A 42,690-nucleotide genomic window follows, 5' to 3' on the forward strand; every position below is an offset into this window, starting at 1 on the left:
CGGCGTTTTCGCAGTGCGACGGGGCTCAAACCCACCGAGTACTGCCAGCATCTGCGGGTCGGCAAGGCCCGGCAGATGCTGGAGTTCACCAACAGCACGATCGACCACATCGCCTGGACCGTGGGTTATCAGGACCCCAGCGCTTTTCGCGCAATCTTCAAGAAGATTACCGGCCTGGCCCCCAGCGACTACCGTGCCCGGTTTGGCGTTTGAATCGTGCAGAACGCCGTGGGTTTAACCCCTCGTCGTGCAGAATAAAACAGGCTAACTGCCATCGCCTTTCGCGCAACGTATTGATTTAAATACCAACCATCCCAAAGCGGCGTTGGCCTGATCCCTGCAGCTTTCCCGCTACACACAAGGCGGGATAGCCAAGGGGAACGCATGACCCCGACAAATCGCAAGAAACTGGTGATCGCACACTCCACGCGTGCAGGTGCACCCCAGCACGAAGTTGAAACCAACCGCGCTTTGGCCCGCTGGCTGGCGCAGATATTGGGGCTCAAGTTTGGTGGCAGTTACGACCCTCAGGTCCATGCCGGTCGCGAGCTGTATTTGCTGCCCACTCAAACCCTGGTCGGGCCGGCCTCGGCATTGCAGCTTAACGTCAGAGGGCCGGAAGATTTGTGGGGCGGCTATGTCGACCACGATTTCATGTGTACCAAAGCCATCAGTCACGGCCTGTTGAGCCCGGATGCCAAGGCACCTGAAGGTTGGTCGCCGCTCTTCTGCGAGCGCGTCCGTGACGTGGTGTTGGATGGCTTGAGCGTGTTCGCCCTCGAAGACGCCAGGCCCGCCGCCACGCGCTTGCTCTATAGCGGCCCGATCCGGATGAAACCGGTGCACGCCTGTGCCGGACGCGGCCAGGAAGTTATCCACAGCCTCGATGAGTTCGACGCGATAGTGGCGCGTGCTGACGCGGCGGATCTGTTCAACGCCGGCGTGGTGCTGGAACAAGACCTGCACGATGTGGTCACCCACAGTGTGGGCCAGAGTTTTATCGGTGAGTACGTATTGAGCTATTGCGGCGAGCAATACCTGACCCAGGACGGGCAGGGCGAGCAGGTTTACGGCGGCTCAAACCTGCTGGTCGTACCCGGCTACTACGAAGACCTGCTGCAACTGGCCCTGCCGGACGATGTGCGGCAAGCCATCGAGCAAGCCCGGGTTTTCGATAATGCTGCCGACGAAGCCTACCCGGGGTTCTACGCCTCGCGGCGCAATTACGACATCGCCCAGGGCCTGGACAGTGACGGCCAGCGCCGTAGCGGCGTGCTCGAACAATCCTGGCGCATGGGCGGGGCCAGCAGCGCGGAAGTCGCGGCGCTGCAGAGCTTTATCAACAACCCGAGCCTCACGGCCATTCGGGTGTCTTCGGTGGAAACCTACGTGGATCAAGCGCTGCCGGCGGATGCCATCGAGGTGTACCGAGGTCCGGCCGAAAACAGCGACTTTCTGCTCAAGTATGTGACGGTTCAATCTTATGACGGCTAGAAGCGAGAGCATCAGTATTGATGTAGATGACGAACAGATGAGTGGGACATTCCTCAGCCCCAAGTCCAAAGTGCCCGGCGTGTTGTTCGTGCACGGTTGGGGCGGCAGCCAGGAGCGCGATCTGGAACGCGCCAAAGGCATCGCGGGGCTGGGTTGTGTATGCCTGACCTTCGACCTGCGCGGCCATGCCGGTACCGGCATCCCGTTATCGCGCGTCACCCGCGAAGACAACCTGCGCGACCTGCTGGCCGCTTACGACCGGCTGCTGTCCCACCCGGCCATCGACACCTCGGCGGTGGCGGTGGTGGGCACCAGCTATGGTGGCTATCTGGCAGCGATTCTGACTTCATTGCGCCCGGTGCGTTGGCTGGCGCTGCGGGTACCCGCGCTGTACCGCGATCAGGAATGGCTCAAGCCCAAGCGTGAGCTGGATAAGGCCGACCTGATGGATTATCGCGGCACGCTGGTGCATGCCGAAACCAACCGTGCGCTGCACGCCTGCGCGCAATTTACCGGCGATGTGCTGATTGTCGAATCGGAAACCGACGACCACGTGCCCCACGCCACCATCATGAGTTATCGCGCGGCGTGCCAGCAAACCCATTCCCTGACCCACCGCATCATCGACGGCGCCGATCATTCCCTGAGCGACCCGGTGTCGCAACAAGCCTACACCTCGATCCTGGTGGACTGGATTACCGAGATGGTGGTGGGTGAGCGGTTGAGCATTATCCAATCCCGATAGGACGTTAAGCGGGTGTCTTCTTCACCCGCAACGCCTTGGCCTTGGCCTCCACCCCCAGGTACATCACCAACGCAATCAGCAACGGGCAAATAAAATAAATCGCCCGATACGCGATCAACCCGGCCAGCAAACTCCCCCGCGATGCCTCGTGCTGCAGCAACCCGATAAACACCGCCTCCAGCACCCCAAGCCCGGCGGGTATATGGGTGACCACACCGGCAATCGCGCTGATCAGCAAAACGCCCAACACCAGCGGGTAATCCAGTTTGGCGGGCAGCAGTGTGAAAATAACCGCGCCCATCAGCGACCAGTTCAAGGCGCCCAGGGCCAGTTGCAGGCAGGCCATGCGCAGCGACGGCAAATTGATCTCGATGCCGCGCACCGACCACGCACGTTTTTTCGAAAACCGGCACGCCGCCAGGTAGCCCAGGCTTGCGATCACCAACAACACGCCCACACCTTGCAGCGCGCCGCTGCTGAGCTTCCAGCCCGGTGGCAGGTTGACCAACCCGCTGCTGAACACCACCCCGGCCAGGACCATATAGCCGAACCAATTGGTGGCCAGGCTCAGGCCGAGGATCTTGGCAATATTGCTGGTGCTTACCCCCAGTCGCGAATACAGCCGATAACGCATGGCGATGCCGCCCACCCAGGCGCTCAGATTGAGGTTGAACGCATAGCTGATAATGCCCACCGGCAGGATCTGCTTCCAGCGCAGGGGCTGGCGAATGTAGGTGCGGCCGATCAGGTCGAAGCAGGCATACACAATAAAACTGCACAGCGTCAGCGCGCCAGCGATCAGCAATGTGCTGACTTTGAATTCGCTCAATGTCTGCAGCACTTCGCTCCAGTCGATGCGCCGGGCAAGCAGGGTGAAGAGCACGATCAGCAGCAGGAAGAACGCAATGGTCAGAGGCTTCTTCCACCGCTGGAACCGTGAGCCGTATTTTTCAGACGTCATGGGCCGGACTCTCGATGGGTTTCAAACGCGGCTTGTGCGCCGGCAGCCAGCTCGCCAGCGCGGGGAAGTGGCGCATGACATGGAACACCAGAAAGCCCACGGTCAGGCGCCACAACCACAGGCGCGGCTTGCGCTTGGCCGGCATGGTCTGGCAATGGTCTCGCGCCAGTGCTTCCAGGCTTTGGTACAACTGCTGGTTGAAGGCGCGGTCGCGAATCAGCACGTTGGCTTCCAGGTTCAGCGCCAGGCTCAGGGGGTCCAGGTTGCTTGAGCCCACGGTGCTCCATTCGTCGTCCACCAGCGCCACCTTGCCGTGCAACGGGCGTTGGCAGTACTCGTGAATGACCACGCCGTCCTTGAGCAGGTAATCGTAAAGCATCCGCGCCGCCAGCTTGGCCAGCAGCACGTCGGGCTGGCCCTGCATGATCAACTGCACCTTCACGCCACGGCGCGCCGCATTACGAATCTCACGCAGCAAGCGATAGCCAGGGAAGAAATACGCGTTGGCAATCACCACCCGCTGCCGGGCCTGGCTCAAGGCGTGGATATACGCTTCTTCGATGTCGTCGCGATGCTGGACATTGTCGCGATAAATCAGGCGCACCAGCCCGTCCCCGTGCTCGTCGGTCCAGGGTGAAGGCCGCTGCTGGCGGCGGCGCCAACCTCTGCGGGTGCGCACCTGGCGGCCGCTTTGGGCAAGGGCGAAATGGTGCAGGTCGGCGACTGCCGGGCCGATGATCTGTACCGCGTAATCCTGCTTGGCTTCGGGGCCGAAATCCCCCAAATGGTCAGCAGAAAAGTTGATCCCGCCGATAAACGCCACGCTGGCGTCTACCACTACGATCTTGCGGTGCAGGCGGCGAAACCAGTTGGTGCGTATGCCGAGGGTTTTGGACGCCGGGTCAAACATCTGCACCATCACACCGGCTTCGGCCAGTTCGCGCAGAAACGCCGGGCTCAGCTCGCCGCAGCCGAAACCGTCGAGGCTGACCACCACCTTGACCCCGCGTTGCGCCGCTTCGATGAGGATGCCTTGCAGCTCATGACCGACCTTGTCTTCAAAGAGGATGAAGGTCTCCAGCAGGATTTCGCGCTGGGCTTTGCGCATGGCGTCGAACACCGCAGGAAAATACGCCTCGCCATTTTCCAGCAATTGCAGGCGATTGCCGCTCTGCCAGCCGTAGTCCAGGTCCCGGGCCTTGCTGTCATCCGGCGGCTGGTCGGTGGCGATATGTTCTACCGCAATGTTCATAACTCAATCTCCACCGACAGGGGCACGTGGTCTGACAGGTGCGACCACGGCCGCGTGGTGAGCACGCGCGGGTTGTGGATGGTCAGGTTGCGCACATAGATGCGGTCCAGCGCCAGCAACGGCAGGCGAGCCGGGAATGTCCGCGCAGGCTTGCCCTGGGTGTGGATGAACACTTCCTGCAGGCCGCTTTGGCTCAGGTCGGCCTTTTGCCGCCAGTCATTGAAATCGCCGGCGACCACCAGGGGCGCATCGGCGGGGATCTCGCCAATACGCTGCTCAAGCAAGCGCAATTGCTGTTGGCGATGCACCTCGCGCAAGCCCAGGTGGATGCAGATAGCATGCACCTCGCGCTCGCCGCCCGGCAGGCGTAGTACACAATGCAGCAGGCCGCGGTTTTCATGGCCACTTTGGGAGATGTCGAGGTTGTCGTAACGGATGATCTGGAATTTCGACAGCAACGCATTGCCATGGTCGCCATGGGGATAGACCGCATTGCGACCATAGGCAAACTGCGGCCAGATGCTGTCGGCGAGGAATTCATACTGCGGCATCTTCGGCCAGTCGCTATAGCGCTGGGGATGGCGCTCGTGGGTGCCGTGGATTTCTTGCAGGAACACCATGTCGGCACCCACGCTGCGCACCGCTTCGCGCAGTTCGGGCAAGATGAAGCGCCGATTCAGCGCGGTGAAGCCCTTGTGGATATTCACCGTCAGCACGGTAAAGCGTGTGATGGGGGCGGTCGGCGTGACAGGAATCAGCTCGGGGTGAGTCATGGCAGCACTCCCGGTTCCGGCAACTGGCCGGGTGCTGTGAGCAGGTGCTTATCCAGGCCGAAGCGCTGCAACAGCTGGCGCGCATCGAAAGGCGCACGCACTTTGATGTCGTTGTCGAAAAAGCAGAACACGTCACGCTGTTTGCGCACGCGGGGTTTGCGTTGCGGGGCCACAAGGTGCGCATCCGTAGGTTGTTTGCCCTGAGCCCAGCGTTCGATACGGTCGCCCCAGCGTTTGAGCGCCTCATCGGTATAGCCGCTGGCGTACAGCTGCTTGTCGCCATGTAGTCGCAAGTACATGAAGTTGGCGGTGACGTCTTCGATATACGGCCACTTGCCTGCGGTGTCTGCCACCACCAGCGCAACGCCGTACTTGTCCAGCAGCTGCACAAACTCTGGTACCGCAAAGCTCGTGTGGCGAATCTCCACCGCATGGCGCAGAGGTTTTTTGCCATGGGCTTTCATGCTCGCTTTGCCGTTCAGGCGTGGCTCATGCTGGCGGGCGAGGGCGGCGGCCTGTTGGGTGTCGGTGGGTAAATCGGCGAGGAAGGCCTCGAACAGCGCGGCGTCGAATTTGAAGCTGGGCGGGAACTGCCAGAGGATGGGGCCCAGCTTTTCTTTGAGCTCCAGCACCCCGGAGGCGAAGAAGTTTGCCATGGGTTTGTGCACCTCGCGCAAACGCAGGATGTGCGTAACATAGCGGGGTGCCTTGACGCTGAACATGAACCCTTCAGGCGTATCGGCATACCACTGCGCATAGCGCTTGGGGGTTTGCAGCGCATAGAAAGAGCCGTTGATTTCAATGCTGCTCACGGCGCGTGACGCAAACTGCAACTCGCGTTTCTGGGTCAGCCCGTCGGGGTAGAAATCCCCGCGCCAGGGCGTGTAGCGCCAGCCGGAAATGCCGATATGAATCGCCGCCATGCTTGCTCCTGTGAAGGTGGGGTGCGTTATGGGATGACTGCGGTATTTGGCTGAAAGTTTCCACATTCCTACGGACGGCGCAGAGAGCCACACCGGCCCACTGTAGGAGCGAGCTTGCTCGCGAAAAACGTCAACGATAACGAGGGCTTACTGAATGAGCGCGGCGCTTGTGAGATTTGCGCCTACAAGTTCGCGCCTACAAAAGCCTTAAGTGCGGGCCCGCAGACGCAGGGAACGATCAAGGCTCAAACCCGTCAGTTCCTTACAGACCCTTCTGAAGGAGCCCGCTGTTTTGCTGAATTTAAAGACTGCATTACTGCTCGGGGCGCTGCTATTCTGCGGCAGCAGCGCGTTGCAAGCCGCGGCCACCGCGCCGGAGCCCGACGCGGTGGCCAAGCCTGAATTGCTGGTGGAGGGCGGTCTGCTGGGCGCCATCAGCTCCAGCATTGACGATGTGCAGCGCAAGCTTGATCTGAACCAGAACTTTATCGACGAGTGGCGCCTGCGAGCCGACCGGGCCGCGAATGAGGTCGGGCGGCTGGTCGATCAGACTGCCGCGCGCTCGCCGTGGAGCGTGGCCGGGGATTTTCTGCTGTTATCCGCCGTTTGGGTCGGTGCTTTTGCGTTGCTGACGTTACTGGGGCGCTTTATCGTGCGGCGCTTGAGCCTGCGCGCATTCTTCCGTCGTCGGGCACGCTTGCTGGCCGTGCTGGGGTATGTGGTGCCTTACACCATCCCGGCAGTTATCTGCCTGCCATTGACGCTGTATGTCAGCCACTTTCTAGCCACTTCCGTAGGGCGGGCGCTGGCGCTGTGTTTTGCCTACGCTACCAGTAGCGGCATCTTTTCCACTTCCATGCTGCTGTGTGTGATCGTCATGTTCAATGTCGGCCACAAGCGCCCGGCGGTGCAGATCATTCGCGACTATTGCCCCAAACCTCTGTTCCTGATCGGCTTCCTTGCCGCCCTCAGCGACGCGCTCACCAGCCCGCAGATCGCCCGGCAACTGGGCGGCAACGTCACCAGCAGCGTGGCGGTGTTTACCGGGCTGTTCGCGACAGTGATCTTCGGTGTGCTGGTGGTTCGCCTGCGTCGCCCGGTGGCGCATTTGATTCGCAACCGGCCGTTGGCGCAGCGCCTTAAGCATCCGGCGTTGCAACAGTCGCTGCGGGTATTTTCCGGGTTGTGGTACTGGCCGATCCTGTTGATGGTGCTGGTTTCGGCGATCAACCTGATCGGTGCCGGCGACGACAATCAAAAGGTCCTGCGCTGCGCGTTGTTAACCACCATCCTCCTTATCGGCACGGTGTTTCTCAGCACGGTGCTGCAACACCTGTTCAAGTCTCGCAGCCAAGTGGCGATACAGCGCAGCAGTGCGTACAAAGAGCGCTTTCTGAGCCTGCTGCACGCGATATTGCGCATCGTGATGGCTATCGCTTTTATCGAGATACTGGGGCGTATCTGGGGCGTGTCGCTGTTGGAGTTTGCCCAACGCAACTCAGTGGGGCGCGCGATCAGCGACTCGCTCAGCAGCATCGGCCTGATCCTGCTGATGACATGGCTGTTCTGGGTGGTGCTCGATACGGCGATTCAGGAAGCGCTCAAGCCACCGGTGAACAAACGCTCCAGCCGCCAGCCCAGTACGCGGGTCAAAACCATCCTGCCGTTGCTGCGTAATGCGGTGAAAATCGTTCTGGTGGTCATCTGTGCGATCACCACCATGGCCAATCTGGGTATCAACGTCGCGCCGTTACTTGCGGGTGCAGGGGTGGTTGGCCTGGCGATTGGTTTTGGCTCCCAGCAGCTGGTGCAGGACGTGATCACCGGCCTGTTTATCATCATCGAAGACACGCTCTCCATCGGCGACTGGGTGGTGCTCGACTCCGGCCACGCCGGGACTGTGGAGGGCCTGACTATCCGCACCCTGCGCCTGCGTGATGGCAAGGGCTTTGTGCATTCGGTGCCGTTCGGGCAGATCAAGGCGGTCACCAACCAGTCGCGCCAGTTCGCCTACGCGTTCTTCTCGGTGCAGTTCACCTACGACACCGATGTGGACAAGGCCGTGGAGCTGATCCGCGAAGCGGGCCAGTCGATTCGCGACGATGTGTTCCTCAAGTACAACCTGCAGGGGCCGCTGGAAGTATTCGGCGTGGACAAGATGGACCTCAATGGCGTGGTGCTCACGGCGCAATTTCGCACGGTATCGGGTGGGCAATATGCGGTGAGCCGGGCGTTCAACCAGCGCCTGAAGAAGCTTGTGGATAACTGCGATGAGGTGCATTTTGCGCAGACTTATCCACAACAGGTGCTGTTGCCCAAGCGTGTGGCGCAGGTGGATGAGGCGCAGGCCGAGCAACTCAGGCCGCAATGACGAGGCCTTGAAATCGGCGGCGCTGACGGATCGGCGGCCACGTCTGGGCACCTGTCATCGAGGGGAAAGTGCTGCAAAACCATCCACCGGCTCCAACAAGTTGCAAACACGTACTTTATCCGTGACGGTTGCGCTACAAACCCGCAAAATGCAACGATTCTGGCAACTACCTGCGGCAAGGCGCACACGCCTGTCGATAATAACCATCGTTCCAAACAGACCGGGCCTGCTCAATCTATGCGAATGCGCCTTATGTTACTGGGCGGCGGGAATGCCCTCGGGCAGGCGCTGATTCGCCTCGGTGCAGAGGAAGACATCGGTTTCCTCGCCCCCAAACCGCCCCAAGACGGCTGGGATGCCGCGAGCCTTACCCAATTGCTCGACGACACCCGTCCCGATGCGTTGATCAACCTCGCCTACTATTTCGACTGGTTCCAGGCCGAAACCGTGAGCGAAACCCGCCTGGCTGCGCAGGAGTTCGCCATCGAACGCCTGGCTGAATTGTGCCAGCACCACAGCATCACGCTGCTGCAACCTTCCAGCTATCGCGTGTTCGATGGTTCACGCGCCACCGCTTACAGCGAAAAAGACGAGCCGGTGCCCCTGGGCCTGCGCGGCCAGGCGTTGTGGCGTATCGAGCAGAGCGTGCGCGCCACTTGCCCGCAACATGTGCTGCTGCGATTTGGCTGGTTGCTCGATGACAGTGTCGACGGCACGCTCGGGCGTTTCCTGGCTCGGGCTGAAAAGCCGGATGAGCTGTTGATGGCCGACGACCGTCGCGGCAACCCGACGCCGGTGGACGACGCCGCACGGGTGATTATCTCGGTGCTCAAGCAGCTCGATTGCGCGGCGCCGTTGTGGGGCACCTACCACTATGCCGGGCACGAGGCGACCACGCCGTTGGCGCTGGGCCAGGCGATTATCACCGAAGCGCGCAATTTCCACCCGCTGGCGATCGAGTCGCCGACTGCCCAGGCCCATGCGGCCCGGCCGGATGCGGCAGAGGAACCGCAGCACGCGGTGCTGGCGTGCAAGAAGATCCTGCATACCTTTGGCATCAAGCCCAGGGCATGGCGGGCGGGGCTTCCGGCGTTGCTGGACCGGTTCTACCGCCACAGCTGACGCCACACAAAACCAAAATGTGGGAGGGGCGGTGCGACGATTCGACTTGCTCCCGATAGCAGAGTGTCAGTCAACAGATTCATTGACTGGTGCCCGCTATCGGGAGCAAGCCCCCTCCCACAGTTGTTTATGCAGTGTTGCTTAGAACTTGTAACCGATACCCACCATGTAAACCATCGGATCCACGTCCACATTGACCTTGGCCCGAGTGCCCTGGCCCAGCGCATTGTTATCCACAGTCGCCTTGGTGCTGATGTCGATGTAGCGCGCCTGGGCGTTGATCATCCAGTTGTCGTTGATCATGTAGTCGGCGCCGATCTGCGCGGCCCAGCCCCAGGAGTTTTCGGCCTTGAAGTTGCTGAAGCCGGCTTGCTGGGCGCGACCGCCGACGTGTTCGTCGTAGATCCAGGTGTAGTTGATACCCGCGCCAACGTACGGCTGGAATGCCGACTTGTTGTCCAGCGGGTAGTACACGACGCTCAGGGTTGGCGGCAGGTGTTTGAGCGAGCCGAGTTTGCCGTTGGCGGCGCCCAGTGCGGTGTTCTTGAGTTTCACGTCATGCTCGAACGGCGTGGCCGCCAGCAGTTCGATACCCACGTGGTCGGTGATCATGTAGGCGAAGTTCAAGCCCAGTTGGGTGTCGCTGCTCATGGTCGCCTTGCCGCCCAGGTTGGTGCCGGCCAGCGGGCCCTGGTCAACCTTGACTTTGCCGCTGTCGGCCTCCGGGTTGACGGTGATTGCACCGGCACGCACCAGAATATCGCCTGCCTGGTGAGCGTGTGCGACCGGGGCGACGAGGGCGAGCGCGAAGAGGGACGCGCCGAGCAGAGACTTGTTCATGGGAGCTCCAAAGGACGTTTAAAAGTTGTACGTCCAATGGTAAAGATCGTTCCGTTCGGTCTTTTGACTCAGCTCAATGAAAGGGCGATCAGCGTTACTCTGGCAGCTCGTACATGTAAATCTTCTCGGCATCCATTTGGTAACCGGCGTCGGCCAGTTCACTCGACGATGGCTTGACCTGCATTGCGCCTTCGATCCAGTACGGCTGATACAGCTCATCGAGTTTCACCCCGACTTCACTTTTCACATGCACGATCTGGTTCGAGGGCGGTGGCGGCACGTGGATGCATGCGCCGAAATACGGCACCAGCAGAAACTCGGTGGTGCGGCCTTCTTCGCTGACTTCCAGCGGCACGATATACCCCGGCAAGCGGATGCGCTGGCCGTCGAGGCTCTGTACCACCGGTGCGTTGGGCAGGTCCTGCCTGGCTGCGGGCGCGGCCTCGACGGACAAGGCATCGGCCATGTTCGACAGGTCGTGCAACGGCTTCATATTGGGCACTTCCGGTGGGGCATCCGGCGGGATCATTTCCTGCCAGGACAGGTCCTTGGGCTGTTCATCCGCCCACACCGGCACGGCCGTCAGCAGCAACAGGGCAAACAGGGCACGACGCATCGAAGCCTTCCTCATAAACGGATGGACAGGCCATCGGCCAAAGATTGTCGATAGGCGCGCCACGCGGGCACGCTGCCCATCAACAGCGCTGCCGCGAGGATACTCGCCAGCAGGGTCCATTCATATTCGCTCGGCCAGGCCATCGGCAAGTCCAGACCGTAATTGGCCTGCAAGTAACCCCGAGAGGCGGCGATGCATACATACAGCAGCCCTACGCCTGCCACCACACCCGACAGAGCCAGGGCGAAGGCTTCGAAGATCAGCAGGGTTGCGATATGCCAGGGACGTGCGCCCACCGAACGCAGGATCGCCATCTCGCGGCGGCGCTCGTTGAGGCTGGTGAGGATCGCCGTGAGCATACCGATCAACCCGGTCAGCACCACAAACAGCGAGATCACGAACAAGGCTTTCTCGGCGGTGCCCATCATGCTCCACAGTTCTTGCAACGCCACGCCTGGCAGGATCGCCAGCATCGGCTCGCCACGGAACTCATTGATCTGCCGTTGCAGAGCGAAGGTGGAAATCTTGTTGTTAAGGCCGAGCATGAACGCGGTGATGGCTTGCGGCGTCAGGTCCATATTGCGCGCCTGATCGGCGCTGATGCGGCCTTTGCCCTGGGCCGGCACACCGTTGTGCCAGTCGACATGGATCGCTTCCATACCGCCCAGGCTGATGTGCAACGTGCGATCGACTGGCGTACCGGTACGCTTGAGGATGCCGACCACGGTGAAGGGTTTGTCGTCGTGCTTGACCAGGCTGACCACCGCTACACCGTGGGCCAGCACCAGCTTGTCGCCAAGTTTGTAATGCAAGGCGTCGGCGACTTCGGCGCCGAGCACTACTTCGAACGGGTCGGTAGCGAAGGCGCGGCCGCTGGCCAGTTCGAGGTTTTGCTTGCGCCCGTACTGGTAATGCTCGAAGTAGGATTCGTTGGTGCCCATCACGCGGTAACCGCGATGGGAGTCGCCGAGGGAAATCGGAATGGCCCATTTCACCTGGGGGCTGGCGGCGAAATGCTCAAAGCTGTCCCAACGGATGTTGTTGGTGGCGTTGCCGATACGAAACACCGAATACAGCAGCAGGTTGACCGAACCCGAACGTGCGCCGACGATCAGGTCGGTGCCGCTGAGAGTGCTGGCAAAACTGTTGCGCGCCTCGACACGCACGCGCTCCACCGCCAGCAACAAGCACACGGAAAGCGCGATGGCGAAGGCCGTGAGGATCGCGGTAAAGCGGCGGTTAGCCAGGCTGGCCATGGCTAGACGAAACAGATACATCTCAAACCTCTGCGGGCGTGGCGGCGCGATTGAGTTCGGCCAGCGACAGGTTGCGGTCGAACAGTGACGCCAGGCTCTGGTCGTGGCTGACGAACAACAGGCTGGCGCCTGCGTCACGGCATTCGGCGAACAGCAGTTGAATAAAGGCTTCGCGGGCGTCGTAGTCCAGGGCCGAGGTGGGTTCGTCGGCGATCACCAGTTCCGGTTGGCCGATCAACGCACGAGCGGCAGCCACCCGTTGTTGCTGGCCGATAGACAGCGAGTCGGCGCGGCGCTCCAGTAAGTCCTTGTCCTTCAAGCCCAGGTGCGCGAGCAGGGTTGCGGCCGCCTGGTCGACACTGCCGTGGCGCTGCTTGGCCCGCTGCGCGCGCAGCCTGGAAAAGTGGCAAGGCAACTCGACGTTTTCGCGCACCGACAGAAACGGCAGCAGGTTGAACTGCTGGAAGATGTAGCCGGTGTGGTCCACCCGGAAACGATCACGGGCGCCGGCCGAAAGTTCGGTCAACTCCTGACCAAGCAGGCGAATGCTGCCTCGGCTGGGTTTCTGCACGCCCCCCAACAGCCCCAGCAGCGTGGTCTTGCCACTGCCGCTCGGGCCCTTGAGAAACAGGGTTTCCCCGGGTTCCAGGCGGAACGCGGGAATGTCCAGCAACTGCGGGTGACCGGGCCAGTTGAAACCCAGGTCGGACAGTTCGATTAACGCTTGAGTCATGGGAAGTCAGTGTCGCCTGGTAGTTGAAAATGGCGCCGATCCACTGTGGGAGCTGGCTTGCCTGCGATGGCATCGCCACGGTGTGCCTGCTGCACCGCGCCGCCAGTATCGCAGGCAAGCCAGCTCCCACATGGACTGTGCTTTCAAGTCAGAACTTCAGGGTGGCTGCGGTAGCCGTCGCGTCAACACCTTGCTGACCGCTTGGGCCGATCAGTTGTACCTGAATTTTCTGGGTTGCAGGGAAGGTCTTGAACACTTGGCTCAGATCGAGGTTGCTCAGCGCCGTCGGCGTGGCGCAGGTGAACTGATAGTGGGCGTGGATTTCGCTGTGGTCGTGATGATGCTCGTGGGCGGCAGCGCCTTTGCCGTCGGTGGCGTGGTCATCGTCGTCATGGTCGGCTTCCGGTTTGTCACCGAACAGCGGGCTGTTGAGCTCCTGGCTGCTGACCACACAACCTGCAGCCTTGGGCAGATTGAACAGGGCCAATGGGTTCTCCAGTTGTTTGCGTACGCCGGCGACCTTGGCTTTGTCGGCTGCGCTGGTGGCCACATGCTCGAAGCCCACCAGGTTCATGGCCGGGCTGTCCAGTTCCAGCTCTAGAGACTTGCCATCCAGCGCGGCGTTGAGGCGGCCAACGCCATGTTCATGGGCGCCGAGGCTACCGTGTTCGTGATCATGCTCTTCATGAGCGTGGGCAACAGCCAGTGGGAGCAGGGCAAACGGCAAAGCGAGCAGCAAACGGCGCATGGGAGGGCTCCAGGATGAAAGTTTTGTTATGTGATCTTATAACAATAGAGCCGAGAGTTTGACCGCCTGCTTGGTGTTGCGCAAGCTGCATGGGAGCATGACCGTCAGAAAAATGCAGGAGTACAACGATGTTGCGAATTCGTGGAACCATCGGCGACCTGCCGGTGGACTTGACCCTGGAACTGGACGACGGCGATTGGGCACGCTTGGGCGCACAGCTTCAGGCCGCCCCAACGCCCAGCGCGTCAACTGCGGCGCCGGTCAAACACAACGACGACCTATGGCAGAGCGCCCAGGAGGTGCTGCGCAGCGCCGGGCAGCTCAACGGTCTGGAGCTGCTCGATCAACTGGAAGGGTTGGCAGGCGATGCGGGCGCGGGCAAGCGCCTGTTGGTGCGCCTGCGCCATAGCGCCAAGGTCAAGGTGAGCAGCGGAGGGGATACGCCGCTGTACACCTGGGTTGACCCTTTGTAGGGTTAGTACAACGCGGCAAACAATTTGCGGCGGTACACCGTGACCAGCGGGTGCTCGTTGCCCAGCAACTCGAACACCTGCAGCAAGGTCTTGTGCGGCAAGCCTTCGCTGTAGCTGCGGTTGCGGGTAAACAACTTGAGCAAACCCTCCAGCGCCGCATCGTACTGCTGACGCGCCAGTTGCTGAATCGCCAACTGATAGGCCGCTTCGTCGTCGTGCGGGTTCTGTGCCAGACGGCTTTTCAGCACGGCGGCGTCCGGCAAGTCTGCGGCCTGGCGCAGGAAGGTGATCTGCGCCTTGGCCCCGGCGAGGGCGGCCTTGTGCTCGTCGCTTTTGACTGCGTCAAGCACGGCCTGGGCTTCTCCCAACTCACCGCGCTCAGCCAGGCAGCGGGCGTACAGAATCAGCGCGGGGGCGTTGGTATTGTCTTCGCTCAACAGCGCCACCAGCAGCGCTTCAGCCTCGCTGATGCGCCCTTCGCTGAACAGCGCCTGGGCCTGTTCCAGCGGGTTTGCCGCAGCCGGTGGTGGCATCTGCACATGAGGCTCCAGCATCGCCCGCACCGCCGACTCCGGCTGCGCACCGGCAAACCCGTCCACCGGCTGACCATCCTTGAACAACACCACCGTCGGCAGGCTTTGAATGCCGAAACGCGCGACGATGTCTTGCTCGACCTCGCAGTCGACCTTGGCCAGCAGCAACTCGCCCTGATAACTCTCGGCAATCTGCGCCAGCATCGGCATCAACGCCTTGCACGGCGCGCACCACTCGGCCCAGAAATCGACCAATACGGGCTTTTCGAAGGAGTTCTGAATCACTGCCTGGTCGAAGTTGGCGGTGGTAACGTCGAAGATGTACGGCGTGGGCTCACTCATGGGGTGTCTCGAATAAAGCGGGAATGGGGGCAACTATAAAGGCTGGCGAGGTTGGCTGAAAGCATCGTGCTAGCTCCCACCTTGAAATGCATTCCCCTGTGGGAGCGGGCTTGCCCGCGATGGCCTCAAGCACGCCGCGAATGGTACAGGCTCACCTTGCGAAACTCCCAAGGCTCGGCCAGGTCCGGCAGGGTCAACGCATCCAGAACGTCCAACCGTCGATAACAAGGATGCTGGAAGTCCCGCACCCGTGAATCGGCCACCAGGGCTTCGCGGCCTCGGGTGAGGAATTGATCCAGCAGCGGCAGGTTGGCCCGGTCGTAAAGCACGTCGGCCACCAGGATCAGGTCGAAGCGGTCGGCTTCGGCGAAAAAGTCCGCCGAATAGCCCAACTCTACTTCGTTGAGTTCGGCGTTGGCGCGGCAAGACGCCAAAGCCAGCGGGTCCAGGTCACACGCCACCACTTCCAGCGCACCCGCCTTTACGGCGGCGATCCCGGCCACGCCGGAACCGGCACCGAAATCCAGCACGCGTTTGCCGGCGACCCACTCGGGATGCGCCGCCAGGTAACGCGCCAACGCCAGGCCGCTGGCCCAGCAAAAGCTCCAGTAGGGCGGCTCATGCAGGATGCGCCGGGTTTCTTCCTGGCTGAAGGCGCGGTCCATGTTGTCGGCGTCGAGCAGCCACAGCGACAATTCGGTGCCCGGCAGTGGGCAGGGCACTAATTGCGCGTCGCCGATCAATTCGCTCAAGGCACGCTGCAGGTGCAGCGGTGGCGTCATGGTGCCTTGACGAGTTGCAGGGGGCCGGTGCTCTGGGTGATCGCCTGGGTCACGCGTACGGCGGGCAGGTGCAGGATCAATTGGCCGGACTGGCTGGCGCGGCCACGCAATTCAACGCGCGCACCGGCCGGGAAGGCTTCAGGGTTGAAGCGCAGGCGGAAGGCCAGAGGCTTGCCGTTGCCGCTCAGCACGCTGCTGGCGAGCAGCTGCTGCGGGCGCGAACGGTCGTCGATCACCAGCAGTGCCATCTCGACTTCGGCACCGGCGGGCACGTTGGTCAGGCTGCCGCTGATTTCCCGTTGATAGGCGGGCAGGGGGCCGAGGTCTTCAATGCCCGGGACTTTTTTCTCTTGTGCGGGTGTCGGTTGAGGCGCGGCCGGTTTGGGGGCTTCGCTGCTGCAGGCGACCAGAAAACTGAACAGCGTGAGTAAAACGAGTGGTCGTAACTGCATGTACGGCTCCAGAAAGGACAACATCCGTGGCTTAAAAAAATAGAAACATATAAGCCTGCCTATATACCGTAAAGGCTATGGCTTGTCTTGCCACAGGGATGCGCTACCATGGCCCTCCCATTTTTTGTTGCCTGCCAACCATGCACTGTCCCTTCTGCGGTGCCAACGACACCAAGGTCATCGACTCGCGTCTGGTCGCCGAGGGCGACCAAGTGCGTCGCCGGCGCGAATGCCTGGCCTGTGGTGAACGTTTCACCACCTTCGAAACCGCCGAACTGGTGTTGCCCCGTCTGATCAAGTCCGACGGCAGCCGCCAGCCTTTCGACGAAGAAAAACTGCGCGCCGGTATGCAGCGCGCCCTGGAAAAACGCCCGGTGAGTGTCGAGCGCCTGGAAGCGGCATTGGTGCATATCAAGCACAAGCTGCGGGCGACCGGCGAGCGCGAGGTCAAGAGCCTGGTGGTCGGTGAGCTGGTGATGGGCGAGTTGCAAAAGCTCGACGAAGTCGCCTATATCCGTTTCGCTTCGGTGTATCGACGCTTCCAGGACCTCAACGAGTTCCGCGAAGAGATCGACCGCCTGGCCCGTGAGCCCTCCAAACAATGACCTCTGAACAGGCAGTCCTCGACGCCCATTACATGGCGCGCGCCCTCCAATTGGCGCGCAAGGGCCTGTACACCACTCACCCCAACCCACGGGTGGGCTGTGTGATCGTACGTGACGGGCAGATCGTCGGCGAAGGCTGGCATGAGCGCACCGGCGAGCCCCATGCCGAGCCCAATGCCCTGCGCGCCGCCGGTGACAAGGCCCGTGGCGCAACGGTGTACGTGACGCTGGAGCCGTGCAGCCATCATGGCCGTACGCCGCCCTGTGCCGATGCGCTGGTGTCCGCCGGTGTGGCGCGGGTGGTGGCCGGTATGCAGGACCCGAACCCGGAAGTGGCCGGACGGGGCATGCAGCGCCTGGCCCAGGCGGGTATCGAGGTTCGTAGTGGTGTGCTGGAAACCGAGGCGCGGGCGCTTAACCCCGGCTTCCTCAAGCGCATGGAACACGGTTTGCCGTTCGTGCGGGTCAAGCTGGCGATGAGCCTGGACGGCCGCACGGCGATGGCCAGCGGCGAAAGCCAATGGATCACCGGCCCCGCCGCCCGTGCTGCGGTGCAACGCTTGCGCGCCGAAGCCAGTGTGGTGTTGACCGGTGCCGACACGGTACTGGCCGACGGTGCCCGCTTGACCGTTCGCGCCGCCGAACTGGGCCTGGACGACGCAACCACCGCCCTGGCCATGTCGCGCCCGCCGTTGCGTGTGCTGATCGATGGCCGCCTGCGGGTGCCGCTCAACGCACCGTTCTTCAAGGCCGGCCCGGCGTTGGTCATCACCTGTGTGACCCCGGAGAATCAGTTCCCCCGTGGCCCCGAGTGCCTGGTGGTGCCGGGCGTGGAGGGCCAGGTCGACCTGCGCTCGGCACTGGTCGCCCTGGCTGCCCGTGGCGTCAACGACGTGTTGGTGGAAGCCGGTCCGAGCCTGGCCGGCGCGTTTGCCCAGCAGGGCCTGGTGGATGAGTACGTCATATTCATCGCCGGCAAGTTCCTCGGCTCCGCTGCCCGCCCGTTGCTGGACTGGCCGCTTGAGAAGCTGGCCGACGCCCCCCAACTCAAGATCACTGACATGCGTGCTGTAGGCGACGACTGGCGAGTCACTGCCATCCCCGTCCCGGCAGTGAGCGTATAATTCCCGGCCTGCGCTTAAGCGTCAGCCCCTCGTTTTCAGGAGAACGAAATGTTCACCGGCATTATCGAATCCATCGGCAGCATCCGTGCAATGACCCCCAAAGGCGGCGACGTGCGCCTGCTGGTTGAAACCGGCAAGCTGGATCTCGGCGACGTCAAGCTGGGCGACAGTATCGCCGTCAGCGGCGTGTGCCTGACCGTTATTGAGCTGCCGGGCAACGGCTTTGCTGCCGATGTCAGCCGGGAAACCCTGGACTGCACCGCGATGAACGATCTTGCGGCCGGCAGCCCGGTCAACCTGGAAAAAGCCCTGACGCCCACCACGCGCCTGGGCGGTCACCTGGTCAGCGGCCATGTCGACGGCGTCGGCGAAGTGGTGGCCCGCAGCGAAAACGCCCGCGCCGTGGAATTCCGCATCCGTGCGCCCAAAGAGCTGGCCAAATACATCGCCCACAAAGGTTCGATCACCGTCGATGGCACCAGCCTGACCGTGAACGCCGTCAATGGCGCCGAATTTGAACTCACCATCATTCCTCACACCCTCAGCGAAACCATCATGGCCTCCTACCAGCCGGGCCGCCGGGTGAACCTGGAAGTGGACTTGCTTGCCCGTTACCTGGAGCGCCTGTTGCTGGGCGAAAAGGCCGCAGAGCCTGCATCAGGCAACATCACCGAAAGTTTTCTGGCCGCTAACGGCTACCTGAAATCCTGACCAAGGGGGTGCCGCGTGGCGCTCAATAGCATCGAAGAACTGGTTGAAGATATCCGCCAAGGCAAGATGGTCATCCTTATGGATGACGAAGATCGCGAGAACGAAGGCGACATCATCATGGCCGCCGAGGCGTGCAAGCCTGAGCACATCAACTTCATGGCCAAGCACGCCCGTGGTTTGATCTGCATGCCCATGAGTCGCGAACGCTGCGAGTTGCTCAAGTTGCCGTTGATGGCGCCGCGCAATGGTTCGGGTTTCGGTACCAAGTTCACCGTATCCATTGAGGCCACCACGGGCGTCACCACCGGCATCTCCGCCGCTGACCGTGCCCGCACCGTGCAAGCCGCTGCCGCGAAAGACGCCAAGGCCGAAGACATCGTCAGCCCTGGCCACATCTTCCCGCTGATGGCCCAACCCGGTGGCACCCTGGCTCGCGCCGGCCACACCGAAGCCGCTTGCGACCTGGCACGCATGGCCGGTTTCGAGCCAAGCGGGGTGATCTGCGAAGTGATGAACGACGACGGCACCATGGCCCGTCGCACTGAACTGGAAGCCTTCGCCGCCGAGCACAACCTCAAGATCGGCACCATTGCCGACCTGATTCACTACCGCATGATCCACGAACGTACCGTTCAGCGGATTGCCGAGCAGCCGCTGGACAGCGAACTGGGCCAATTCAATTTGGTGACCTACCGTGATTCAGTGGAAGGCGATGTGCACATGGCCCTGACCCTGGGCAACATTTGCGCAGAAGAACCGACCCTGGTACGCGTGCACAACATGGACCCATTGCGTGACCTGTTGATGGTCAAGCAGCCCGGTCGCTGGAGCCTGCGCGCCGCCATGGCCGCGGTTTCCGAGGCCGGCAGCGGTGTGGTGCTGTTGCTCGGTCACCCGCTGGATGGCGACGTATTGCTGGCGCACATTCGTGAAACCGCCGACGCCGTGCCGGTGAAAAAACCGACCACCTACAGCATTGTCGGTGCCGGTTCACAGATCCTGCGTGACCTGGGCGTACGCAAAATGCGCCTGATGAGCGCACCGATGAAATTTAATGCGATATCCGGATTCGACCTGGAAGTTGTAGAATACGTGCCCTCCGAATAAAGGCCGGCGATTTTTGCCCCTTGTTCGCGGTTAAATCATCACTGAGGGACGCACTTTTCGCGTCCCGGCTCTTTAAGAGATTTGTCGAATGACCCTGAAGACCATCGAAGGTACCTTCATCGCCCCCAAAGGCCGCTATGCCCTGGTGGTTGGCCGCTTCAACAGCTTCGTGGTTGAAAGCCTGGTAAGCGGTGCGGTTGACGCCCTGGTTCGCCACGGTGTGAGCGAGAGCGATATCACCCTTATCCGTGCGCCTGGCGCCTTCGAAATTCCACTGGTTGCGCAAAAAGTTGCTCAGCAGGGTGAATACGCGGCGATCATCGCCCTGGGCGCGGTCATTCGTGGCGGCACCCCGCACTTCGAATACGTGGCCGGCGAATGCACCAAGGGCCTGGCCCAGGTGTCCATGGAATTCGGCGTGCCAGTCGCTTTCGGCGTACTGACCGTGGATTCTATCGAGCAAGCCATCGAGCGTTCCGGCACCAAAGCCGGTAACAAAGGCGCTGAAGCTGCCTTGTCCGCCCTGGAAATGGTCAGCCTGCTGTCGCAGTTGGAGGCCAAGTGATTTCCGACGAAAGCGATCAGTTCAACCCTCAGGACCCGCGTCCTGCCGATGCCGGCAAACCGTCCAAGAGCGAGAAGCGCCGCAAGGCGCGTCAACTCGCGACCCAGGCGCTGTACCAGCGTCACCTGGCGGGCGCTTCGCTGAACGAAATCGAGGCACAGTTTCGCGTCGATAACGATTTCACCTTCGCCGACCAAAGCTACTTCCACGACATTCTGCACGGCGTGCATGCCAACCTGACCGAGATCGACACAGCCCTGGCGCCATGCCTGGACCTGACCATCGAAGAACTCGACCCGGTTGAACTGTGCGTGATGCGTCTGTCCACCTGGGAGCTGCTCAAGCGCGTTGACGTGCCGTACCGCGTCGTGATCAACGAAGGCATCGAACTGGCGAAAGTCTACGGTTCGACCGACGGTCACAAGTTCGTCAACGGCGTGCTCGACAAGCTGGCCCCGCGCCTGCGTGAAGCCGAAGTGAAGGAACACAAGCGCTAATCTGCGCTTGAGTCCCGCATGGGCGAGTTCGAGCTGATCCGCAAGTACTTCGCCGCCGCGCCCTGTGCGCAAGGCGGCGAAGGTATTGCCCTGGGGATCGGCGACGACTGCGCCTTGCTGGCGCTGCCCGCCGGGGAGCAACTGGCGGTCTCTACCGATACGCTGGTGGCCGGCGTGCATTTTGCCGACCCCTGTGACCCGTTCCTGCTCGGCCAGCGCTCGCTGGCCGTGGCGGTGAGCGACCTGGCCGCCATGGGCGCCACCCCCCTCGCGTTTACCCTTGCCCTGACCACGCCGACCGTCGATGCCGATTGGCTGCAACGCTATGCCCAAGGCTTGAACGCCATGGCGCAAAGCTGCGGTGTGGGCTTGGTGGGCGGCGATACTACCCGTGGGCCGCTGAGCCTGACCCTGACGGTATTTGGCCGCGTGCCGGCGGGGCAGGCGTTGACGCGCAGTGGTGCACAGCCGGGTGACCTGCTGTGTGTGGGCGGCGAGCTGGGCAATGCTGCTGGCGCTTTACCGCTGGTATTGGGCCAACGCACGGCGGACGCGGCAATCGCCGAGCCGCTGCTCGCCCATTACTGGGCGCCGCAACCGCAATTGGCCCTCGGGCTGGCGCTGCGGGGCAAGGCGACTGCGGCCATGGATATTTCCGACGGGCTGCTGGCCGATTGTGGGCATATCGCCAAGGCCTCTGCGGTGCGCCTGGTGGTTGAGCGCCAGCGGTTGCCGTTGTCCAAGGCCTTGCTGGCGTTTGTCGGTGAGGACCAGGCTCAAGTGGCGGCGTTGAGCGGGGGCGACGACTATGTGCTGGCGTTCACCTTGCCGCCGTCCGAGTTGGCGCCGTTGCAGGCCGATGGCTGGCCGGTGCATGTGGTCGGCCGGGTCGAAGCGGGGCAGGGCGTGACACTGCTCGACGTCGACGGCCAGGACATCACCCCGGCTGTGCGCGGCTACCAGCATTTTCGCCAGACGCCCTGAGTCGGCGGTCTGCGCTACCCTTTAGACGATTATCCCGAGTAAGAGGCCGTGACTATGGCTGTATGCCGCTGGCTGCTGATCGTGCTGTGTACCTTCATTTCCTTGGTTCAGGCGGACACTCCCGCGCCCGGCAAAATCGTGCTGGCCAGTGAAGAGTGGAACGACTACACCAACAAGGATGGCAGCGGCCTGGCCTGGGACCTGTTGCGCGAAGTCTTCGAGCCAGCAGGCGTTACCGTGCAAACTCGCAGCGTGCCCTACACCCGCTCGGTCGGCCTGGCTCAGCGTGGTGAGGTGGATGGTTGTGTCGGCACCTATCGCGATGAGGCCAGCGCAGTGCTGTACCCGCGCTGGAACTTTGACGCCGATCATATCTACGCTCTCGGGCTGGCAACTTCACCCACGCCGACATTGGCGACCCTGGGCAACTACCGCCTGGCCTGGGTGCGCGGCTATAAATACGAGGGGTACCTGCCCAACGTGCAGCGCTACAACCAGATCGAGCGGCGCAGCGGCATTCTGCCGATGCTGCAACACGGCCGTGCCGATTTCTATATCGATGCCCTTACCGAAGCCAAATACGTGCTCAGTCAGTCCCCAGACCCGCAGCAATTCAAGCTCACTCATATCGCTGAATTGCCGCTCTACGTAGCCTTTGCCGACACCGAGCGTGGCAGGACATTGATGGCCGTGTATGACCAGCGTCTGGCCAGCCTGATCAAGACCGGTGAGTTGAAGGCAATTTTCGACCGCTGGAAACAGCCCTACCCCTTGTAGGAGCGAGCTTGCTCGCGAAAACCCCCTGGACGCCGCGTTGATTCAGAATACCCGCGTTACCGTTGACGACTTTCGCGAGCAAGCTCGCTCCTACATAGAATCAATCCAAAGGCCAATCGAACCTATTGATCTTTATCAGCGATAATTCAGCTTAAGCGTCTGTAGGAACCTGCTGTTACAATGCCCGCCTCTGTGAAATCTGAAATCAGGAGCACACGGTGCCCGTCGTTTTCGTCGCCGCTTCCAAGCTGCCTACCCCTTTTGCCACGTTCACCATGAACGGCTTTCTCGAAGAAGCCACCGGGCGCGAGCACGTTGTGCTCAGCCTCGGCGACATCACCGATGGCGCGCCGGTGCTGGGGCGTGTGCATTCCGAGTGCCTGACCGGCGATGCGCTGTTCAGCCAGCGCTGTGACTGCGGCTCGCAACTGGAAGCCGCTTTGCAAGCCATCGCCCGTGAAGGCCGCGGCGTGCTGCTGTACTTGCGTCAGGAAGGCCGTGGCATTGGCCTGTTGAACAAGATCCGCGCCTACGAGCTGCAAGACGGCGGCGCCGACACCGTGGAAGCCAATGAGCGCCTGGGCTTTGCCGCCGACCAGCGCGACTACGCCATCTGCCTCCCGATGCTTGAACACCTGGGGGTCAAATCCCTGCGCCTGATGACCAACAACCCGCGCAAGGTCAAAGCCTTGACCGAAATGGGCATCACCGTGGCCGAGCGTGTGCCGCTGCACACCGGGCACAACCCGCACAACAAACTCTACCTGGCGACCAAAGCCAGCAAGCTCGATCATATGATGGGCAACGAGCATCAGGGCGAGGTCGACCGCGCGTGACCCGCGGCCAGGTGAAGCGGCGACTGTCCTTCAATTGGTGGCAGTACCTGGCCCTGGCGTTGCTGCCTCTGTTCGTCATCAATCTGCTGTTCGGCCGCGCTGAATCCTTGCTGCCGGTGCTGGCCATGCCGTTCTTTATTGCCGGCGTGGCCTCGATGTTTCTGAGCCTGCGTTATTTCCACGGCTATAAACATGCACTGATCGCCACCTCCAAAGCCCTCGATACCGCCGAAGAACCCGCTGCCTGGATCACCCTCGCGGCCCGTCGCCGCACGGCCTTGCTGGTGGCTGCACTACCGGCCTGGATCGGCGCGCTGGCAGTGTTCGTCGGCCTGGAAGCGGTGCCGCTGTTTCTCTTGGCCCTGTCGACGCTGGTGCTGTTTTACCTCTATCGCATCCCGCGTCAGTTGGGATGAAACGCTACTGGCTGGCACTCTTGCTGGTATTCAGTGCCCAGGCGTTGGCGGTTGAACGCGTCGTTAGCCTGGCGCCGTCGCTGTCTGAAATCGTGCTTGAGCTGGGTGCCGAGGACTTGCTGGTCGGCGTGCTTGATGGTGGTGACCGCCCGGCGGCGTTGGCGAAGGTACCCTCGGTCGGGCACTACGGCCAGTTGGACATGGAGCGCCTGCTCAGCCTCAAGCCCGACCTGATCCTGCTCTGGCCTGGCAGCGTCGGCCCGGCCCAGCGCGAGCAGCTCCAGCGGTTGAATATCCCGGTGTACGTCGCCGAACCCCACAGCCTTGAACAACTGACCGCCCAGGTGCAGGCCATTGCCGAGCAATTGGGCCGCGCTGAAGCGGGGCGCCAGCTCGCTGTGCAATTACGCCAGCGCTTGGCCGAGTTGCGCCAGCGCTACCAACGGGCCGAGTCGCTACGGGTTTTTTACCAAGTGTGGAACCAGCCGCTGTACACCGTGGGCGGTGGGCAGATCATCAGCGATGCCCTCAGCGTGTGCGGGGCGCGTAATGTGTTTGATGACCTTAAGTTGCCGGCGCCGCAGGTGAATATCGAGTCGGTGCTGGCGCGTGATCCCGAGGTGATCCTGGTGGGCGATCAGGCTCAGAAGGACGCTTGGAAGGCGTGGCCAATGATGGCATCGCGGGTGCGGTTGGTGCCGGACAAGGGCCTGGAGCGGCCGAGTGGGCAGATGCTTGAGGCGGTAGCGCGGTTGTGCCAGGTGATTGCGCCGAACCTGTGACACCGCTATCGCAGGCAAGCCAGCTCCCACAATTGAAATGCATTCTCCTGTGGGAGCTGGCTTGCCTGCGATGACGCCCGTTCAGGTCACTTAGATCTCAGGTGTCCACGTCACCCCAACCATCCACACCCGACCTTCTTCACGATAATTTTGGCTTTCCCCGAGGTAGCTGTACTTCGCCCGTGCGTAAGACTTGTCCAGCACGTTATCCACCTTCAACGACAACGACACCTCCCGGTTCAACGCCCAACTACTGCGCAGCCCCAACAAGGCATAACCGCCCAGACGGTTGCGGTTGGCTTCATCGTCGTAGCTGCTGCTGATCGCTTGCCAGCTGGCGCCGAGACCGAGTTGATCAAATTGCCGGTCCAGATCCAGGTTCACCGTTCGCCGTGCGCGACGTGCCAGGGTGTGGCCGCTGTCACGGTCACGCGGGTCGATAAGCGACAGGCCCAGGTTGCCCTGCCAGCCAAACAGTTCCTGCTTGAGCGCCGCTTCAAAACCATTGATCCGCGCCGACGCCACGTTTTGCGGCTTGCCGGCGTCAAGGATGATCGCGTCGCTCAGGTCGGTGCGATACAGCGAGGCTTCCAGACGTGCGCTGTCGGTCAGCTGGCTGCGCCATTGCAGCTCGTAGCTCTTTGATGTCTCGGGCTGCAGGTTTGGGTTGCTGTACTGCGTGTCGGGGTAATAGAGGTCGTTGAAGGTCGGCGCGCGGAAGCCTTCGCTGTAGCTCAAGAGCAGGTCATTGTCAGGGTTGACCGGCACAGTCAGGGTGCCGCTCCAACTGTTCTGGCCGCCGAACTGCTGGTTCTGGTCGCGGCGCAGGCCCAGCTCGGTGGAAAACCACTGGCTCTTGAAACGGTGCTGCACAAAGGCCGCCCGGTTCCAGCGGCTGTTCTCGGTAAAGGTGGTAGAACCGTGGAAACGGTCTTCGTACCAATCGCCGCCGACGATCAGGCTGTTTTGCTCATCCAGGGTCAGGTCGTTCTGCCAATTGACCGAGTCGCGGTAGGTGTTGAATGCACTGTAATCATCGCTGAGGGTATCGCGCTTGGTGTCGCGGTTTTCACTGTGGCCCAGCTCCAGGCGCGACTGCCAGCTGTCATTGAGCTTGGCATCGACATAGCCGCTAGCGCTGCTGACGGTGTAGTCGGTGTAGGGTTTCTGGCCGAAGCTTTGCCCGGTGGCGCCGTCATAGCGGCCATAACTGTTGTCGTACTCCGACTTGCCACGGTTATCCAACAGGTTGAAACCCACCTCCAGCTCATCGCTGAACGAATGGCTGAGGTTCAGGTTGATGGACTGGTTGCGGTAGGCATCATGGTCGCCGTCACTGGGAAACGACGCGTGGCTCGCGTTGATACCGGCAGTTTCATCCAGGCTCGCGCCCAGGTTGAAACGCGTGTGTTCATCGCCGCCTGACAGGCCCAGGCTGCGTTCCCAGGTCTGGTTGCTGCCAAAGCCCAGTTTCAAGCGCGGCTGCAAGCCTTGCTCGGCATTGCGCCTGGTAAACACCTGAATCACCCCGCCAATTGCATCGCTGCCGTAAATCACCGAACGTGAACCGCGCAGCACTTCCACACGTTCAATCTGATCGACATTGAGGTATTGCAAGCCGCTGTCGCCGGAGGTGGTGTTGGCGATGCGTTGGCCGTCCACCAGCACCAGGCTCTGCGCCGACTTGGTGCCACGAATGAAAATCCCCGGCAAACTGCCACGCCCACCGGTTGGCGCGACTTGCACACCGGGTACGCGGCTGAGCAGGTCGGTAACGCTGCTCGGTTGCAGGCGGTCGATATCGGCGCGGGTGAAGACGGTGTTGGCGGCGCTGCTGTCGTTACGCGCCTGCACTTGGCGGTTGGCGCTGATGACCACGTCGGAGAGCTTCAACGCCTGGTCGCGGGTGTCGGCGAGCAGGTCGGCGGCGGGGAGCAGCAGCAGGGCAAGGCACAGGCGTTTCATGGGCCGTCCATAGCGATTTTGAAGGTGATATCAGCTAAATGTGGGAGGGGGCTTGCCCCCGATTGCAGTGTGTCAGTCAGAATATCTGGTACTGATACACCGCTATCGGGGGCAAGCCCCCTCCCACATTTTAGTCGCGTTTTCTACAGGGCCAGACGTGCCAAACGCTCGCGCACCGACGCCTCGATGCCGGCCTCGTCCAACCCGCATTCGGCCAGCATCTGCGCCGGCTTGGCGTGCTCGACGTACACATCCGGCAAACCCAGGTGCAGCACCGACTTGAGGATGTTCTCCCGGGCCAGGAACTCGCTGACTGCCGCACCGGCGCCGCCCATGATGGCGTTCTCTTCGACGGTCACCAACAGTTCATGCCTCGCGGCGATTTCGCGTACCAGCGCTTCATCCAGCGGCTTGACGAAACGCATGTCGACCACTGTGGCATCCAGCTTCTCAGCCACTTTCAGCGCTTCGGCCAGTTGTACGCCAAACACCAGGAATGCAGTCTTGCTGCCTTGGCGACGCACAATGCCTTTACCGATTTCAATCGGCTCCAGGTCTTTCTCGATCACGGCATTCGGGCCTGTGCCGCGCGGGTAGCGCACGGCGGCCGGGCCGTTGTACAGGTGGCCGGTGCTGAGCATCTTGCGCAGTTCGTTCTCGTCGCTGGGCGTCATCACCAGTATGCCGGGGATGCAGCGCAGGTAGGACAGGTCGAAACTGCCGGCGTGGGTCGGGCCGTCTTCGCCCACCAGGCCGGCGCGGTCGATGGCGAACAGCACATCGAGGTTCTGCACCGCCACATCGTGAACCAGTTGGTCATAACCGCGCTGCAGGAAGGTGGAGTAGATCGCTACCACCGGCTTGGCGCCTTCGCAGGCCATACCGGCGGCGAAGGTGACAGCGTGCTGCTCGGCAATTGCCACGTCGAAGTAACGCAGCGGGAAACGCTCGCTGAACGCCACCAGATCGGAGCCTTCCTTCATCGCCGGAGTAATGCCTACCAGGCGTGGGTCGGCGGCGGCCATGTCGCACAGCCATTCGCCAAATACACCGGAATACTTCGGCCCGCTGGCTTTTTTAGGCGCGGCGGCGGGAGCGTCCAGGGGTTCGAGCTTGGTGATCGCGTGGTAACCAATCGGGTCGACTTCCGCCGGAGCGAAGCCTTTGCCCTTCTTGGTGACAATATGCAGGAACTGCGGGCCCTTGAGGTCGCGCATGTTGCGCAACGTGGCGATCAGTGTCGGCAGGTCGTGGCCGTCGATAGGGCCGATATAGTTCCAGCCCAGCTCTTCGAACAGGGTGCCGGGTACCAGCATGCCTTTGGCATATTCTTCGGTACGACGGGCGATCTCCCACGCGCCAGGCAGGCGCGACAGCACTTTCTTGCTGCCTTCGCGCATACTGGCGTAGGTGCGGCTGGAGAGGATCTTCGCCAGGTAATTGGACAGGCCACCGACATTGCGCGAGATCGACATGTCGTTGTCGTTGAGGATCACCAACATGTTGGCATCCACTTCCGGCGCATGGTTGAGCGCTTCGAAGGCCATGCCGGCAGTCAACGCACCATCCCCGATCACGGCAATCGCTTTGCGATCGCTGTTTTGCAGACGGGCGGCAATCGCCATGCCCAGCGCGGCACTGATGGAGGTGCTGGAATGGCCGACGCCAAAGGTGTCGTACTCGCTTTCGGAGCGGCGCGGGAAGGCGGCCAGGCCGTCCTTCTGGCGCAGGCTGCCCATGCGCTCGCGACGGCCGGTGAGAATTTTATGCGGATACGCCTGATGGCCCACGTCCCACACCAGCCGGTCGTCCGGGGTGTCGAACACGTAATGCAGGGCGATCGTCAGCTCGATCACGCCCAGCCCGGCGCCGAAATGCCCACCGGTCTGGCCGACCGTATAGAGCAATTCCAGGCGCAACTCATCGGCCAGGGTTTCCAGCTCGGCTTCACCCAGTCGACGCAGGCCGTCCGGCGTGGCAGCGCGGTCGAGCAGGGGCGTGGACGGGCGTTTGCGGGGAATCTCTTGAAACGTCGTGGGCATCAGGCGAATCGTTATAGGTATAGAAGAGGCGGCAGTTTACCTCAAGCCGTGCAAACTGCCCACGCAGAGCGCCGAACTTGGCCGATATGCGGCGCAAATGGCCGCGGCTGTCAGTGGCGGCGCTCGACGATATACCGCGCCAGGTCGCGCAGTGGCTCGGCTGCCGCGTCGAAAGGTCGCAGAGCCTCCAGCGCCTGGTCGCGTAGCTCAATGGCGTACGCCTTGGCGGCTTCCAGCCCCAGCAGGGCCGGATAGGTCGGCTTGTCTCGTGCGATATCGGCGCCCTGGCGTTTACCGAGGGTGGCGGTATCGCTTTCCACGTCGAGAATATCGTCCTGTACCTGGAAGGCCAGGCCGATCGCGCGGGAATAGGTCTGCAGCGCCGCCAATTGCTCGGCGTCGGCACGGCCACTGGCCAGGGCGCCCAGCTGCACGGCGGCCTCAATCAGCGCACCGGTCTTGTGGCGATGCATGTGTTCGAGGGCTTTTTGATCGAGCTTGAGGCTGACCGAGCCCATGTCGATGGCCTGCCCGCCGACCATTCCAGCGGGGCCCGCGGCGTGGGCCAGGGCGGTGACCATGCGCAAGCGGATCTCGGCGTTGACACTGCTTAGCGTCGGGTCCAGCAAAGCGCTGAACGCCAGGCTCTGCAAGCCATCCCCGGCCAGAATTGCGTAGGCCTCATCGAAGGCTTTGTGGGTGGTGGGCTGGCCGCGACGCAGATCGTCGTCGTCCATCGCCGGCAGGTCGTCGTGTACCAGGGAATAGGCGTGAATTAACTCCACCGCACACGCCGCGCCATTGGCCTCGGCCGCCGGTGCGCCCAGGGCTTCACAGGCCGCATAGGCCAGCAACGGGCGCACCCGCTTGCCGCCATTCATCACGCTGTAACGCATGGCTTCATAGAGGCGCGTCATTTCCGGGCTTGGCGCCACAAACAAGGGCTCCAGCGCCGCATTCACCCGGGCTTGGCTACTGGCCTGATACGCGCTGATCATTCCGGCTGTTCCGCATCGAAAGGTTCTTCGGCCAACTCCCCATCACGCTCCAGCAACACCTGGACCTTCTGCTCCGCCTGCGCCAACGCGCTCTGACAGTCGCGGGTCAGGCCGATGCCTTGCTCAAACGCCGTCAACGAGTCTTCCAGCGACAACTCGCCGTTCTCCAGACGCTCGACCAGGGTTTGCAGGTCGGCGAGGGATTGTTCGAAATCGAGTGCAACTTTTTTGCGGGCCATGGCGGCAATTCCGGTAGACGGTAAACCGGCGCGACACTAGCAGACATGGGGGATTGGGGCAAATGAGTGGGGCTGTTACTGCTGGGTGGGGTGAGCCGAATAGAGGGGGTTATTCGGCTCATTTGGTGAGCCGATTGCGCGAGCTATTTCGCATGTTAGTGAAAAGAGGCGTCGATTCTTTCGACTTTTAGTTTGATAAAGTGGTCGTTGCATTCGGGGTGGTCGTAGTGTATGCCCTCGACATTAAGAGATGTGAAAGTCATTAAGATTTCATTGCGCAGGTGTCCGTAGAGTACATAGGAATAACCGCGATTTGTATGTCTTATCAGTGTTTTAGTTTCGTCAGTCCGTTCAATTTCGTAGTTTTCGGAAAGATTTAATGTGAGTTCTACGTCATACGTCTTACCCACTTCAAGTTCATAGGGGCAATAGCTGGCGAAGCAGTTTATAGTCGTTCCTTCGATGATCAGAGTCACGTCTTCTTCTATATGCTCGTTGAGTGCTACCACTTTTGCTTTTTTATAATTATTGGTTGTAAGGTGTGATGGTTTTGTCAGTGGCGTCGCCATTTATTACCCTCCAGAAGTCTTTCCCACTTTTGGTATGTAAGGTGGTTATGTTGCCAGCTGAATTCGTACCCGCGAATGCGAATTTGGCTTGGCCCGTTCTATTCGTTCCCATGAGTAAAACATATCCTGTTGTCGATTTGCTTTTGTAGAGGTAATTGATAGGAATTCCTTCGTTCACGACATGTCGTGCCGTCAGTAAATATTCATTGGGGGTCTCTACTCCGAATTCTGGCCCATGCTTTTCGTAATGCTCGTTTAGTTTTTGCTTGTTGGCAAACTCCGTTGGACGGGTTGTTACGGTTGGCTGGTTTGGTTCGCCTGTATTTATCTTAGCTGTATCTGCCGGCTCTTCAACGCCTGCCTGCGATTTGCATCCGTCCTCCCCAGGACATCTACTCAACCCTAGCGGATCCACCCAACCCGTAGGATTGGGCACGTACAGGTACCCATTGATCCCACCCGCCAACTTCACCGGATCCGGTGTCAGGTAACGTCCAATATCCGGATTGTAGTAGCGATGGCGGTTGTAGTGCAGGCCGCTTTCTTGATCGAAATACTGCCCTTGAAAACGCAGCGGATTGTCGATTTTGCCTGCGTCGAGCCGGGCGATCTGGCCGTAGGCGCGGTAGTGGGCGGACCAGACGATTTCGCCCTCGGGGCTGGTCAGTTCCTGCGGGGTGCCGAGGTGGTCGAGTTGGTAGTGGTAGGGCGTTGTGGCTTGTGGTCCGTAGCCTTCCAGCAGTGCTAATGGCCGGAAGCTTTCGGGCTCGTAGAGGTAACTGCGATGGCGTTCCGCATGGTGCTCGGCAATCAGCTTGTCGCCTTGCCAGAAAAATTCGGTGGTCTTGCCATCCACGGTTTTGCTGACACGTCGCCCAAACGGGTCATACCGATAGCTTGCGGTCTGCCCGTTGGGTTTGGTGAAGCCAATCAACCGATGCTGGCAGTCGTAGCGATATTCCGTGACGAGTTGATGACCCTTGCCGCGCCGTTCGCGGATCAGGTTGCCGAAGGCGTCGTAGTCGTAATGGCGGTCGCCCTGGATCATCAGGCGGTTGCCGGCAACGATGTCCGGGCCGGGGCGGTCTTGCATCAGCAGGTTGCCCGCCGGGTCGTGGGCGAAGCGTTCCTGCACGTCCTGGGAATGATCGGCGCGGGTCAGGCGGTTTAGCGGGTCGTAGCGGTAAAGGTGTTGGCCTTTGCGGGTGTCGTGCAGGCGCGTGAGGTTGCCGGATTTGTCGTAGTCGTACTGGCGCTGGTAAAGGTAGTTTTCCTGCTGTGTGACTGCATGGGCGTGCAGGCGGTTTTGGTCGTCGTAGTGATAGTGGCTGAGCAGTTGGCCTTGTTGGCGTTGGTGTTCGCGGCCGCTCTTGAATAGATGTGAGGTGAGCACGTCACCGTTGAGTTCGACGGTGGCGAGGTGGCCGCCCTTGTCGTGGTTGAAGGTGAGGCGGTTGTTGTCCGGCAGGCGCAGGTTTTTCAGCTGGCCGCAGGCGTCGTAGCCGTAGCGCAGGGTCCCCCAGCCCTGGTGTTCGGCGGTGAGGCGGTTTTGGCGGTCGTACTCGTAGGCCAATGCCCAGTGGCCGTCATCGACGCTCAGGAGATTGCCTTGGCGGTCGTAGGCATAAGCAATAACGCTGTCATCGGGCAGGGTTTTTCGTACGAGGCGTCCGGCGTAGTCGCGCTCGTAGCGGGTGATTAGCTGACTGTTATCGTCGCCGTATTCGGTCTTCTCCAGCAGGTTGCCGTTGAGGTCGTAGGCGTAGGCGGTGCGTTGGCCGTCGAAGCCGGTTTCCTGTTGGATCAGGCCGTTGGGGTGATAGTCGAGTTGGTAGGTTTCGCCAACTTCGTTTTCGATCTCGGTCAGCAGTAGCCGGGCGTTGTCGTAGCGGTACTTGACCTGGGTACCGTTGGCGTTGAGACGGCGACTGATCAGGTGCAGGCCGTCGGCGTATTCGTAGCGGGTGACGTGGCCGAGTTCATCGCGTTCGGCGATGATCTTGCCGTAGGGGTTGTAGCTGAATTCCCGGGTGGCGCCGCCGGGCAAAACGATGCGAATCAACCTACCGACGCTGTCCCATTCATAACCGGTCTGCGCGCCGTGTTCATCCTCGCGGGCAACTTGCCGCCCCATATCGTCATAGCGATAACGCTGGATCCCGCCATTGGGCAATTGCTCCTCCAGCAACTGCCCACGCTCATTCCACACCAGCCGATGGCAACTATGATCCGGGTACCAAACCCCGGTCAGTTTCCCGTGTTTGTTGTAGCTGTAGTCAGTCGAATGACCATCCGGATCAGTTTTGCGGATGACATCGCCTTGCTCATTCCGCTCGTATTTCCAGACCGCCTCCCCACGCCTGACAACCCGAACAAAACCGTTGTCATGTTCGTAGGAAGTCGGCTCATCATCCCCCGGAAACAACGCCACCAAGCGTCCGGCGTCGTCGTATTGATAGGCCGTCACCGCGCCCATCGGGTCTTGCTCGACGGTCAGCCGGCCCTTGGCATCGTAGGATTTGAAATGCTGCGCGCCGTCCGGAGCGATGCGCTGCACCAAGCGCGCGCGGTCGTCATGGACATACACTTCCTGGCTGCCATCGACGTTATGCACGGTGACGTGGCCGTCATTGCCCCAGGTATAGCGCGTGTCCATCTGCGAAAAACTCGCCCAATGCCGCACGCAACGCGCCGCCTTGCCAGAACGCTCCCACTCCCAAAAGAAACTCGCCCCACCGGCTAACTGCCGCTCGACAATGACGTGCTGATCGTCGTACCGATAACGCTCGCTTTCACCGACGGCATTGGTCGCACACACCAGTCGTCCAGCTTCGTCATAGGCGTAGGAAACGATGTTCTGCTCGGTTTCCCAAACGTAGGGCTCACGCCCTTTGGCGCGATGAACCTGGTAGTCCACCGCGACGATGCGATCCCGCTCATAGCGCAGCAGCAATGAACGGCCAGCGCCGTTATCCAGCCGCTCAATCCGTCCGGAACGATCACGGAAAATGCGCAGGCGGTTGTCATACGCATCGCTGATGGAAACCAAGACACCGTCGCGAAAGTGATAAAACCGCGACGCCTGGGCCAGCACCAGTTCATCAGGAGCCGAGCCTAAATAGATCGCCGCTTCGGCCAGGCTATTGGTAATCGCCGGTCGAGCAACTGTGGGCAAGGGCAGGGTAGTCGAGCGGTTCTCATGGTCGGTCCACACCACCGAATCGCCCGACACCGCAAGCCGGTGGGCCAGCCCATGAGTCCAGCCAAACCCCAACCCACAATCAAGTTCCACCGCACTGGTGCGATAAAGCCGCGTCCACTCAAACGGCAAAACCCCGTCCAGCGCGCCGTCGGTAAGGGTGAGCAATTCCTCGCCGGTGACCATCGACACCGGGCAGCCGTGAGTGACCGTTTTATCCGCTGGCGCCGCCGCATCCCCTTTCGGGTTCGAAGCCACGGCACGCACATCGTCCACACGCTCTTTCTGCGTCAGCACCGCGTTCTGCCGCGCCCGCCAGCGCATCTGCATTGTGCCTTGTTTCACCCAGCCGACCACACCGCGAACCGCCACCGCTTTATAACGGTCGACCGCCTGCATGAACTTGGTGAGAATCGCCAGCACCCCCTTCACGAAGCCCACGGCAGCCTTAAGAATTTGTGCGCCATGCTTGACCAGGCGAACGCTCAAATACGCCACGCCCGCCGCCGGCAACGCGATGGTCAACACCGCGCCAATCACCAGGTCAATCAGCAACGACACCATAAAACCTGCGGCCGCTTGCGCAACTTCATTGGGCGGTAACGCGTCCAGCCAGATCATGGCGATGCGCAGTAACAGGTACAGCGCCGCTTCATCAGTGGCGAGCAACATCGCCTGTTCCATGACCTTGGGCGCATCGGTGGCGATCTGCGCCAACTTGGCCGCCTCGCTACCCAGTTGCTCGACGTAATTCAGCGGATCTTCAAGAATCGCCTGCACCAGCTTGATGCTGTCCCACACATCCGTGATCGCCGCCCAACTGCCCGCCAGCACGCCGCTGCCAATCGCGCTGACAGTAGAGCGTTCCCAGTGGGGTTTGAAGTCTTTCCACTGTGACCGAAGCCACTGTTCCAAGTCCGCCGTCAGCCCTGCATAGGAGGCAAACAAGGCCTCCACTTGCTCCGCCGAAACGCCGCCCTGAACCCGCACCTCATAGCGCCCGCCAGCAGCGCAGTAGTGCGAGCCCTTGCCGTGCTTATCAAGCATCACCCGCGTGGAGCTGCCGTCATCCAGGCCGATCACCTCAACCGGGATATCGCCAATTGGTACGTCATACGCTGATTCGAATTTGCTCTCGATCTCCAGCACGCCACCCACCGGGCAACGGGCCACGGTGGAGAAATCTGCATCGGTAATGCTCACCGAACGCTGCGAATCCCCAACCCGCAACACCCTGTCCATGCCCAGCAACGACGGCATATCCGCTGCATGGCTGACCGAATCCAGTGCACGGGAATACCAGGCGCCCATCTGCTGGCGGTACTCCACCAGGCTCTGATGGAAGCCATCCAGCTCATGTTCGATAGCGGCAATGTGGGCAGCGTGGGTCATCCATGACGTCTCGACAGAAGGCAAGGCGTCGGAGTCTGCCGCAGCGAAAAGCGGCTGGATGAACGGTTTGGAAAATCAGATTGCCCTTACACGGGGCTCGCAAAAGTCAGCGGCAACTCATGCGTAAGGGCTACTTCAAATGGCGACACTACTGATTGACGAGCAGTGCCCTTGGGCGTCTTTCAGTTGGGTTTCAAACTCAATCAAGCCCGCCTGCATCCGTTGCAACACGGCGATTTGCGCGGCCAGCGCGTGCTTCTTGTTGGTGATGGCTTGGTCCGCCCTGTCCCAGGGAAAGGCGTCACCGTCGTACCCCAGCAAAATCTCCTGCAACTCCTTGAGTTTGAACCCGAGCTGCTGGGCGCATTTGATAAAGGTCAGTCGCTCTACGCTCTGCGTCGTATAAACGCGATAGCCGCCAAGGCGTCGCGGCTCGGGCATCAACCCAATCGCCTCATAGTGACGAATCGCCTTGATGGTCGTGCCGGACAACTGCGCGGCTTTGCCGATGTACATGAAAATTCCCTTTCTCAAATAATGCGCCGGCCTGTTTCAGCCACTTGGCCCGCTGCGTCAGCGTAGCGCCCAGCACCGGCCCGAACAGAAGGGTCTTGCTCGGCGTGATGCCGCACAGCGCCAGCGTGGTGCGACGCATCTGGTGGATGGCCGGCATGCGGTAGACCCAGCGGTAATACCACGACGGCGTGTCCAGGGTCACTAACAAGTGCGCGCTTCGGCCCTTGAGTAGCTTGTCAGGGAAGGCCTTGCCTGCGCGGTATTTGAAGGCGAAGCCGGGTAGGAAAACTCGGTCGATAAAGCCTTTCATCAGTGCCGGGATACCGCCCCACCAAACAGGGAAAACCCATGTGAGGTGCTCGGCCCAATGGATGTCGGCTTGGGCGCTGAGCAAGTCGGGTTCCAGTGTTTGAGCCTGGGTATAACCGTGGTGAAGAATCGGGTCGAATCTGAGGTTGCCTAACTGCAGGATGCGTACTTCGTGACCTGCCGTTTTCGCAGCGTGGATATAGGTCTGCGCCATGGCTGAACAAAAACTATCGGTGGACGGATGGCCGAGAATGACCAGGATGCGCTGACTCATGCTGAAGGCTCCTGAAATGGGCGTTCAGGGTAGGGGGTGCCGTATAGGGGAGAGTCAAGGGCCACAGCCAGTGCCAGCAGGACCTTTCTGCAAGGTACGCAGGACGCGTCCGAGAGTACTCATGAGCGCTTGTGACGGCACAGCGGGCTAACTAGCCTGCTGAAAACACAAGAGTAAAAAGGCATGAGCGAGACCTCCATCGGGTTGACGGCACCTCCAGAGGGCTACAGTGATTGGCTGACAGACCTCAAGGGCCGTATCCATAACGCACAGCAGCGTGCGTCAATCGCGGTCAATCGTGAACTGGTGCTGCTCTACTGGCAGATCGGCCGCGATATTTTGACCCGTCAGAACGATCAAGGCTGGGGTAGCAAAGTGATCGATCGCCTTGCGCAGGATCTGCGGGCGGCCTTTCCAGACATCAAGGGTTTTTCGCCGCGCAATCTGAAGTACATGCGTGCTTTTGCCGAGGCGTGGCCGGATTCTGAATTTGTGCAACAAGCTGCTGCACAATTGCCCTGGGGTCACAACCTAGTGTTGCTCGATAAGCTTCCGGGCCCCGAAACACGTCGTTGGTACATTCTCCAGGCCGTTAAACACAGCTGGTCGCGCAACACGCTGATGATGCACATTGAAAACCGCTTGCTGGAACGCAGTGGCAAGGCTGTCAGCAACTTCGAAAGTCATCTGCCCAAGGCTCAATCCGACCTGGCTCGCGAATCCCTCAAGGACCCTTACCGCTTTGACTTCCTCAGCCTGGGCCTGAACGCGCAAGAACGTGATATCGAAAACGCCCTGATCAAGCATGTCACCGACTTCTTATTGGAATTGGGCGCAGGCTTTGCCTTCGTAGGCCGGCAAGTGCTGCTGAATGTGGGCGGTGACGAATTCTTCATCGACCTGCTGTTCTATCATTTGAAGCTGCGTTGCTACGTGGTGATCGAACTCAAGGCTGGCAAGTTCAAACCCGAACACCTGGGCAAACTGAGCTTCTACCTCGCAGCTGTGGATGCCGAGATAAAGCACCCACAGGATGGCCCGACGATTGGTCTGTTGTTGTGCAAAGGTAAAAATGAGGTGGTGGCTGAATATGCACTGCGCGATAACAACCGACCTATCGGCGTGGCGGAATATCAATTGGTGGAATCTTTGCCCGCAGAATTGCAAACCAGTTTGCCGAGTATTGAGCAGATCGAACGGGAGTTGGCGGGCTAGGGGCGGGCAAGCAACGGAAAAAGCCTGCTTTTCAGGGCAGGCTTATCATTACGCTGGGTTTGCTTATTTCTGCTGGGCCGTCAGCGCCGCATACCCGTTCATCAAGTTACGATAGTTGGGAATCCGCTGGGACAACAGGTTACCCAGGCCTTCGATATCGTTGCGCCAGTCGCGGTGCAACTCACACGCCACCGAGAACCAGTTCATCAATTGCGCACCGGCCTGCGTCATCCGGCTCCACGCCGCTTGCTGCACCGTGGTATTGAACGTGCCGGAAGCATCGGTCACCACAAACACCTCAAACCCTTCCGCCAGTGCCGACAAGGTCGGGAACGCCACGCACACATCCGTTACCACGCCGGCAATGATGATCTGTTTGCGCCCGGTGGCCTTGATCGCCTTGACGAAATCCTCGTTGTCCCAAGCGTTGATCTGACCAGGGCGAGCGATATACGGCGCATCCGGGAACATCTCCTTCAACTCCGGCACCAGCGGGCCGTTGGGGCCTTGCTCGAAGCTGGTAGTGAGGATGGTCGGCAGGTTGAAGAACTTGGCCAGGTCAGCCAGGGCCAGCACGTTGTTCTTGAACTCGTTGGGCGAGAAGTCCTGCACCAGGGAGATCAAGCCGGTTTGGTGGTCGACCAGCAGAACGATGGCGTCGTCTTTGTTCAAGCGGTTGTAGGTTGCAGTGCTCATGGTTGAATCCTTTTTTGTTTAGGTTGGTTGGGCGTTGCGTTCAACATGGGCACAGATTAATAGGTGGTTGATGAGGGATAAATCGGGCGAAAGGAGTCTTACTGTCAACTTAAAGTGGACAATTGGTGGCGCCCGATTTCAGGCCTCCGGATTGCTGTGCAGAACAGGAGTGAATTGCCTGATTTTGAGTAGCCAGCAGGTCCGATCCCTTTCATTTGCAGGACGTTTCCTAGAGAATCCCAACCGCTTGCGCCAGCGGAATTGGGTGACTAGGCTGCTGACCGTCACTGCTGATTCAGTGATCGGGTTTAGTCGCCCGGACCTCGCTAGGCGCACGCGCCACCCCAAAGACAGGTGTCTTCTCGCCTGCACTTTATGGTGGCTGTGCGCAGGGCACCTTCGGGTGCGCCGGTGCCTAGCGGCCGGTCGACTAACCTGCGTACAGCCGCCACCTCTGCTCGTTTAGTCGCGAAATGATGGTGGTATCCACTTACTGCTAGGAGTTTTGCTATGGATAACGTTCGTTCAGATTCGCTGTCGTCACACACGACCAACCCATTCACGGTCAATGAAGATCTGAGCTTTGAGGATGCCTGGGTGCAGGTGGCTGAGCTGCTGCATTGTGCGCTGGCTACGTCCCAGGTGATCGGCGAGTCAGTGGCTGCGCCGCAGAGGGCGGTGATGCATTTGGTGGAGATGGCGAAGATGGTGGCGGATCGGGCTGTGGAGTGTTTGCAGCCTAAATGACGCTTATTGAAAGGGGGTAGGATACCTGCCTGCCTTCGTTGACGGTTCAATTGTCCAGCGGCTGTTGGACAATTGAACTGCATTCTTACAGACATTAAAAAGCCGGCTTGTGGCCGGCTTCTCGCTGACTGCCTCAGCTTGTTTTTGACAAACCTCAGCAGCCTTCAAATCGCTCAGCCAACATCGCGTCTGGCTGAATAGTAGGGGCATCCGCGGGAACTCCTCCGCTTCGCCTGACAGGGCAAATCGCTAAGCCATTCCCCTGCCAAATGTGCGGCGCATGATACCCACATTCACTTCAGTTGCCCACCTCCGGTTCCGATTTAGAGCCTTCCCAGCCCAGCAGGTGTTCATCCAGCGGCACCGGTGGGCGGCGGTTGTTGAGGGTGGACCACCAGAATACCCAGCCGACGATCTTGAAGCTTTGTTCAAAGCGTTCTTCGTGGTTGAGGTATTCGTCCGGGTGTTCGCTGGCGTTGTGGCTGCGCAGGCGCAGGCCGCCGCCGGGGCGGTTGTAGAGGTATTTGATGCGCAGCATGCCGTCGTGTTCGACGGCGTAGATTTCGCCGTCGATGATTTGGGTGCGGCCTCGGTCGATGGCGAGGGTGGCGCCTTGTTGGATGATGTCGATCATGCTGTTGTCGACCATGTAGGCGCCTATCGCGCGGTCGGGGTGGACGTTGAGGGTTTGCAGGTTGTGCCGGGAGACGCGGATGCGTTCGCTTGAGGTGAATGTGGGGTGGAGGGGGATCTCCACGTCGGTTGTTTCCGGGCGGCAGGCGGGGCCTGTGAGGTATTTGCCGGTGTCTTCGCGAGTGGGCAGTAGTTTCCTGGTGTCGGGGCCTTCCAACAGGTAGTTGGCGGGCGGGTGTTTGGGGCCTCGGCCGTCGCTTAACCAGCGACTTGAGACGCACAGCAACTCTGCGATCTCGTTGAGTCGGCCCATGGGAACGCCGCGTTTGAACCAGTTGTTCACGTGTTGAGGCGTGACGCCGCGGTTCTTGGCGAAGTCGGAGGCGGAAAGATTAACTTCCCGTAGTAGCGCTTTTAAACGATCACCTGATGTATTCATAAACGCAGAGTTTACTGGCCGGAAAAACTAATCAAATAAACCATGCGTTGAATTGCATATGTAGGATTTTGCTTAGTTGTGGCTTGATCTTTCAGGTGCGCAACTTATATAAACTTTCTAAAATAAACGTTGAACTTGATGTTTAATCTTGCCCATAAAAAAGCCCCGAACTAACGGGGCTTTTTTATTTGCCGAAGCAATGAGGCGCGGGTATCAGCCTTTGTAGGCGGCCACCGACTTCATGATCTCGGCGCGGGCGGCGTCTGCGTTGCCCCAACCGTCGATCTTCACCCATTTGCCTTTTTCGAGGTCTTTGTAGTTCTCGAAGAAGTGCTTGATCTGTTCCAGCAGCAGTGGCGGCAGGTCGGTGTATTCCTTCACGTCCACGTACAGCTGGGACAGCTTGTCGTGTGGCACTGCGATGACTTTGGCATCGCCGCCGCCGTCGTCGGTCATGTTCAGGATGCCGACTGGACGGGCGCGGATAACCGAGCCTGGGGTAACCGGGTAAGGGGTCACGACCAGCACGTCGAGGGGGTCACCGTCGTCAGCCAGGGTGTTGGGGATGAAACCGTAGTTGGCCGGGTAGAACATCGGGGTGGCCATGAAACGGTCAACGAACAGGCAGTCGCTGTCTTTGTCGATTTCGTATTTGATCGGCGCGTGGTTGGCCGGAATTTCGATGGCGACGTAGATGTCGTTCGGCAGGTCTTTGCCAGCCGGAATCTTGCTGTAGCTCATTGGGCGTTGCCCCCGTTAGTTGGCCATATGACATGGCCGGATTGGCCTAAAAGTGGCGGCGATTATAGGCATATTCTGACGCCGATGCCATGCGCCAAGCGTCGTACGGTCATTCGCCCTGTGGCGAGTAGCGCGGGTCGCTGGCTTGCAGTTGAGTCAGGCGGGCCAGGGGATCCTGGCGATAAAAGCGGCTGAGTTGGGCGTACACCTGTGGATAACTGTTGACCAGTAAATCCGGGGCGCTGAAGAAATACTCGCTGGTGACGGCAAAGAACTCCGCCGGGTTTTCCGCGGCGTAGGGGTCTATCTCGGTCTCGGCGTCCGGGTTGGCGTCCAACTGGCGATTGAGGTCATCGAAGGCGCCTTGCATGACGCTGGCCCAGTCCTGCACGCGCATGTCGTGGTGCAGCGGTGGCAGGCCGTTGGCGTCGCCGTTGAGCATGTCGAGCTTGTGCGCCAGTTCATGGATGACCAGGTTGTAGCCTTCCCATTGGCCGCTGGCGAGCACGCCGGGCCAGGCGAGGATCACCGGGCCCTGTTGCCAGGCTTCGCCGCTGTGTTCACCGTCCCACTCGTGTTCGACGCCGCTGGCATCGCGATGGCGCTGGGGGCTGAGGAAGTCGTCGGGGTACAGCACGATTTCGTGGAAGCCCTGATACCAGTCAAGGTCGCCCAGGTTCATCAACGGCAATTGCGCCTGGGCGGCGAGCAGCAGGCGTTGTTCCTGGTGCAGGTCGACGCCGGGCAGGGCGGTGAGGTGTTTTTCACTGAGGAACACCACGCAGGCTTCGCGCAGCCACTGGTCTTGCTCCGGCGTGATGCCGTCGAGGAAGGTCAGGTGGTGGCGCACCCGTTGCCAGGTGTCATCGGCAATCGGGTGCTTGGCCAGCAGGCGCCGGCGACGCCAGGCGCTGAGGGACCACACGGGCAATCAGTGCGGGTTGGCTTCGGAGGACGTGCGGCCAAAGCGGCTGCGCACCACGCCAATAATCATCGGCACCAGGGACAGCAGGATGATGAACACCACCAGCAGCGACAGGTTTTTCTTGATGAAGGGCACGTTGCCGAAGAAGTAGCCCAGGGTTACCAGGCCACCGACCCAGAGGATGGTGCCGAGCACGCTGAACCCGAAAAAGCGCGGGTAGGGCATCTTGGCCACGCCGGCGACGAACGGCGCAAAGGTGCGCAGGATCGGCAGAAAACGCGCCAGGGTGACGGTCTTGCCACCGTGTTTGTCGTAGAAGTCGTGGGTTTTTTGCAGGTAGTCGCGGCGGAAGATCTTGGAGTTCGGGTTGCTGAACAAGCGCTCACCGGCCGTGCGCCCTATGACGTAGTTGGTGCTGTCGCCGAGGATCGCCGCCAGCATCAGCAGGCCGGCCAGCAGCACCGGGTCCATACCGCCACCGGCCGCTACGGCGCCGGCGATAAACAGCAACGAATCACCCGGCAGGAATGGCATGACCACCAGGCCGGTTTCGCAAAAAATCACCAGGAACAGAATGGCGTAGATCCACGGACCGTAATTGGTTACCAGCATGTCGAGGTAGACGTCGAGATGCAGGATAAGGTCGAGCGGGTTGAAATCCATGGATGGCACCTGTGTGAATAGCCCGACTCAGCGGGCTTGTGCGGAAGCTCAGGCAATAAGGCTACAAGTAATTGTCGCGGTTCTTACAACCCTGAAAGGTCGGCATTATACGGATTGAGAGGTGAAAAGCGTGTGGCTTTTGTAGCGGGGAGTGTCGCGAAATTGTGAAGGGGTTGGGCTTCAAGCCAGCTCCCACAAGGATATTGCGGTGTCTGGCTGACTGGTTTTCAGTCTTCGTTGATCGGCAGCACGTAGTTTTTGAACTCGGTGTCTTCACGAAAACCTATGGACTCATAGGTCTTCTGCGC

The 42,690-nt window shown here is 60.7% G+C and carries 44 protein-coding genes and 1 pseudogene (1 of these 45 cut by a window edge); 19 read left to right on the forward strand and 26 right to left on the reverse strand.

Annotation, left to right across the window (positions count from 1 at the left end):
* The 3 genes from JFT63_RS24240 to JFT63_RS24250 form a co-directional block, all read left to right on the forward strand.
* Positions 1-213, forward strand: partial view of a GlxA family transcriptional regulator gene (locus tag JFT63_RS24240; protein ID WP_186559391.1) — the final stretch only. The gene continues 759 nt to the left of window position 1, outside the view; the window shows 213 of its 972 coding nt (coding positions 760-972); the start codon falls outside the window, past its left edge; its stop codon occupies positions 211-213.
* Between the two features lie 171 nt (positions 214-384).
* The gene (locus JFT63_RS24245; RefSeq protein ID WP_198708162.1) at positions 385-1,494 is read left to right on the forward strand and encodes a DUF3182 family protein; all 1,110 of its coding nucleotides are present in this window, start codon (positions 385-387) and stop codon (positions 1,492-1,494) included.
* On the forward strand, positions 1,484-2,239 hold the full coding sequence (locus JFT63_RS24250; protein ID WP_186559393.1) for an alpha/beta hydrolase family protein: 756 nt from the start codon (positions 1,484-1,486) through the stop codon (positions 2,237-2,239). The genes JFT63_RS24245 and JFT63_RS24250 overlap by 11 nt, the downstream gene beginning before the upstream one ends.
* Positions 2,240-2,243: 4 nt before the next feature.
* Here JFT63_RS24250 and JFT63_RS24255 read toward each other — a convergent pair whose 3' ends face one another.
* From JFT63_RS24255 to JFT63_RS24270, 4 genes are read right to left on the reverse strand one after another with little or no spacing between them, the layout of a single operon-like run.
* Positions 2,244-3,200 carry a lysylphosphatidylglycerol synthase domain-containing protein gene (locus JFT63_RS24255; RefSeq protein ID WP_198844923.1) on the reverse strand — a complete coding sequence of 319 codons (957 nt, stop codon included), beginning with the start codon at positions 3,198-3,200 and terminating at the stop codon, positions 2,244-2,246.
* The gene (clsB, locus tag JFT63_RS24260) at positions 3,190-4,452 is read right to left on the reverse strand and encodes a cardiolipin synthase ClsB (RefSeq protein ID WP_186559395.1); all 1,263 of its coding nucleotides are present in this window, start codon (positions 4,450-4,452) and stop codon (positions 3,190-3,192) included. Before clsB ends, JFT63_RS24255 begins: the two co-directional genes overlap by 11 nt.
* Positions 4,449-5,225, reverse strand: a complete 777-nt coding sequence (locus tag JFT63_RS24265; RefSeq protein WP_186559396.1) for an endonuclease/exonuclease/phosphatase family protein — start codon at positions 5,223-5,225, stop codon at positions 4,449-4,451. Before JFT63_RS24265 ends, clsB begins: the two co-directional genes overlap by 4 nt.
* On the reverse strand, positions 5,222-6,148 hold the full coding sequence (locus JFT63_RS24270) for a DUF72 domain-containing protein (protein ID WP_186559397.1): 927 nt from the start codon (positions 6,146-6,148) through the stop codon (positions 5,222-5,224). Before JFT63_RS24270 ends, JFT63_RS24265 begins: the two co-directional genes overlap by 4 nt.
* A 292-nt stretch (positions 6,149-6,440) precedes the next feature.
* On the opposite strand from JFT63_RS24270, the gene JFT63_RS24275 reads away from it, so the two are divergent.
* Together JFT63_RS24275 and JFT63_RS24280 are read left to right on the forward strand one after the other, a co-directional pair.
* The gene (locus tag JFT63_RS24275; RefSeq protein ID WP_198844924.1) at positions 6,441-8,519 is read left to right on the forward strand and encodes a mechanosensitive ion channel family protein; all 2,079 of its coding nucleotides are present in this window, start codon (positions 6,441-6,443) and stop codon (positions 8,517-8,519) included.
* Positions 8,520-8,756: 237 nt separating this feature from the next.
* Positions 8,757-9,641, forward strand: a complete 885-nt coding sequence (locus tag JFT63_RS24280) for a sugar nucleotide-binding protein (protein WP_057704450.1) — start codon at positions 8,757-8,759, stop codon at positions 9,639-9,641.
* Positions 9,642-9,782: 141 nt separating this feature from the next.
* Here the strand turns inward: JFT63_RS24280 and JFT63_RS24285 are convergent, their stop codons facing one another.
* The 5 genes from JFT63_RS24285 to JFT63_RS24305 form a co-directional block, all read right to left on the reverse strand.
* Positions 9,783-10,481: an OmpW/AlkL family protein gene (locus JFT63_RS24285; protein WP_005791869.1), complete on the reverse strand. Its 699-nt coding sequence runs from the start codon at positions 10,479-10,481 to the stop codon at positions 9,783-9,785.
* Between the two features lie 94 nt (positions 10,482-10,575).
* Positions 10,576-11,097, reverse strand: a complete 522-nt coding sequence (locus JFT63_RS24290; RefSeq protein ID WP_198844925.1) for a DUF3299 domain-containing protein — start codon at positions 11,095-11,097, stop codon at positions 10,576-10,578.
* 11 nt (positions 11,098-11,108) lie between these two features.
* On the reverse strand, positions 11,109-12,374 hold the full coding sequence (locus tag JFT63_RS24295; RefSeq protein WP_186559400.1) for an ABC transporter permease: 1,266 nt from the start codon (positions 12,372-12,374) through the stop codon (positions 11,109-11,111).
* 1 nt (position 12,375) lies between these two features.
* On the reverse strand, positions 12,376-13,086 hold the full coding sequence (locus JFT63_RS24300) for an ABC transporter ATP-binding protein (RefSeq protein ID WP_057704454.1): 711 nt from the start codon (positions 13,084-13,086) through the stop codon (positions 12,376-12,378).
* Between the two features lie 148 nt (positions 13,087-13,234).
* Complete coding sequence (locus JFT63_RS24305; protein WP_186559402.1) at positions 13,235-13,834, reverse strand: DUF2796 domain-containing protein; 600 nt, start codon at positions 13,832-13,834, stop codon at positions 13,235-13,237.
* Positions 13,835-13,962: 128 nt separating this feature from the next.
* On the opposite strand from JFT63_RS24305, the gene JFT63_RS24310 reads away from it, so the two are divergent.
* On the forward strand, positions 13,963-14,307 hold the full coding sequence (locus JFT63_RS24310) for a hypothetical protein (protein ID WP_057704456.1): 345 nt from the start codon (positions 13,963-13,965) through the stop codon (positions 14,305-14,307).
* A gap of 2 nt (positions 14,308-14,309) precedes the next feature.
* On the opposite strand, the gene trxA is transcribed toward JFT63_RS24310, so the two are convergent.
* The 3 genes from trxA to JFT63_RS24325 form a co-directional block, all read right to left on the reverse strand.
* Complete coding sequence (gene trxA, locus JFT63_RS24315) at positions 14,310-15,182, reverse strand: thioredoxin (protein WP_198844926.1); 873 nt, start codon at positions 15,180-15,182, stop codon at positions 14,310-14,312.
* A gap of 125 nt (positions 15,183-15,307) precedes the next feature.
* Positions 15,308-15,964 carry a class I SAM-dependent methyltransferase gene (locus JFT63_RS24320; RefSeq protein ID WP_198844927.1) on the reverse strand — a complete coding sequence of 219 codons (657 nt, stop codon included), beginning with the start codon at positions 15,962-15,964 and terminating at the stop codon, positions 15,308-15,310.
* Complete coding sequence (locus tag JFT63_RS24325; RefSeq protein ID WP_005791855.1) at positions 15,961-16,416, reverse strand: YbaY family lipoprotein; 456 nt, start codon at positions 16,414-16,416, stop codon at positions 15,961-15,963. The genes JFT63_RS24320 and JFT63_RS24325 overlap by 4 nt, the downstream gene beginning before the upstream one ends.
* A gap of 140 nt (positions 16,417-16,556) precedes the next feature.
* On the opposite strand from JFT63_RS24325, the gene nrdR reads away from it, so the two are divergent.
* The 11 genes from nrdR to JFT63_RS24380 all read left to right on the forward strand — a co-directional run bounded on the left by nrdR (position 16,557) and on the right by JFT63_RS24380 (position 24,820).
* Positions 16,557-17,021, forward strand: a complete 465-nt coding sequence (gene nrdR / locus JFT63_RS24330; RefSeq protein ID WP_019818855.1) for a transcriptional regulator NrdR — start codon at positions 16,557-16,559, stop codon at positions 17,019-17,021.
* Positions 17,018-18,145, forward strand: a complete 1,128-nt coding sequence (gene ribD / locus JFT63_RS24335) for a bifunctional diaminohydroxyphosphoribosylaminopyrimidine deaminase/5-amino-6-(5-phosphoribosylamino)uracil reductase RibD (RefSeq protein WP_057704459.1) — start codon at positions 17,018-17,020, stop codon at positions 18,143-18,145. The genes nrdR and ribD overlap by 4 nt, the downstream gene beginning before the upstream one ends.
* Positions 18,146-18,193: 48 nt before the next feature.
* Complete coding sequence (locus JFT63_RS24340; RefSeq protein ID WP_014720128.1) at positions 18,194-18,856, forward strand: riboflavin synthase; 663 nt, start codon at positions 18,194-18,196, stop codon at positions 18,854-18,856.
* A gap of 15 nt (positions 18,857-18,871) precedes the next feature.
* Positions 18,872-19,963 (forward strand): bifunctional 3,4-dihydroxy-2-butanone-4-phosphate synthase/GTP cyclohydrolase II, encoded by a 1,092-nt coding sequence (ribBA, locus tag JFT63_RS24345; RefSeq protein WP_003194579.1) that lies wholly within the window; start codon positions 18,872-18,874, stop codon positions 19,961-19,963.
* Positions 19,964-20,051: 88 nt separating this feature from the next.
* The gene (gene ribH / locus JFT63_RS24350) at positions 20,052-20,528 is read left to right on the forward strand and encodes a 6,7-dimethyl-8-ribityllumazine synthase (RefSeq protein ID WP_003194576.1); all 477 of its coding nucleotides are present in this window, start codon (positions 20,052-20,054) and stop codon (positions 20,526-20,528) included.
* A complete protein-coding gene (gene nusB, locus JFT63_RS24355; RefSeq protein ID WP_014720126.1) occupies positions 20,525-21,025 on the forward strand; it encodes a transcription antitermination factor NusB in 501 nt (166 codons plus the stop codon). Before ribH ends, nusB begins: the two co-directional genes overlap by 4 nt.
* A gap of 18 nt (positions 21,026-21,043) precedes the next feature.
* Entirely contained in the window at positions 21,044-22,009 is a 966-nt protein-coding gene (gene thiL / locus JFT63_RS24360; protein WP_057704460.1) for a thiamine-phosphate kinase, read from the forward strand.
* 54 nt (positions 22,010-22,063) lie between these two features.
* Complete coding sequence (locus tag JFT63_RS24365) at positions 22,064-22,786, forward strand: substrate-binding periplasmic protein (RefSeq protein WP_198844935.1); 723 nt, start codon at positions 22,064-22,066, stop codon at positions 22,784-22,786.
* Positions 22,787-23,004: 218 nt separating this feature from the next.
* Entirely contained in the window at positions 23,005-23,622 is a 618-nt protein-coding gene (gene ribA / locus JFT63_RS24370) for a GTP cyclohydrolase II (protein ID WP_005791841.1), read from the forward strand.
* The gene (locus JFT63_RS24375; RefSeq protein ID WP_057704462.1) at positions 23,619-24,038 is read left to right on the forward strand and encodes a nuclear fragile X mental retardation-interacting protein 1; all 420 of its coding nucleotides are present in this window, start codon (positions 23,619-23,621) and stop codon (positions 24,036-24,038) included. Before ribA ends, JFT63_RS24375 begins: the two co-directional genes overlap by 4 nt.
* Positions 24,035-24,820 carry a cobalamin-binding protein gene (locus JFT63_RS24380; protein ID WP_198844928.1) on the forward strand — a complete coding sequence of 262 codons (786 nt, stop codon included), beginning with the start codon at positions 24,035-24,037 and terminating at the stop codon, positions 24,818-24,820. Before JFT63_RS24375 ends, JFT63_RS24380 begins: the two co-directional genes overlap by 4 nt.
* Positions 24,821-24,910: 90 nt before the next feature.
* Here JFT63_RS24380 and JFT63_RS24385 read toward each other — a convergent pair whose 3' ends face one another.
* The 8 genes from JFT63_RS24385 to JFT63_RS24420 all read right to left on the reverse strand — a co-directional run bounded on the left by JFT63_RS24385 (position 24,911) and on the right by JFT63_RS24420 (position 36,323).
* On the reverse strand, positions 24,911-26,785 hold the full coding sequence (locus tag JFT63_RS24385) for a TonB-dependent receptor domain-containing protein (RefSeq protein WP_198844929.1): 1,875 nt from the start codon (positions 26,783-26,785) through the stop codon (positions 24,911-24,913).
* A gap of 143 nt (positions 26,786-26,928) precedes the next feature.
* On the reverse strand, positions 26,929-28,827 hold the full coding sequence (dxs, locus tag JFT63_RS24390) for a 1-deoxy-D-xylulose-5-phosphate synthase (protein ID WP_198844930.1): 1,899 nt from the start codon (positions 28,825-28,827) through the stop codon (positions 26,929-26,931).
* Positions 28,828-28,937: 110 nt separating this feature from the next.
* Positions 28,938-29,825: a (2E,6E)-farnesyl diphosphate synthase gene (gene ispA, locus JFT63_RS24395; protein WP_057704466.1), complete on the reverse strand. Its 888-nt coding sequence runs from the start codon at positions 29,823-29,825 to the stop codon at positions 28,938-28,940.
* Positions 29,822-30,064 carry an exodeoxyribonuclease VII small subunit gene (locus JFT63_RS24400; RefSeq protein WP_003176346.1) on the reverse strand — a complete coding sequence of 81 codons (243 nt, stop codon included), beginning with the start codon at positions 30,062-30,064 and terminating at the stop codon, positions 29,822-29,824. Before JFT63_RS24400 ends, ispA begins: the two co-directional genes overlap by 4 nt.
* A 155-nt stretch (positions 30,065-30,219) precedes the next feature.
* The gene (locus JFT63_RS24405) at positions 30,220-30,633 is read right to left on the reverse strand and encodes a hypothetical protein (protein ID WP_186559408.1); all 414 of its coding nucleotides are present in this window, start codon (positions 30,631-30,633) and stop codon (positions 30,220-30,222) included.
* Positions 30,590-35,224, reverse strand: a complete 4,635-nt coding sequence (locus tag JFT63_RS24410) for an RHS repeat-associated core domain-containing protein (protein WP_198844931.1) — start codon at positions 35,222-35,224, stop codon at positions 30,590-30,592. The genes JFT63_RS24405 and JFT63_RS24410 overlap by 44 nt, the downstream gene beginning before the upstream one ends.
* Positions 35,225-35,359: 135 nt before the next feature.
* Positions 35,360-35,740 carry a MerR family transcriptional regulator gene (locus JFT63_RS24415; RefSeq protein ID WP_198844932.1) on the reverse strand — a complete coding sequence of 127 codons (381 nt, stop codon included), beginning with the start codon at positions 35,738-35,740 and terminating at the stop codon, positions 35,360-35,362.
* Entirely contained in the window at positions 35,679-36,323 is a 645-nt protein-coding gene (locus tag JFT63_RS24420) for an NAD(P)H-dependent oxidoreductase (protein WP_198844933.1), read from the reverse strand. The genes JFT63_RS24415 and JFT63_RS24420 overlap by 62 nt, the downstream gene beginning before the upstream one ends.
* A 183-nt stretch (positions 36,324-36,506) precedes the next feature.
* On the opposite strand from JFT63_RS24420, the gene JFT63_RS24425 reads away from it, so the two are divergent.
* Entirely contained in the window at positions 36,507-37,538 is a 1,032-nt protein-coding gene (locus JFT63_RS24425; RefSeq protein WP_198844934.1) for a PDDEXK nuclease domain-containing protein, read from the forward strand.
* 63 nt (positions 37,539-37,601) lie between these two features.
* Here the strand turns inward: JFT63_RS24425 and ycaC are convergent, their stop codons facing one another.
* Positions 37,602-38,234, reverse strand: a complete 633-nt coding sequence (gene ycaC, locus JFT63_RS24430) for an isochorismate family cysteine hydrolase YcaC (RefSeq protein ID WP_034117703.1) — start codon at positions 38,232-38,234, stop codon at positions 37,602-37,604.
* Positions 38,235-38,744: 510 nt separating this feature from the next.
* Between ycaC and JFT63_RS24435 the strand changes: the two genes are divergently transcribed.
* Positions 38,745-38,981: a hypothetical protein gene (locus tag JFT63_RS24435; RefSeq protein ID WP_057703187.1), complete on the forward strand. Its 237-nt coding sequence runs from the start codon at positions 38,745-38,747 to the stop codon at positions 38,979-38,981.
* A 298-nt stretch (positions 38,982-39,279) separates the two neighbouring features.
* Here JFT63_RS24435 and JFT63_RS24440 read toward each other — a convergent pair whose 3' ends face one another.
* From JFT63_RS24440 to JFT63_RS24460, 5 genes and pseudogenes are all read right to left on the reverse strand, one after another.
* Positions 39,280-40,053, reverse strand: a complete 774-nt coding sequence (locus tag JFT63_RS24440; protein ID WP_057703188.1) for a LexA family transcriptional regulator — start codon at positions 40,051-40,053, stop codon at positions 39,280-39,282.
* A 213-nt stretch (positions 40,054-40,266) separates the two neighbouring features.
* Complete coding sequence (gene ppa / locus JFT63_RS24445) at positions 40,267-40,794, reverse strand: inorganic diphosphatase (RefSeq protein ID WP_003176323.1); 528 nt, start codon at positions 40,792-40,794, stop codon at positions 40,267-40,269.
* Positions 40,795-40,903: 109 nt separating this feature from the next.
* Complete coding sequence (locus tag JFT63_RS24450; protein WP_057703189.1) at positions 40,904-41,719, reverse strand: zinc-dependent peptidase; 816 nt, start codon at positions 41,717-41,719, stop codon at positions 40,904-40,906.
* A 6-nt stretch (positions 41,720-41,725) separates the two neighbouring features.
* Complete coding sequence (locus tag JFT63_RS24455) at positions 41,726-42,382, reverse strand: DedA family protein (protein WP_003194521.1); 657 nt, start codon at positions 42,380-42,382, stop codon at positions 41,726-41,728.
* A gap of 227 nt (positions 42,383-42,609) precedes the next feature.
* Positions 42,610-42,690 (reverse strand): annotated as a pseudogene (locus JFT63_RS24460) (GNAT family N-acetyltransferase); the annotation flags it as partial.

This window comes from Pseudomonas sp. MF7453, from assembly GCF_016405455.1.
GTDB lineage: Bacteria > Pseudomonadota > Gammaproteobacteria > Pseudomonadales > Pseudomonadaceae > Aquipseudomonas > Aquipseudomonas paralactis.

Excerpts from the sequence above, each read along its gene's own strand:
- JFT63_RS24245 (WP_198708162.1), top strand. The coding sequence starts at position 385 with ATGACCCCGACAAATCGCAAGAAACTGGTGATCGCACACTCCACGCGT.
- JFT63_RS24250 (WP_186559393.1), top strand. The coding sequence starts at position 1,484 with ATGACGGCTAGAAGCGAGAGCATCAGTATTGATGTAGATGACGAACAG.
- JFT63_RS24255 (WP_198844923.1), bottom strand. The coding sequence starts at position 3,200 with ATGACGTCTGAAAAATACGGCTCACGGTTCCAGCGGTGGAAGAAGCCT.
- clsB (WP_186559395.1), bottom strand. The coding sequence starts at position 4,452 with ATGAACATTGCGGTAGAACATATCGCCACCGACCAGCCGCCGGATGAC.
- JFT63_RS24265 (WP_186559396.1), bottom strand. The coding sequence starts at position 5,225 with ATGACTCACCCCGAGCTGATTCCTGTCACGCCGACCGCCCCCATCACA.
- JFT63_RS24270 (WP_186559397.1), bottom strand. The coding sequence starts at position 6,148 with ATGGCGGCGATTCATATCGGCATTTCCGGCTGGCGCTACACGCCCTGG.
- JFT63_RS24280 (WP_057704450.1), top strand. The coding sequence starts at position 8,757 with ATGCGAATGCGCCTTATGTTACTGGGCGGCGGGAATGCCCTCGGGCAG.
- JFT63_RS24285 (WP_005791869.1), bottom strand. The coding sequence starts at position 10,481 with ATGAACAAGTCTCTGCTCGGCGCGTCCCTCTTCGCGCTCGCCCTCGTC.
- JFT63_RS24290 (WP_198844925.1), bottom strand. The coding sequence starts at position 11,097 with ATGCGTCGTGCCCTGTTTGCCCTGTTGCTGCTGACGGCCGTGCCGGTG.
- JFT63_RS24295 (WP_186559400.1), bottom strand. The coding sequence starts at position 12,374 with ATGTATCTGTTTCGTCTAGCCATGGCCAGCCTGGCTAACCGCCGCTTT.
- JFT63_RS24300 (WP_057704454.1), bottom strand. The coding sequence starts at position 13,086 with ATGACTCAAGCGTTAATCGAACTGTCCGACCTGGGTTTCAACTGGCCC.
- JFT63_RS24305 (WP_186559402.1), bottom strand. The coding sequence starts at position 13,834 with ATGCGCCGTTTGCTGCTCGCTTTGCCGTTTGCCCTGCTCCCACTGGCT.
- JFT63_RS24310 (WP_057704456.1), top strand. The coding sequence starts at position 13,963 with ATGTTGCGAATTCGTGGAACCATCGGCGACCTGCCGGTGGACTTGACC.
- trxA (WP_198844926.1), bottom strand. The coding sequence starts at position 15,182 with ATGAGTGAGCCCACGCCGTACATCTTCGACGTTACCACCGCCAACTTC.
- JFT63_RS24320 (WP_198844927.1), bottom strand. The coding sequence starts at position 15,964 with ATGACGCCACCGCTGCACCTGCAGCGTGCCTTGAGCGAATTGATCGGC.
- JFT63_RS24325 (WP_005791855.1), bottom strand. The coding sequence starts at position 16,416 with ATGCAGTTACGACCACTCGTTTTACTCACGCTGTTCAGTTTTCTGGTC.
- nrdR (WP_019818855.1), top strand. The coding sequence starts at position 16,557 with ATGCACTGTCCCTTCTGCGGTGCCAACGACACCAAGGTCATCGACTCG.
- ribD (WP_057704459.1), top strand. The coding sequence starts at position 17,018 with ATGACCTCTGAACAGGCAGTCCTCGACGCCCATTACATGGCGCGCGCC.
- JFT63_RS24340 (WP_014720128.1), top strand. The coding sequence starts at position 18,194 with ATGTTCACCGGCATTATCGAATCCATCGGCAGCATCCGTGCAATGACC.
- ribH (WP_003194576.1), top strand. The coding sequence starts at position 20,052 with ATGACCCTGAAGACCATCGAAGGTACCTTCATCGCCCCCAAAGGCCGC.
- thiL (WP_057704460.1), top strand. The coding sequence starts at position 21,044 with ATGGGCGAGTTCGAGCTGATCCGCAAGTACTTCGCCGCCGCGCCCTGT.
- JFT63_RS24365 (WP_198844935.1), top strand. The coding sequence starts at position 22,064 with ATGGCTGTATGCCGCTGGCTGCTGATCGTGCTGTGTACCTTCATTTCC.
- JFT63_RS24380 (WP_198844928.1), top strand. The coding sequence starts at position 24,035 with ATGAAACGCTACTGGCTGGCACTCTTGCTGGTATTCAGTGCCCAGGCG.
- JFT63_RS24385 (WP_198844929.1), bottom strand. The coding sequence starts at position 26,785 with ATGAAACGCCTGTGCCTTGCCCTGCTGCTGCTCCCCGCCGCCGACCTG.
- dxs (WP_198844930.1), bottom strand. The coding sequence starts at position 28,827 with ATGCCCACGACGTTTCAAGAGATTCCCCGCAAACGCCCGTCCACGCCC.
- ispA (WP_057704466.1), bottom strand. The coding sequence starts at position 29,825 with ATGATCAGCGCGTATCAGGCCAGTAGCCAAGCCCGGGTGAATGCGGCG.
- JFT63_RS24400 (WP_003176346.1), bottom strand. The coding sequence starts at position 30,064 with ATGGCCCGCAAAAAAGTTGCACTCGATTTCGAACAATCCCTCGCCGAC.
- JFT63_RS24405 (WP_186559408.1), bottom strand. The coding sequence starts at position 30,633 with ATGGCGACGCCACTGACAAAACCATCACACCTTACAACCAATAATTAT.
- JFT63_RS24410 (WP_198844931.1), bottom strand. The coding sequence starts at position 35,224 with ATGACCCACGCTGCCCACATTGCCGCTATCGAACATGAGCTGGATGGC.
- JFT63_RS24415 (WP_198844932.1), bottom strand. The coding sequence starts at position 35,740 with ATGTACATCGGCAAAGCCGCGCAGTTGTCCGGCACGACCATCAAGGCG.
- JFT63_RS24420 (WP_198844933.1), bottom strand. The coding sequence starts at position 36,323 with ATGAGTCAGCGCATCCTGGTCATTCTCGGCCATCCGTCCACCGATAGT.
- JFT63_RS24425 (WP_198844934.1), top strand. The coding sequence starts at position 36,507 with ATGAGCGAGACCTCCATCGGGTTGACGGCACCTCCAGAGGGCTACAGT.
- ycaC (WP_034117703.1), bottom strand. The coding sequence starts at position 38,234 with ATGAGCACTGCAACCTACAACCGCTTGAACAAAGACGACGCCATCGTT.
- JFT63_RS24435 (WP_057703187.1), top strand. The coding sequence starts at position 38,745 with ATGGATAACGTTCGTTCAGATTCGCTGTCGTCACACACGACCAACCCA.
- JFT63_RS24440 (WP_057703188.1), bottom strand. The coding sequence starts at position 40,053 with ATGAATACATCAGGTGATCGTTTAAAAGCGCTACTACGGGAAGTTAAT.
- ppa (WP_003176323.1), bottom strand. The coding sequence starts at position 40,794 with ATGAGCTACAGCAAGATTCCGGCTGGCAAAGACCTGCCGAACGACATC.
- JFT63_RS24455 (WP_003194521.1), bottom strand. The coding sequence starts at position 42,382 with ATGGATTTCAACCCGCTCGACCTTATCCTGCATCTCGACGTCTACCTC.